General features: G+C 62.0%; 62 protein-coding genes and 2 pseudogenes (1 of these 64 cut by a window edge). 35 read left to right on the plus strand and 29 right to left on the minus strand.

Annotation, left to right across the window (positions count from 1 at the left end; all coding sequences use genetic code 11):
- The 6 genes from HJC04_RS18955 to HJC04_RS18980 form a co-directional block, all read left to right on the plus strand.
- Positions 1-12, plus strand: the 3' end of a protein-coding gene (locus tag HJC04_RS18955; protein WP_221146834.1) for a L,D-transpeptidase. The gene continues 795 nt to the left of window position 1, outside the view; 12 of the gene's 807 nt are visible here — the last part of the coding sequence; the start codon falls outside the window, past its left edge; it ends in the stop codon at positions 10-12.
- Positions 13-153: 141 nt separating this feature from the next.
- A complete protein-coding gene (locus tag HJC04_RS18960; RefSeq protein ID WP_210628677.1) occupies positions 154-888 on the plus strand; it encodes a L,D-transpeptidase in 735 nt (244 codons plus the stop codon).
- Between the two features lie 256 nt (positions 889-1,144).
- The gene (locus tag HJC04_RS18965) at positions 1,145-1,354 is read left to right on the plus strand and encodes a cold-shock protein (protein ID WP_011424508.1); all 210 of its coding nucleotides are present in this window, start codon (positions 1,145-1,147) and stop codon (positions 1,352-1,354) included.
- A gap of 167 nt (positions 1,355-1,521) precedes the next feature.
- Positions 1,522-1,806 (plus strand): cold-shock protein, encoded by a 285-nt coding sequence (locus HJC04_RS18970; protein WP_210628676.1) that lies wholly within the window; start codon positions 1,522-1,524, stop codon positions 1,804-1,806.
- Positions 1,807-1,862: 56 nt separating this feature from the next.
- Positions 1,863-2,099 carry a 30S ribosomal protein S21 gene (gene rpsU / locus HJC04_RS18975; protein WP_011424510.1) on the plus strand — a complete coding sequence of 79 codons (237 nt, stop codon included), beginning with the start codon at positions 1,863-1,865 and terminating at the stop codon, positions 2,097-2,099.
- Positions 2,100-2,239: 140 nt separating this feature from the next.
- Complete coding sequence (locus HJC04_RS18980) at positions 2,240-2,476, plus strand: hypothetical protein (protein ID WP_210628675.1); 237 nt, start codon at positions 2,240-2,242, stop codon at positions 2,474-2,476.
- Between the two features lie 39 nt (positions 2,477-2,515).
- Here HJC04_RS18980 and HJC04_RS18985 read toward each other — a convergent pair whose 3' ends face one another.
- The gene (locus HJC04_RS18985; protein ID WP_221146835.1) at positions 2,516-2,998 is read right to left on the minus strand and encodes a MarR family winged helix-turn-helix transcriptional regulator; all 483 of its coding nucleotides are present in this window, start codon (positions 2,996-2,998) and stop codon (positions 2,516-2,518) included.
- A gap of 125 nt (positions 2,999-3,123) precedes the next feature.
- On the opposite strand from HJC04_RS18985, the gene HJC04_RS18990 reads away from it, so the two are divergent.
- Positions 3,124-3,546, plus strand: a complete 423-nt coding sequence (locus HJC04_RS18990; protein WP_003580247.1) for an organic hydroperoxide resistance protein — start codon at positions 3,124-3,126, stop codon at positions 3,544-3,546.
- Between the two features lie 167 nt (positions 3,547-3,713).
- Here the strand turns inward: HJC04_RS18990 and HJC04_RS18995 are convergent, their stop codons facing one another.
- Positions 3,714-4,235: a MarR family winged helix-turn-helix transcriptional regulator gene (locus HJC04_RS18995; protein WP_210628673.1), complete on the minus strand. Its 522-nt coding sequence runs from the start codon at positions 4,233-4,235 to the stop codon at positions 3,714-3,716.
- A gap of 88 nt (positions 4,236-4,323) precedes the next feature.
- Here HJC04_RS18995 and HJC04_RS19000 point away from each other — a divergent pair, with 88 nt between their 5' ends.
- The 3 genes from HJC04_RS19000 to HJC04_RS19010 are packed head-to-tail and all read left to right on the plus strand — an operon-like array spanning position 4,324 to position 6,392.
- Positions 4,324-5,052, plus strand: coding sequence for a thioredoxin family protein (locus tag HJC04_RS19000; RefSeq protein ID WP_210628672.1), 729 nt, complete (start codon positions 4,324-4,326; stop codon positions 5,050-5,052).
- Between the two features lie 42 nt (positions 5,053-5,094).
- Complete coding sequence (locus tag HJC04_RS19005; RefSeq protein WP_210628671.1) at positions 5,095-5,562, plus strand: DUF1579 domain-containing protein; 468 nt, start codon at positions 5,095-5,097, stop codon at positions 5,560-5,562.
- A 50-nt stretch (positions 5,563-5,612) separates the two neighbouring features.
- A complete protein-coding gene (locus HJC04_RS19010) occupies positions 5,613-6,392 on the plus strand; it encodes a VOC family protein (protein WP_210628670.1) in 780 nt (259 codons plus the stop codon).
- A gap of 206 nt (positions 6,393-6,598) precedes the next feature.
- Here the strand turns inward: HJC04_RS19010 and HJC04_RS19015 are convergent, their stop codons facing one another.
- Both HJC04_RS19015 and HJC04_RS19020 read right to left on the minus strand, forming a co-directional pair.
- Positions 6,599-8,119 (minus strand): ABC-F family ATP-binding cassette domain-containing protein, encoded by a 1,521-nt coding sequence (locus HJC04_RS19015; protein WP_221146836.1) that lies wholly within the window; start codon positions 8,117-8,119, stop codon positions 6,599-6,601.
- A 389-nt stretch (positions 8,120-8,508) separates the two neighbouring features.
- Positions 8,509-10,101, minus strand: a complete 1,593-nt coding sequence (locus HJC04_RS19020; RefSeq protein WP_221146837.1) for an ABC-F family ATP-binding cassette domain-containing protein — start codon at positions 10,099-10,101, stop codon at positions 8,509-8,511.
- On the opposite strand from HJC04_RS19020, the gene HJC04_RS19025 reads away from it, so the two are divergent.
- Complete coding sequence (locus HJC04_RS19025) at positions 10,100-10,294, plus strand: hypothetical protein (protein ID WP_210628667.1); 195 nt, start codon at positions 10,100-10,102, stop codon at positions 10,292-10,294. The genes HJC04_RS19020 and HJC04_RS19025 overlap by 2 nt on opposite strands.
- Before the next feature lie 168 nt (positions 10,295-10,462).
- On the opposite strand, the gene HJC04_RS19030 is transcribed toward HJC04_RS19025, so the two are convergent.
- Entirely contained in the window at positions 10,463-12,019 is a 1,557-nt protein-coding gene (locus tag HJC04_RS19030; protein ID WP_210628666.1) for a helicase HerA-like C-terminal domain-containing protein, read from the minus strand.
- A gap of 203 nt (positions 12,020-12,222) precedes the next feature.
- Here HJC04_RS19030 and HJC04_RS19035 point away from each other — a divergent pair, with 203 nt between their 5' ends.
- From HJC04_RS19035 to HJC04_RS19045, 3 genes are all read left to right on the plus strand, one after another.
- Positions 12,223-12,615, plus strand: coding sequence for a DUF937 domain-containing protein (locus HJC04_RS19035; RefSeq protein ID WP_064801188.1), 393 nt, complete (start codon positions 12,223-12,225; stop codon positions 12,613-12,615).
- Positions 12,616-12,691: 76 nt separating this feature from the next.
- Positions 12,692-13,147 carry an NUDIX hydrolase gene (locus HJC04_RS19040; RefSeq protein WP_221146838.1) on the plus strand — a complete coding sequence of 152 codons (456 nt, stop codon included), beginning with the start codon at positions 12,692-12,694 and terminating at the stop codon, positions 13,145-13,147.
- A 120-nt stretch (positions 13,148-13,267) separates the two neighbouring features.
- Positions 13,268-13,585 (plus strand): hypothetical protein, encoded by a 318-nt coding sequence (locus tag HJC04_RS19045; RefSeq protein ID WP_221146839.1) that lies wholly within the window; start codon positions 13,268-13,270, stop codon positions 13,583-13,585.
- A gap of 12 nt (positions 13,586-13,597) precedes the next feature.
- Here the strand turns inward: HJC04_RS19045 and zwf are convergent, their stop codons facing one another.
- Positions 13,598-15,115: a glucose-6-phosphate dehydrogenase gene (zwf, locus tag HJC04_RS19050; RefSeq protein WP_210628662.1), complete on the minus strand. Its 1,518-nt coding sequence runs from the start codon at positions 15,113-15,115 to the stop codon at positions 13,598-13,600.
- Positions 15,116-15,286: 171 nt separating this feature from the next.
- Positions 15,287-16,165 carry a LysR substrate-binding domain-containing protein gene (locus HJC04_RS19055; RefSeq protein ID WP_221146840.1) on the minus strand — a complete coding sequence of 293 codons (879 nt, stop codon included), beginning with the start codon at positions 16,163-16,165 and terminating at the stop codon, positions 15,287-15,289.
- Positions 16,166-16,337: 172 nt separating this feature from the next.
- Between HJC04_RS19055 and speB the strand changes: the two genes are divergently transcribed.
- The 7 genes from speB (at position 16,338) to HJC04_RS19090 (ending at position 23,636) form a co-directional block, all read left to right on the plus strand.
- Positions 16,338-17,396, plus strand: a complete 1,059-nt coding sequence (speB, locus tag HJC04_RS19060) for an agmatinase (RefSeq protein WP_221146841.1) — start codon at positions 16,338-16,340, stop codon at positions 17,394-17,396.
- Positions 17,397-17,504: 108 nt separating this feature from the next.
- The gene (locus tag HJC04_RS19065; RefSeq protein WP_210628659.1) at positions 17,505-18,587 is read left to right on the plus strand and encodes a PotD/PotF family extracellular solute-binding protein; all 1,083 of its coding nucleotides are present in this window, start codon (positions 17,505-17,507) and stop codon (positions 18,585-18,587) included.
- Between the two features lie 60 nt (positions 18,588-18,647).
- Positions 18,648-19,682: an ABC transporter ATP-binding protein gene (locus HJC04_RS19070; protein WP_221146842.1), complete on the plus strand. Its 1,035-nt coding sequence runs from the start codon at positions 18,648-18,650 to the stop codon at positions 19,680-19,682.
- Positions 19,679-20,536 carry an ABC transporter permease gene (locus HJC04_RS19075; protein WP_221146843.1) on the plus strand — a complete coding sequence of 286 codons (858 nt, stop codon included), beginning with the start codon at positions 19,679-19,681 and terminating at the stop codon, positions 20,534-20,536. The genes HJC04_RS19070 and HJC04_RS19075 overlap by 4 nt, the downstream gene beginning before the upstream one ends.
- Positions 20,533-21,330 carry an ABC transporter permease gene (locus tag HJC04_RS19080; RefSeq protein ID WP_210628656.1) on the plus strand — a complete coding sequence of 266 codons (798 nt, stop codon included), beginning with the start codon at positions 20,533-20,535 and terminating at the stop codon, positions 21,328-21,330. Before HJC04_RS19075 ends, HJC04_RS19080 begins: the two co-directional genes overlap by 4 nt.
- A gap of 75 nt (positions 21,331-21,405) precedes the next feature.
- Positions 21,406-22,602, plus strand: a complete 1,197-nt coding sequence (locus tag HJC04_RS19085; RefSeq protein WP_210628655.1) for an alpha-hydroxy acid oxidase — start codon at positions 21,406-21,408, stop codon at positions 22,600-22,602.
- A gap of 14 nt (positions 22,603-22,616) precedes the next feature.
- Positions 22,617-23,636, plus strand: coding sequence for an Ldh family oxidoreductase (locus HJC04_RS19090; protein ID WP_259668901.1), 1,020 nt, complete (start codon positions 22,617-22,619; stop codon positions 23,634-23,636).
- A 125-nt stretch (positions 23,637-23,761) separates the two neighbouring features.
- Here the strand turns inward: HJC04_RS19090 and tam are convergent, their stop codons facing one another.
- The 3 genes from tam to HJC04_RS19105 form a co-directional block, all read right to left on the minus strand.
- Entirely contained in the window at positions 23,762-24,532 is a 771-nt protein-coding gene (tam, locus tag HJC04_RS19095) for a trans-aconitate 2-methyltransferase (protein ID WP_221146845.1), read from the minus strand.
- A 74-nt stretch (positions 24,533-24,606) separates the two neighbouring features.
- A complete protein-coding gene (locus tag HJC04_RS19100; protein ID WP_210628652.1) occupies positions 24,607-25,887 on the minus strand; it encodes a hemolysin family protein in 1,281 nt (426 codons plus the stop codon).
- Between the two features lie 408 nt (positions 25,888-26,295).
- On the minus strand, positions 26,296-26,757 hold the full coding sequence (locus HJC04_RS19105) for a cupin domain-containing protein (RefSeq protein ID WP_221146887.1): 462 nt from the start codon (positions 26,755-26,757) through the stop codon (positions 26,296-26,298).
- Between the two features lie 661 nt (positions 26,758-27,418).
- On the opposite strand from HJC04_RS19105, the gene HJC04_RS32260 reads away from it, so the two are divergent.
- Together HJC04_RS32260 and HJC04_RS19115 are read left to right on the plus strand one after the other, a co-directional pair.
- On the plus strand, positions 27,419-27,631 hold the full coding sequence (locus tag HJC04_RS32260; protein WP_409078119.1) for a DUF1127 domain-containing protein: 213 nt from the start codon (positions 27,419-27,421) through the stop codon (positions 27,629-27,631).
- 176 nt (positions 27,632-27,807) lie between these two features.
- Entirely contained in the window at positions 27,808-28,155 is a 348-nt protein-coding gene (locus tag HJC04_RS19115) for a YciI family protein (RefSeq protein WP_221146847.1), read from the plus strand.
- A 181-nt stretch (positions 28,156-28,336) separates the two neighbouring features.
- On the opposite strand, the gene HJC04_RS19120 is transcribed toward HJC04_RS19115, so the two are convergent.
- The 9 genes and pseudogenes from HJC04_RS19120 to HJC04_RS19155 all read right to left on the minus strand — a co-directional run bounded on the left by HJC04_RS19120 (position 28,337) and on the right by HJC04_RS19155 (position 35,687).
- A complete protein-coding gene (locus HJC04_RS19120) occupies positions 28,337-29,065 on the minus strand; it encodes an SDR family oxidoreductase (RefSeq protein ID WP_210628648.1) in 729 nt (242 codons plus the stop codon).
- A 22-nt stretch (positions 29,066-29,087) separates the two neighbouring features.
- The gene (locus HJC04_RS19125; RefSeq protein ID WP_221146848.1) at positions 29,088-29,816 is read right to left on the minus strand and encodes an SDR family oxidoreductase; all 729 of its coding nucleotides are present in this window, start codon (positions 29,814-29,816) and stop codon (positions 29,088-29,090) included.
- A 25-nt stretch (positions 29,817-29,841) separates the two neighbouring features.
- Positions 29,842-30,912, minus strand: coding sequence for an ABC transporter ATP-binding protein (locus HJC04_RS19130; protein ID WP_221146849.1), 1,071 nt, complete (start codon positions 30,910-30,912; stop codon positions 29,842-29,844).
- 130 nt (positions 30,913-31,042) lie between these two features.
- Positions 31,043-31,156 (minus strand): annotated as a pseudogene (locus HJC04_RS31825) (3-oxoacyl-ACP reductase); the annotation flags it as partial.
- A gap of 1 nt (position 31,157) precedes the next feature.
- Complete coding sequence (locus HJC04_RS19135; protein WP_221146850.1) at positions 31,158-32,198, minus strand: NAD(P)-dependent alcohol dehydrogenase; 1,041 nt, start codon at positions 32,196-32,198, stop codon at positions 31,158-31,160.
- A gap of 4 nt (positions 32,199-32,202) precedes the next feature.
- Entirely contained in the window at positions 32,203-32,406 is a 204-nt protein-coding gene (locus tag HJC04_RS19140; RefSeq protein ID WP_207241065.1) for a DUF2160 family membrane protein, read from the minus strand.
- Positions 32,407-32,410: 4 nt separating this feature from the next.
- On the minus strand, positions 32,411-33,244 hold the full coding sequence (locus HJC04_RS19145) for a carbohydrate ABC transporter permease (protein ID WP_210628645.1): 834 nt from the start codon (positions 33,242-33,244) through the stop codon (positions 32,411-32,413).
- Positions 33,241-34,119 carry a carbohydrate ABC transporter permease gene (locus tag HJC04_RS19150; RefSeq protein WP_097591494.1) on the minus strand — a complete coding sequence of 293 codons (879 nt, stop codon included), beginning with the start codon at positions 34,117-34,119 and terminating at the stop codon, positions 33,241-33,243. The genes HJC04_RS19145 and HJC04_RS19150 overlap by 4 nt, the downstream gene beginning before the upstream one ends.
- A 137-nt stretch (positions 34,120-34,256) precedes the next feature.
- The gene (locus tag HJC04_RS19155) at positions 34,257-35,687 is read right to left on the minus strand and encodes an extracellular solute-binding protein (RefSeq protein WP_210628644.1); all 1,431 of its coding nucleotides are present in this window, start codon (positions 35,685-35,687) and stop codon (positions 34,257-34,259) included.
- Between the two features lie 243 nt (positions 35,688-35,930).
- Between HJC04_RS19155 and HJC04_RS19160 the strand changes: the two genes are divergently transcribed.
- The gene (locus tag HJC04_RS19160) at positions 35,931-36,863 is read left to right on the plus strand and encodes an AraC family transcriptional regulator (protein ID WP_221146888.1); all 933 of its coding nucleotides are present in this window, start codon (positions 35,931-35,933) and stop codon (positions 36,861-36,863) included.
- Positions 36,864-36,943: 80 nt separating this feature from the next.
- Here HJC04_RS19160 and HJC04_RS19165 read toward each other — a convergent pair whose 3' ends face one another.
- Positions 36,944-37,987: a zinc-dependent alcohol dehydrogenase family protein gene (locus HJC04_RS19165; RefSeq protein WP_221146851.1), complete on the minus strand. Its 1,044-nt coding sequence runs from the start codon at positions 37,985-37,987 to the stop codon at positions 36,944-36,946.
- Between the two features lie 250 nt (positions 37,988-38,237).
- Between HJC04_RS19165 and HJC04_RS19170 the strand changes: the two genes are divergently transcribed.
- Positions 38,238-39,125 (plus strand): branched-chain amino acid aminotransferase, encoded by an 888-nt coding sequence (locus HJC04_RS19170; RefSeq protein ID WP_210628642.1) that lies wholly within the window; start codon positions 38,238-38,240, stop codon positions 39,123-39,125.
- 232 nt (positions 39,126-39,357) lie between these two features.
- Positions 39,358-40,191: an ammonia-dependent NAD(+) synthetase gene (nadE, locus tag HJC04_RS19175; protein WP_221146852.1), complete on the plus strand. Its 834-nt coding sequence runs from the start codon at positions 39,358-39,360 to the stop codon at positions 40,189-40,191.
- Positions 40,192-40,199: 8 nt separating this feature from the next.
- Here nadE and HJC04_RS19180 read toward each other — a convergent pair whose 3' ends face one another.
- Positions 40,200-40,871, minus strand: a complete 672-nt coding sequence (locus tag HJC04_RS19180; protein WP_210628641.1) for a glutathione S-transferase N-terminal domain-containing protein — start codon at positions 40,869-40,871, stop codon at positions 40,200-40,202.
- 115 nt (positions 40,872-40,986) lie between these two features.
- Here HJC04_RS19180 and HJC04_RS19185 point away from each other — a divergent pair, with 115 nt between their 5' ends.
- Entirely contained in the window at positions 40,987-41,604 is a 618-nt protein-coding gene (locus tag HJC04_RS19185) for a TetR/AcrR family transcriptional regulator (RefSeq protein ID WP_221146853.1), read from the plus strand.
- On the opposite strand, the gene HJC04_RS19190 is transcribed toward HJC04_RS19185, so the two are convergent.
- On the minus strand, positions 41,566-42,831 hold the full coding sequence (locus HJC04_RS19190; protein WP_221146854.1) for an MFS transporter: 1,266 nt from the start codon (positions 42,829-42,831) through the stop codon (positions 41,566-41,568). The two genes, HJC04_RS19185 and HJC04_RS19190, sit on opposite strands and share 39 nt — an antisense overlap.
- 117 nt (positions 42,832-42,948) lie before the next feature.
- Between HJC04_RS19190 and HJC04_RS19195 the strand changes: the two genes are divergently transcribed.
- Positions 42,949-43,290 carry a nuclear transport factor 2 family protein gene (locus HJC04_RS19195; protein WP_210628638.1) on the plus strand — a complete coding sequence of 114 codons (342 nt, stop codon included), beginning with the start codon at positions 42,949-42,951 and terminating at the stop codon, positions 43,288-43,290.
- Positions 43,291-43,305: 15 nt separating this feature from the next.
- Here HJC04_RS19195 and HJC04_RS19200 read toward each other — a convergent pair whose 3' ends face one another.
- The 3 genes and pseudogenes from HJC04_RS19200 to HJC04_RS19210 form a co-directional block, all read right to left on the minus strand.
- Entirely contained in the window at positions 43,306-44,037 is a 732-nt protein-coding gene (locus tag HJC04_RS19200) for a sulfite exporter TauE/SafE family protein (protein ID WP_210628637.1), read from the minus strand.
- 59 nt (positions 44,038-44,096) lie between these two features.
- Positions 44,097-44,750 (minus strand): class I SAM-dependent methyltransferase, encoded by a 654-nt coding sequence (locus HJC04_RS19205; protein ID WP_210628636.1) that lies wholly within the window; start codon positions 44,748-44,750, stop codon positions 44,097-44,099.
- A 195-nt stretch (positions 44,751-44,945) separates the two neighbouring features.
- Positions 44,946-45,269: pseudogene (locus tag HJC04_RS19210) on the minus strand (hypothetical protein); the annotation flags it as partial.
- 212 nt (positions 45,270-45,481) lie between these two features.
- On the opposite strand from HJC04_RS19210, the gene HJC04_RS19215 reads away from it, so the two are divergent.
- Both HJC04_RS19215 and HJC04_RS19220 read left to right on the plus strand, forming a co-directional pair.
- Entirely contained in the window at positions 45,482-46,084 is a 603-nt protein-coding gene (locus HJC04_RS19215; protein ID WP_221146855.1) for a superoxide dismutase, read from the plus strand.
- Positions 46,085-46,208: 124 nt separating this feature from the next.
- A complete protein-coding gene (locus HJC04_RS19220; protein ID WP_221146856.1) occupies positions 46,209-47,054 on the plus strand; it encodes a metallophosphoesterase in 846 nt (281 codons plus the stop codon).
- 204 nt (positions 47,055-47,258) lie between these two features.
- Here HJC04_RS19220 and HJC04_RS19225 read toward each other — a convergent pair whose 3' ends face one another.
- Positions 47,259-47,951 (minus strand): YafY family protein, encoded by a 693-nt coding sequence (locus tag HJC04_RS19225; RefSeq protein WP_210628634.1) that lies wholly within the window; start codon positions 47,949-47,951, stop codon positions 47,259-47,261.
- 128 nt (positions 47,952-48,079) lie between these two features.
- On the opposite strand from HJC04_RS19225, the gene HJC04_RS19230 reads away from it, so the two are divergent.
- From HJC04_RS19230 to HJC04_RS19240, 3 genes are all read left to right on the plus strand, one after another.
- Positions 48,080-48,715 (plus strand): LysE family translocator, encoded by a 636-nt coding sequence (locus HJC04_RS19230; RefSeq protein ID WP_210628633.1) that lies wholly within the window; start codon positions 48,080-48,082, stop codon positions 48,713-48,715.
- A gap of 141 nt (positions 48,716-48,856) precedes the next feature.
- The gene (locus HJC04_RS19235) at positions 48,857-49,297 is read left to right on the plus strand and encodes a cytochrome c (protein WP_210628632.1); all 441 of its coding nucleotides are present in this window, start codon (positions 48,857-48,859) and stop codon (positions 49,295-49,297) included.
- Between the two features lie 134 nt (positions 49,298-49,431).
- A complete protein-coding gene (locus HJC04_RS19240) occupies positions 49,432-50,346 on the plus strand; it encodes a cytochrome c (RefSeq protein WP_210628631.1) in 915 nt (304 codons plus the stop codon).
- 34 nt (positions 50,347-50,380) lie between these two features.
- Here the strand turns inward: HJC04_RS19240 and HJC04_RS19245 are convergent, their stop codons facing one another.
- Positions 50,381-51,010 (minus strand): glutathione S-transferase family protein, encoded by a 630-nt coding sequence (locus HJC04_RS19245; protein WP_210628630.1) that lies wholly within the window; start codon positions 51,008-51,010, stop codon positions 50,381-50,383.
- A gap of 42 nt (positions 51,011-51,052) precedes the next feature.
- Positions 51,053-51,547, minus strand: coding sequence for a GNAT family N-acetyltransferase (locus HJC04_RS19250; RefSeq protein WP_210628629.1), 495 nt, complete (start codon positions 51,545-51,547; stop codon positions 51,053-51,055).
- Positions 51,548-51,824: 277 nt separating this feature from the next.
- Here HJC04_RS19250 and HJC04_RS32265 point away from each other — a divergent pair, with 277 nt between their 5' ends.
- Both HJC04_RS32265 and bla read left to right on the plus strand, forming a co-directional pair.
- A complete protein-coding gene (locus HJC04_RS32265; protein WP_405047664.1) occupies positions 51,825-52,139 on the plus strand; it encodes a metal/formaldehyde-sensitive transcriptional repressor in 315 nt (104 codons plus the stop codon).
- Positions 52,140-52,309: 170 nt separating this feature from the next.
- Positions 52,310-53,215, plus strand: a complete 906-nt coding sequence (bla, locus tag HJC04_RS19265) for a class A beta-lactamase (RefSeq protein ID WP_210628628.1) — start codon at positions 52,310-52,312, stop codon at positions 53,213-53,215.
- Between the two features lie 28 nt (positions 53,216-53,243).
- Here the strand turns inward: bla and HJC04_RS19270 are convergent, their stop codons facing one another.
- Entirely contained in the window at positions 53,244-53,483 is a 240-nt protein-coding gene (locus HJC04_RS19270) for a DUF1127 domain-containing protein (protein ID WP_221146857.1), read from the minus strand.
- Between the last annotated feature and the right edge of the window lie 17 nt (positions 53,484-53,500).

The raw sequence follows: 53,500 nt of genomic DNA on the forward strand, positions 1-53,500 counted from the left end.
GTTGTGATGTAGCGCTGCAACAGCGCTCTTCATATCGTCGGCTCCGGCTGGAACACGTCTGCGTGAAGCTATGGTTTATTTGGCGCAAGCCGATAGATTTCTTGATGTCGTTATTCCAGCATTCCCGCATCAAAAGGAAATCAGTCCCGCGTCATGAGTTCCGATAGACATCTTTCCCGCCGCAGCTTTCTTTCCCTTTCGGCTCTGACGGCAGCTTCCGCGCTCGCCGGCTGCGCCTCCTCCGCCAACACCGTGACATCCGGCGACACGTCGATCATCTACCGCTCGCCGATGCGCCTGTTCCAGTCACCGGGAGCGTCGAGCGTGCCGAGCGGTCCGGAGCTTGCCGTCATGTACGGACCCGTCGAGGACGGCGGCTTCCTCATTCCCGCCGTTCCCTATGAAGAAATCGATCCGCGCTACTATCGCCAGCGTGTCCTCGACCCCACCGGCCAGCCGCCAGGCACGATCGTGGTCGATACGCCGTCGCGCTTCCTCTATCTCGTCCAGGCCGACGGCATGGCGATGCGCTACGGCGTCGGCATCGGCCGCGAGGGCTTCGCCTGGCAGGGATCGGGCGTCATCCAGTGGCGTCAGAGATGGCCGCGTTGGAAGCCGCCGAACGAGATGGTTGCCCGGCAGCCGGAACTGGTCAAATATTCTATCGAGAACGGCGGCATGGAGCCGGGTCTGAAGAACCCGCTCGGCGCACGCGCCCTCTATATCTTCTCGAACGGCGAGGACACGCTCTACCGCCTGCACGGCAATCCCGACTGGCGCTCGATCGGCAAGGCCGTCTCGTCGGGCTGCGTCAGGCTGTTGAACCAGGATATCATCGATCTCTACGACCGCGTTCCGACAAAGGCGCCGATCGTCGTGTGGCAGTGATACCGCCGGGGCGGTCGCCAGCCGGCCGCCCAAGGCAAGCTTTTCGGCAAACGCTTTCTCATTCGCTGCCTATAGAGGAATTTATTTTCGAAAATCCATTGCTTAATTCGACAAACCCCCTACATGTGGCGTATCGAATATTGCTTGTGACTCTTTGTCCATGCGCTTCAGGCGCTTCGTCAGATCTCGTCTCAACATCGATATTGCCCGCGGAATCGGTCCCGGGCGCACTCAAACGGTTGAAAAGGAGATCGTTATGAATTCAGGCGTCGTCAAGTGGTTCAATGGCACCAAGGGTTTTGGCTTCATCCAGCCCGATGATGGTTCCACGGACGTCTTCGTCCATATTTCGGCAGTCGAACGTGCCGGCATGCGCGAACTCACCGAAGGTCAGAAGGTCCGCTACGACCTGGTCCGCGACAAGCGGTCCGGCAAGAATTCGGCCGATAACCTTCAGGCCGCATGATTGTCGTTCGCCTTGGCTGACCACAGATTGCGGCGCGCTGACCACGGATGTACTGGCAGCGCGCTGACCATCAAAGGCAGCTTGGTGGCTGAATGACTGGAAGAGGTCGGGTTCAAGCCCGGCCTTTTGTTTTGAAATTGAGCAGCCGAAGAGTTGAGGGACGCAGAATGAGCAGGCCAAGCTACAAGGTCGGCGACATGATCGTGCTGAAGTCCGGCATGACCCGCACGGCAAAGGCAGACAAGCGGTGCCGGATCGCCAGCATCCTGCCCAACGATCACGGGCACGTGCAATATCGCGTCCAGTTCACCGGCGAGAATTTCGAGCGCCGCATTACCGATGACGATATCGACATCGGGGAATCGCCACGGGCGGCGTCACTTGAGGCGGCTGCCAAAGCCGATGACGCCGAGCCGTGGCTGAAATTTTCGGGAATCCGCATGGGCAAGTAGCCCGCCATTTTTTATCATATGACAGCGGCCTCGCCGCCGACAGGAAGGATATTCGTTTGCAGGTACTCGTTAGGGATAACAATGTCGATCAGGCGTTGCGCGTGCTTAAGAAAAAGATGCAGCGTGAAGGGCTTTTTCGGGAAATGAAAGCGCGCAGCGCTTATGAGAAGCCGTCGGAGAAGCGTGCCCGCGAAAAGGGAGAGGCCGTTCGCCGCCAGCGCAAGCTTGCCCGCAAGAAGCTGCAGCGCGAGGGCCTGCTGCCGGCGCCGAAGAAGGCTGTCCGCGCTCGCTGATCCGGCCGTGGCATGCCGGCCCTGGTGTTACGGGCCGGTCGCCACATCTCGGCTTTGTGGAATTACGTCCCGGCCGTAAAATGATGTTGGCATCCGAAATGCAAGGATCAAACGCCGCCATCACCTGAGAAAGGGGGCACATGACCGCCACCAAGGGAGAATTCTTCAATCCCGCCAAGCTTTCGTCTCGCGACAAGGCCGAAGCGACCGATCACACGGCGCGCGCCATTATTGCGGCCGAGGCATCGGCCCGTGACAAGAAGACGGAGAAGCTGAGGGCGCTTCGTCTGCAGCAGGCCGCCGAAGACGCGGATGCCGCACCCGCGCCTGCAAAAAAGCGCCGCTCGACGGCGAAGACCGCCACCCGGCGGTCCTGATCCCGCCGCAGACGTCACACCGGCGCGGGGCAGGGGCTTTCAGCCGTCGCCGGCCCGGCCGAGATTGGCCCGCAGCCGATGCAGCATGTCGCGCATCTCGGCCATTTCCTCGATCGTGCAGCCGGCGGCTTTCCCGATCGCCGTCATGATCGTATCGACCTCTCCCTTCATCGCTTCGCCCTTCGGCGTCAGCGACACGATCACCTGCCGCTCGTCGCGCAGATCGCGGATGCGCTTGATCAGCCCGCTCTGTTCCAGCCGTTTCAACAGCGGCGACAGCGTGCCGGAATCGAGGTCCAACTGCTCGCCGATCGTCTTCACCGGTAGGGCGCTGCGTTCCCACAGCACCAGCATCACCAGATATTGCGGATAGGTGAGGCCGACCCTGTCCAGGATCGGTTTATAGGCGCGGGTAAAAGCATGCGCCGTCGCGTAAACCGCAAAGCACAGCTGCTTTTCCAGCCGCTTCTCCTCCTCAGGTATCTCCATGGTCTTTGCCGTTTGCGCTTTCATATCCGTCATCCCCGAGGCTGCGATTGTCCTCTTTCCACTTGCGAAATGCAATTTGCAAAATTCACTTGCGTACAATTTAATTGCGCTATAGTAAAACTCCAACCCGATCGAAGGGCCAACCAAAGGAGATCGTCATGCCTATTCTCTATACGACCAAAGCCTCTGCCACCGGCGGCCGCGCCGGCCGCGCCGTATCCGAAAACGGCGTTCTGGACGTGACGCTGACCGTTCCAAAGGAACTCGGCGGCGACGGCGCGACCGGCACCAATCCCGAACAGCTCTTTGCCGCCGGCTATTCCGCCTGCTTCCTCGGTGCCTTGAAATTTGTTGCAGGCCAGCAGAAGGTCAAGATTCCCGAGGACACGACCGTCTCCGCCAAGGTCGGCATCGGCCCGCGCGAAGACGGCACCGGCTTCGGCATCGAAGTGGCGCTGACGGTCAATATCCCGGGCCTCGACCGCGAGACCGCCGAAAAGCTCGCCGCCGCGGCCCACATCGTCTGCCCCTACAGCCACGCCATGCGCACCTCGACCGAAGTACCGGTCACCGTCGCCTGATCGCAGCGACCTGCGATTTGCCCCTCACTGCAACCCTCTCCCCATTCTGACGGGGAGAGGGGAGTGCCCTGCGAAGATCGGCGTGGAACGGAGAGCTTGCGGCATATCCCTTCTCGCCGTCACAACGGGGAGAAGGTGCCGGCAGCCGGGATGAGGGGCAGGTCACTCTAATCGCCCGTCGCCCGTCCACTTTGACGCGGCCGGCGCGACCCCTCAGCCGGTTTCGGCGCTTCCACCGTCGCCCCGGACAGCGCCTGCAGATCCTGCCGCAGCCGCCCAACGCCGCCGCCCGGCAATCCGTCGTCGAGGGCCGCATGCGTGCTTTCCCAGATCGGCAACGCCGTTGCCAGCACCGCCTTGCCTTCCGCAGTAAGGCTGAGCAGCCGGCCGCGCCTGTCCTTCGGGTTCTCCGCCACCGTCACCCAGCCCCTGCGCTGTAAGGGCTTCAGCGCCGCCGTCAGCGTCGTCTGGTCCATGGCGAGCAGGGCGGCGACCGGCCCCATCGGGGGCGGTTCCGGCCGGTTCAGCGACATCATCAGGGAAAACTGTCCGTTGGTGAGGCCGGCCGGCCGCAACGCATCATCGAACAACCGGGCAAGCGCGCGTGCCGCCCGCTGCACATGCAGGCAGAGGCAGGTGTCGCGCACCAGCAGCGTCGTCGAAAACGGGATCTCGATCGAATTTGACATGCTCAATTTCTATTGATATCAATGCAATTAGTCAAGGAGAAGGAGATGAGCCGGCTTCACCGGCGGGCGCCGGAGGAGGGCGCAGTTCATGCAGAACGAAGTAGTTTCCCGCGAGGAATGGCTGGAGGCCCGCCGCGCCCTGCTGCTGAAGGAGAAGGAGGCGACGAAGCTGCGCGACAGCATCAACGCCGCCCGCATGGCACTTCCCTGGGTGAAGGTTGACAAGGATTACGTCTTCGAAACACCCGAGGGAAAGAAGTCGCTCGCCGATCTCTTCGATGGCCGCAGCCAGCTTTTGATCTATCATTTCATGCTCGGTCCCGGCTGGCAGGCCGGCTGCCCCGGCTGCTCCTTCCTGTCGGATCACGTCGATGGCGCTCTGCCGCATCTCAACCATCACGACGTCACCTGGGTCGCTGTTTCCCGTGCCCCGCTCGAGAAGATCGCCGCCTATAAAAAGCGCATGGGCTGGAAATTCCCCTGGGTCTCATCCTTCGGCAGCGATTTCAATTTCGATTATCACGTCTCTTTCAGTCCGGAGGACCTTGCCAAAGACAAAGTCTTCTACAATTTCACTGCTATCGAGCCGGCTGAGGCTCATGACGAGCTGCCCGGCCTCAGCGCCTTCTACCGCAACGACAAGGGCGAGGTCTTTCATACCTATTCGAGCTATGCCCGCGGGCCGGAAGAACTGATCGGCACCCTGATGATCCTCGACCGCGCGCCGAAGGGCCGCAACGAGGAAAGCACGATGAATTTCGTGCGCCGCCACGACGAATATGAGGATGCTCCGAAGACCTCGTCCTGCTGTCACTGAGCCATCAAACATTTGGAATATCGTCACCCGAAGGGAGAAGCGATGATGAAAACGGCCGAAGTGCTGAAGGAGCATTCTTTTTTGGAAAGACTGGTCGGCGACTGGAGCGTCACCGCACCCGAGATGTCCGACGGCAACGACTGGACGGAGACCGTGCGTTCGCTGCACGGCATCTGGTTCGTCGCCGAAGGAACCGGCCTCATGCCGAATGGCAAGCGGGCCACCACGATCCTGACGCTCGGCTACAACGCCGAGAAGGGCAGATATGTCGGCAGCTGGATCGGCAGCATGATGGACTATATGTGGGTCTATGAGGGCGAGGTCGACGCCTCCGGCAATGTTCTCGACCTCTATACGACAGGACCAGACTTCAGCGGCGATGGCCTTGCCGATTACCGCGAGCGGATCACCTTCATCGACGACAATCACCGCACTTTCACCTCCAGCGCCAAGCAGGAGGACGGTTCGTGGAAGCAGTTCATGGAAGCACATTACATCCGCAGAATCTGACAATCACGGCGCCCCCAGCGAAAGGGTGGCGTCACAAGAGGGAGAACGTGATGTCCAAGACGCATGGAAAGTTCATCTGGTGTGAGCTGATGACATCAGACACCGCAGCCGCCGCGAAATTCTACAGTTCCGTCGTCGGCTGGACCACCTCGGACATGCAGGTGGAGGGCATGCCGACCTATACGATCTTCGAGGCGAACGGCATCGGCGTCGCCGGCCTGATGGAGTTTCCGGCCGAGCTTGAAGGTCAGGGCATCCCGCCGAACTGGACGGGTTATGTCGGCGTCGACGATGTCGACCAGACGGCAAGGGATTTCGCCGCCAATGGCGGGGCGGTGCGCCGGCCGCCCCAGGACATCCCGAGCGTAGGCCGTTTCGCCGTCGTCGCCGACCCGCATGGCGCCGTCATTTGCATCATGACGCCGGCGCCGATGGAACAGGAGTGGCCGGAACTCGCCCCCGACGCACCCGGCAACATCGGCTGGCACGAGCTCTACGCCGGCAACGGCAAAGACGCGCTGGCCTTCTATTCCAATCTGTTCGGCTGGACGAAGGACAGCGAGATGGATATGGGGCCAATGGGCGTCTACTACCTCTTCTCGCATGATGGCAGGCAGATCGGTGGGATGATGACCAAGCCCGACAGCGTGCCCATGCCCTGCTGGAGCTACTATTTCATCGTTCCCGCCATCGACGCGGCGATCGAACGCGTCACATCGGGCGGCGGCAAGGTCGTCAACGGCCCGATGGAAGTCCCCGGCGGCAGCTGGATCATCCAGGCCACCGATCCCCAAGGCGCCTTCTTCTGCCTGGTGGCGCCGAAGCGGTAGCTGCTGTGCCGGACGGCGTGCCCCTCATCCGGCTGCCGCCACCTTCTCCCCGTTCTGACGGGGAGAAGGGACATGCCGCAAGCTCTCCGTTTCACGCGACCTCTCTTATGGCACGTCCCCTCTCCCCGTCAGAACGGAGAGAGGCTAGGCTGAGGGGCTTGCGCCTGAAACGCTTTGGGCTACGGACGCCAGACCTCAAAAGCTTGTCACACTGCCACAGAAGCAAAAAACCCCTCCGGGCTCTCCACCTCCACCAGCCGCTTCTTCTCGATCAACCAGAAGCGGTTTCCAACCGCCCGCACGAAGCTGCGGTCGTGCGAGACCAGCAGACAACTCGCTTCATGCGCCATCAGCTCGTTTTCCAGCGCTTCCTGTCCCTCGATATCGAGATGGTTGGTGGGCTCGTCGAGCAGATAGAAATTCGGCTCCGTCAGCCTGAGCACCAGCATGCCGAGCCGCGCCTTCTGGCCGCCGGAAAGCTGGCCGATCGGCTTTGACTGCATGTCGATCGTCATGCCGGCTCCGGCGAGCAGTGCCCGCGCCCGCTGGTCGCCGACATCGAAGCGGCGGATGATCGTGCCGATCGGCGTATCCTTGTCGGCAAGATCGGCCAGCGCCTGATCGCCATAGCCGAGAACCAGCGACGGCGTCGCCTTGATTCCATTCTGCCCGGCCTCGGGTCTGTCGATCGCTTGTTTCAGCATCGACACCAGCCGTGATTTGCCGGCGCCGTTGAGGCCGAGGAGCACGATGCGGTCTCCCTGGCAGATGAATTGGCGGCCGGTCTTGAACAGCAGCGTCCCGTCCGGCGTCGTCACCGCCGCGTCGTCGAACGTCATCAGCACCTTGGCATGCGTGCCGCGGTTGGAAAGCCGGATGGCGCCGGCCGAGCGCTCGAGATGGGCCGGTTTTGCCGCGTCCTCCAGCTTCTCCGCCCGCTGCTTCAGCTGCTTCGTCTTGACGACCAGCAGGTCGCTGCCGGAATTGATGCCAATATTGTTGAGCTTGGCCGCCTGCTTGCGTAATTGCTCGGCCGCCTTCATGTCGCGCTCGTAACGCCGCGCCTCGGAAGCGTCGATCTCGTCGAGGGCGGCGCGTGCTCTGCTATAGGGGAGCGCGAAGACCGGCGATTGCTCCGGCCGCAGGAACAGCGTCCTGTTCGTCGTCGCATCGAGGAAGGCGCGGTCGTGGCTGGAGAGGATGACCGGCACCTCGCGCGGCAGCGCATTCAGCCAGCTTTCCAGCTGCGCGATCTTTTCGAGGTCGAGATGGTTGGTCGGTTCGTCGAGCAGCAGCACGTCGGGCTCGCTGACCCAGCTGCGCGCAAGCATCGCCAGCCGCTGCCAGCCGCCGCTCAATTGCTTCAGCGGCCGGCTGCGCATGACTTCCGGCACCTCCAGCGATTCCAGCACGACATCGACGCGCCAGCTCTCGCTTTCGGCCTGATCGGCCGGCAGCGCCTGCAGCACCGCATCATGGAACGGCGTGTCGAAAAGGGCGGTCGGCACATTCTGCGCGACATGGCCGATCGTCAGCCCACGCGCCTTGGTGATCTCGCCCGCGCTCGGCTCCAACGCGCCGTTGATGCAGGCAAGCAGGGTGGATTTCCCGCGGCCGTTGGCGGCGACGAGACCGATGCGGTCGCCTGCATTGACGACGAGATTGAGGTTGGAAAATAGCCGATTGGCGAGCGTCACGCCGAGATTGCGGATATTGATGAGGGTCATGTTCGTTCTCTGGTCCTGGCCGGGGGCGGGCGCAATCGGTGGCGTCAGGCCATCACGGATTGCGTCTTGCGGGCCCGGGAATGAGAGGAATGCGCGCAGTCATCCGACGGCGGCGCATCGGCCACGAAGGGCAGACCAGGAAGAGAGTGAAAGCGTCTCTGGTCAGCCCTGCAAACGCATTTGCAGGGCGTTGACTGGACCACGCTGGCGATGATGCCGGAAATAATACTGCATAGCGTGATCCTCCTTTCTCGAAAGGGTTGCAGGATGGAAATACCATTGCCGACAAAAGGAGGCAAGGGAGGTTGGAGGAGGCCGCGCTCTCAATAAGCGGGGGTAGGGAATGGAAGGTGCCGCTGGCGGAGAGCACTGCTGCCCGCTGAAATCACCTACCCGCATCGCGGGCCCGGCAATTCCAGCCGCCGCGTTATGCCGATGGTTTCGAGAAACGTCTCGTCGTGGCTGACGACGATCAGCGCCCCGTCATAGGCGCTGAGCCCCGCCTCGACGGCAGATATCGAGTCGATATCGAGATGGTTGGTCGGCTCGTCCAGGATCAGCAGCGGCGGCGGTGCGGCGCCGAGCGTGCAGGCAAGACCGGCCCGCAGCAATTGGCCGCCGCTGAGGGTCGAAACCGTCTGCAATGCCGCATCCGCTCTGAACATGAAGCGGGCGAGCGCGGCCCGGCAGGTGTTTTCATCGGCTTGCGGATTGATCCGGCGAAAATTGTCGCGGATCGAGGCCGATGGATCGAGAAGGCCGATCTTCTGGTCGAGCATCGCGAAACCGGTCATCACCGCAACCGTGCCGGCCCAGGCATTCAGCTCGCCGGTGATGAGCGCGAGCAGCGTCGTCTTGCCCGAGCCGTTCGGCCCGGTGACGGCGATACGTTCCGGTCCGGTCACGTCGAAGGAGAGATCGTCGATGATGGGTTGATCAGGCCGGTAACCTGCCGTCACGCCGTCGATCTTCAGCACGATCTTGCTGGCCGGCAGCCCCGTCGGCGGCAAGCTAACCTGCAGCGGCTGGAGGATCTCGATCTTCTCGCGCGCCGCCTTGGCCTCTTCAAGGGCCTGGGCGCGCCGTCGTTCGGCAAGACGGGCATTGTCGCCGCCGGTGGTTTCGCTCCGCTCCTTCATGCCGCCGAGCATGATGCGCGGGATGCCGCCCTTGGCGGCCATCTTCCGCCCGGCGCTGTCTCTCTGTGCCTGACGCTCGACGTTCGCCTGTGCCTTCCTGGCCACCTCCGTCATGCGTCTTTCGGCATCGGCAAGATCATGCCGGGCGGCGGCCAGCTCAAGCGCCTTGCGCTCGCGATAATGGCTCCAGTTGCCGCCGTAGCGTGTCGCGCCGAGCGAGGTCAGCTCGACAATCTGATCGACGCTATCGAGCAATTCCCGATCATGGCTGACGATGACCGCGCCGGCCCGCCAGCCTGAAATCAGCGTGATCACCGCGTCGCGGCCTTCGCGGTCGAGATTGTTTGTCGGCTCGTCGAGCAGCAGGAAGTCCGGCTCGCTGAAGATAAGCGCGGCAAGAGCGGCGCGTGTGCGCTGCCCGCCAGAGAGTACGGCAAGCGGCGTCTGCGGCTCCGCGTCGAGCCCCGTCCGGTTGAGCGCGGCGGCGATCCGCGCCTCCAGCGTCCAGTCCGCCGAAGCAAGCTCGTCGGCCGTTGCCGCGCCGGCTTCGGCACGCCGAAGAAGCGGGAGCGCCCCGGCCGCGCCGAAGAGATCGGCAATGGTTTCGCTAGGCGTGACCTGGACGCTCTGGCGCAGCACGCCGAGACTGCCACTGACTGAAACCGTCCCCGACTGAGGTTGGATCTGACCGGAGACGAGCTTCAGCAGCGTCGTTTTGCCGACGCCGTTGCGTCCGACGAGACCGCTGCGGTCCCTGCCGAAACTGAGGTCGAGATCGGAAAAAAGCGGCCGCCCGTCAGGCGTGGCCCAGGAGATTTGCGAGAGAGTGATGGAGGCAGGCATGGATATGGATTTCCCCGTTGGCAAGGCGAACTGGCATTGCGATCGGGTTGAGATCCATTGCGGCACACATCCTGTTGAAATGGTCGATGCCGGGCAATTTAGGAAAGAAAGGCCGAAGGTTCAAGGTAAAGCGGCGATTCTGCATTCTTTCCGGCAAACCGTGCCGATGCCCCTCACCCTCTCCCGTTTCTGACGGGGAGAGGGGACGTGCCCTGCGAGAGACTGGTGGGGAATGGATAGGTCGCGGTATGGTCCCTTCGCCCCGTTTGCGGCTTCCGAAGGACGGGTCGAGACCAGTGGCTCGACCCAGTCGGTGTCGGCAGGCGGATGAGGGGCTCAAGCGCGCCGCCGCGCAAAACGCCTACCGCTTCAAGCTCCCTAGGATCCCCCGCACCAATGCCCGGCCGACCTGGGTGGCGACCGTGCGGGCGACGCTCTTCATTGCCGCTTCCACCACCGTTTCGCGCTGGTAGCCGGAAGACCTGCCGCGCGATTGGCCGCGGCCCTGGCGGTTGTCGTCATCGCCGAAGCCCGGCAGGCTCCAGCCGGAAGTCGTGCCCGGCTGCTCTGCCGCTTCTTCCTGCGCTCGCTTGGCGGCCTCGGCTTCCGCCGCCTTTTTGGCGCGCGCCGTCAGCATTTCGAAGGCGGATTCCCGGTCCACGTCCTCGTCATAGACGCCGAGAACCGGGCTCTTGTCCATGACCTGCTGGCGTTCGCCATCGCTCAGTGGGCCGACGCGGCCCGACGGGGGGCGGATCAGCGTCCGCTCGACGATGGACGGCGCGCCTTTGGCCTCCAGTGTCGAGACCAGCGCCTCGCCGGTGCCGAGAGTGGTGATGACGGTGGCGCAATCGAAGGCCGGGTTCGGGCGGAAGGTGTCGGCGGCCGTCTTCACCGCCTTCTGCTCACGCGGCGAATAGGCGCGCAGCGCATGCTGGACGCGGTTGCCGAGCTGGGCAAGTACTGTTTCCGGCACGTCGAGCGGGTTCTGCGTCACGAAATAGACGCCGACGCCTTTGGAGCGGATCAGCCGCACCACCTGCTCGACGCGTTCGACGAGAACCTTCGGCGCGTCGTTGAAGAGCAGATGCGCTTCGTCGAAGAAGAAGACGAGCCTCGGCTTTTCCGGATCGCCGACCTCCGGCAGTTCCTCGAAGAGCTCCGACAGCAGCCAGAGCAGGAAGGTGGCGTAGAGCCGCGGATTCATCATCAGTCTGTCGGCGGCAAGCACCGAGATCTGGCCGTAGCCATTGTTGCTGGTGCGCATGATGTCGGAAATCTTCAGTGCCGGCTCGCCGAAGAAGTGCTCCGCGCCCTGCTGTTCGAGCACCAGCAGCGCCCGCTGGATCGAGCCGACCGAGGCTTTGGAGATCAGGCCGTACTGGCTGGAAAGCTCGCTGGCGTTCTCGCCCATATAGTTGAGCAGTGAGGTGAAATCCTTGAGATCGAGCAGCGGCAGCCCGGCCTGGTCGGCGATCTTGAAGGCGATGTTGATGACGCCTTCCTGCGGCTCGCTGGCATCCATCAGCCGGGCGAGCAGCAGCGGGCCCATCTCGGCGACGGTGGTGCGCACCCGGTGGCCCTTCAGCCCGAACAGATCCCAGAAAATCACCGGAAACTGGTCGAATTCATAATCGGCAAAACCGATCTGTTCGGCACGCTTGGTGAGGAAATCCTTCGGCTCTCCCCTGGCGCCGATGCCGGAAAGATCGCCCTTGATATCGGCCGCAAAGACCGGCACGCCGGCCCGGGAGAAGCCTTCCGCCAGCACCTGCAGCGTCACCGTCTTGCCGGTGCCGGTGGCGCCGGTGACGAGGCCGTGGCGGTTGCCGAATTTCAGGTCAAGATATTCCGGCTTGTTGATGCTGTCGTCGGGATTGCGGCTTGCGCCGATGAAAATCTTGCCGTCCTCGATCATCCCCAAATGCTCCCTTCGGCGCTGCCGCCATTTGTCGAGAAGGTCCGGCGTCCGCGGCCTTCATCGAACCATCGTTTCCCTGTTATAAGCAGGCAGGCAGATGCGGACAACTGTTTGCATGGGAAGCGAAACCGCTGGCTTGAGTTGCAATCGATTCTCGAATAACGTTGACGTTAACGTCAAAAAATAACAGGAGGCTGACGATGAACGAAATTGTGACTGAAATCGCCGATCGCGTGGGTATTTCCCCCGAGCAGGCGGAGAAGGCGCTCGGCATGATGCTCGGCTTCCTGCAGCGCGAGGCCGCCGACGGTCCGGTGGCGCGGATGATCGAGGCGATTCCTGGCGGGGCCGATCTCGTCGCCCAGTTCAATGGCGCAGGCGCCGGCGGCGGCGGCCTGCTTGGAGGGTTGATGAGCTCGCTCGGCGGCGGCGGCATCATGGGTCTCGGTCAGCAGCTGATGGGCGAGGGCCTCGGCATGGGCGAGATCACCTCGCTCGCCAAGGAAACCATCGCGATTGCCAAGCAATATGCCGGCGAAGAGGTCGTCGACGAAGTCGTCGCTTCCGTTCCGGGGCTCAGCCAGTTCGTCTGAGCGATGGCCGAACATAGGAGCCTCGCCGTATTCGCTGCGAGGCTTTTCTATTCGTCCGCGCCCGAAGGAGAGCCGCATGACCGTCTGGCGCCCGCCGCAGCAGATCAGGGTGAAAGTGATCGGCCTTGCCTGGCGAGAGAACCGGTTGCTCGCTGCAGAAGTGGAAGATGACAGCGGCCGCATCAAGGGCGTTCGCCCGCTCGGCGGCTCGATCGAATTCGGCGAGACACGCGAACAAGCCCTGCACCGCGAAATCCGGGAGGAGCTCGAGACGGATATCCGCATCGTCGGCCCCTGGCATCTTCTCGAAAACATCTTCGAACACCATGGCGCAATCGGCCACGAATTCATCTTCGCCGCCGATATCGAGTTGGCGGACAATGCCCTCTACGATCGTGACGAAATCCGCTATTCCGAGCTGGACGAGACGGCGGCGACGGCACGCTGGTTCGGCCGCGACATGCTGCGTGATGCCGGCCTCGATCTCTATCCGACAGGCCTCGAGAGGGTGCTGTCGCGCTGGCGTGATTGAGGCTTGGGGAGGTTTTTAATCTGCTCGCCAAACTTTGATCGCCCGGGCCTGCCCGATAGGGAACAAGGGGCGTAGAATGGCTGTTTCTGCCGCATTGCCGACATCAGAAGGAACAGCATCATGCGCAGGTTCATTGCAGCAACGTCGATCGCTCTCCTCAGCCTCTCCGGCCCGGTTCTTGCCCAATCGAACATGGGCATGGATGCCAGCGGCCGCTTTGACGGCACGCCGCCGCTCGGCACCGCGCCGGGCGCCGAGCCGCAGACCGGGCTGGTCATCCCGCTCGACTCGATCGAAACCGGCAGTGTCGATAACGGCGCTCCGAGCGGTCGCGTCGACTGGGCGCGCTGTCCGCCCCGCAAGGACCGCGGAGCGCTTGCCACGCAAGGTGGCAGTAGCGGCGCCTCCGTCAGCCCCGCCTGCAGCCAAGGTCAATGATCCAGGCAGGCTCTATTTGCTGTTCTTGCCGTCGCGGTGCAGGATGACGCCGAGTTCATGCCATTTGCGTCCGTCGCGCTCGATGAGCGCGTCGGCGCAGGCCGGTCCCATGCTACCCGGCGCGTAAGCTTCGGGCGTGCTCGGGTCCTTGCTCCAGACGTCGAGGAAAGGCTGCACCGCCGCCCAGCCGGCCTCAATGCCGTCGGCGCGCTGGAATAGCGTCTGGTCGCCGATGAAGAGATCGTAGAGCAGCGATTCATAACCGGTGGTCTTGCCGATATCGAACTTGTCGGCATAGCGGAAGTCGAGCGACACTGGCGTCGTATCGACGGAAAGCCCGGGCGATTTGATCGAGATTTCCATGCTCATGCCCTCGTCCGGCTGCACCTGGATCACCAGCCGGTTGGGCGGCAGGCGGCGATCGACCTCGGTCTCGCGAAACTGCGCGAAGGGCACCGGCTGGAAGGTGATGACGATCTCGGTGTCGCGCGCCGTCATTGCCTTGCCGGTTCTGAGGTAGAAGGGCACACCCGCCCACCGCCAGGTATCGGCATAGAGCTTCAGTGCCACGAAAGTCTCGGTCCGGCTGTCGGGTGAGACGTCCTTGCTGTCGCGATAGGCCGGAAGCTCGACGCCGTTGAGCGGGCCGGCCGCATAGGCGCCGCGCACGCCATGCGTCTTTGCCTCCTCGGGCGTATAGATGCGCAGCGCCTTCAGCACCTTGCTCTTCTCGTTGCGGATCGCCTCGGCATCGAAGCTGTTCGGCGGCTCCATGGCGATCATCGCCAAGAGCTGGAACAGATGGTTCGGCACCATGTCGCGCAGCGCCCCCGTGGCATCGTAGAATTTGCCGCGGCTGCCGACATCGACGATCTCGGCGGCGGTGATCTGCACATGGTCGATATAGCGACTGTTCCATAGGGACTCGATGATCATGTTGGCGAAACGCGCCGTCATCAGGTTCTGCACCGTCTCCTTGCCGAGGAAATGATCGAGCCGGTAAACTTGGCTTTCGTCGATCTGCGCGAGGATCTGCGCATTGAGCGCCCGGGCAGAGGCGAGATCGGTCCCGAACGGCTTCTCGATGGCCACGCGGCGGAAGACGCCCTCGCTTTCATCGGTCAGCCCATGAGCGCCAAGCTTCTCGATGATCGTGCCGAAGAAGGATGGCGGCACCGCCAGATAGAAGGCGGCATTGGCGTTCGGCCCCAGCCGCTTGCCGATCTCGAGGAAAACATCCTCCTTGGTGAAGTCGCCCGACATATAGGAAATCCGCCGGCGCAGGCTCTCCCAGGCCTCGTCCTTAACCGTCTGCTCCTCGCCGTTCAGATGCTCGAGGAAGGCATCGAGCCGGCCGCGCAGGAATTCGTCGTCACCCGTTTCGATGCCGATGCCGAGGATATTGAGATCCTCGCCGACGAGGCGCTGACGCGTCAGGTTGATGATCGCCGGCACCAGGAGCCGGCGCGTCAGATCGCCGGTGGCGCCGAAGATGACGAGGGTGACCGGCGGGGTAGGGGCAGCGTGCATGTCTCACCTCCGAGATTTTGCGGCCGACTATAATGCCTGCCGGTTTCGCCGCAACCTGGGCGGCGAGGGGTAACAGGCATTTGACAATATTTGGAGCGGGCAGGTGCTGTGGCCCGGTCGTATGCAAAAGGTGTGGCGATGTTACAGTTGGCGCTCAGCCCCAAGGCATGCTCAGTTGCGGGCGAGCGAAGTGTAGAACCAGTCGATGAAGACGCGGACGATTGGCGTTGCGTGAGCTTCGGTTCGGCAGGCCACATAGACCGCGTCGTTGGCCGGAACCGTAAGGTCGAACGGCGCGATCAGCTCGCCACGCGCGATCATGTGCGCGGTGGTGATGTTATCGCCGAGCGCAATGCCATGACCGTGTATGGCAGCCTCGATCGACAGGCGCGCGTCGCTCATCATGTGTTGGCGTGCCGGCATCGCAACCCCGGCCGCGGTGAGCCAGGTGTTCCACTCATTGCCGCGATCAGCGTGCAGGAGCATATGGTCACGCAAATCGCGCAGGGAGCGTAGCGGGCGCCGGTTCATGAGGGCTGGGCTGACGACAGGGAAGAGCTCCATCCGGCTCCAGAGGCGCGACCAATAATTGGGCCAGTTGCCGCCGCCGTAAAGAATGCACAGGTCGACATTCGGGGAGCTCAGATTGTTCGGGTCGTTCGAGGCGCGCAAGTCAAGCAGGATGTCGGGGTACTGATCGGTGAACTCCTGTAGCCGCGGAATCAGCCAGAGTGACAGCACTGCCGCAACACAAGTCACTCGCAGCGTGCCGCCGGTCGCGGGCCGGGTCATCGCCGCCTTCGCTGCAGCGATATCCGAAAATGCATTGGAGACGACCGGCATCAACAACGCGCCCTGACTTGTCAGCTTCAGCCATTTGCCGCCGCGCTCGAACAGGCGCACGCCAAGCGACTCCTCCAATGTGCGTATCTGATGGCTGATCGCACCGTGCGTGACATTCAATTCGCGGCCCGCGGCGGAAACCGATCCATGGCGGGCAGTGGCCTCGAAGGCGCGTAGCGGGTTGAGAGGCGGAAGACGGCTGGTCATGGCGACAACCTGTGAGAAAAATTCGCATGAAACCGTATATTAATATCAATTGATTTTCCAGTGAGCTTGCCGTTCAATCAGTGGAAGAAGCCATCGGCCCCTGCCGCAGAGCTGCAGCCGAGGACCGACCTGCTACCCTGATCGCAGCATCGTAACCGTTAGGATGGCCGTCATGTCCTGGAATGAAACCAAGCTTTCCGAACTCCGAACCAGGTATGGCGACAGCCACGGCGGTGAGTTGCACGATCCTGAGTTCCGCAGGGTGGCCGAGAAGATCTTCAACAAGAGCGGCACCCGCCTTGCGCCCTATTCGGGCATTCCGACATTCCTCTCCGCCCCGCTCATGCAGATCGACAACGACAACCCGGATTTCGGGGACTTGCAGGTGGCGCTCCTCGGCGTGCCGATGGATCTGGGGGTAACGAACCGCCCGGGCTCGCGCTTCGGGCCGCGGGCGCTGCGCGCCATAGAGCGGATCGGGCCCTACAATCATGTGCTGGGCTGCGCGCCGGTTCAGGAACTGCGCGTGGCAGACATTGGCGACGTGGCGTTTCAGAGCCGGTACAGGTTGGAATTGTCGCACGAGGATATCGAAAAACGCGTGGCGCAGATCGTGGCGGCAGGCGTGCTGCCACTCTCGGTAGGCGGCGACCACTCGATCACCCATCCGATTCTGCGGGCCGTCGGCAAGGAGCGGCCAGTCGGCATGATTCATATTGACGCCCATTGCGACACCGGCGGTGCTTACGATCTGACCAAATTTCACCATGGCGGCCCATTCCGCAACGCGGTGCTGGACGGTGTGCTCGATCCGACGCGCGTGATTCAGATCGGCATTCGTGGCTCGGCCGAATATCTCTGGGAGTTTTCTTATGCCTCGGGCATGACGGTGATCCATGCCGAGGAGATCTCGGCGATGGGCATCCCTGCGATCATCGAAAAGGCCAAGGCCATCATCGGCGACGGGCCGACCTATCTTTCCTTCGACATCGACAGCCTCGATCCGTCTTTCGCGCCGGGCACGGGCACGCCGGAGATTGGCGGCTTCACCACCCGCGAGGCGCTGGAGCTTGTCCGCGGCTTCAAGGGCGTGAACCTGGTCGGCGGCGATGTCGTCGAGGTCGCGCCGCAGTATGACGCCACCACCAACACGGCCCATGCCGGCGCGCAGATGCTGTTCGAGATATTGAGCCTGATGGCGTTCAGCCCGGCAATCCGCCGCGCCGCCTGATGGCCTTGGCCGCAGCTCAAGGCGGCCCGGAATGACAAGAAGGCTGCAAAGGCCTCGAATAAACTGAAAGAGGGTAGCGGCGGTGCCGCATCGTTGAGGAGAAAGATCATGACGAAGTTGACAATGAACCGCCGCACCGTGCTCGGTGTCGGCATAGGTGCTGGTGTAGCCATGTTGGCGATGCCCAATGTGCTGCGCGCTCAAGCCAAGTCGCTGAAGGTCGGTGTTTATGGCGGCTACTTCAAGAACTCGTTCGACAAGAACATCTTTCCGGAGTTCACCAAGGCGACCGGCATCGCGGTCGAATCCGTCGCAGAGCCGACCGGCGAGGCCTGGCTGGTGCAGATGCAGCAGGCAGCCCAAGCAGGTCAGGCGCCGGCTGACGTTTCGATGATGTCGCAGGTGGCGATGCGCAAGGGTCAGGCCATAGAGCTCTGGGCTCCGCTCGACCTCGCCAAGATCAAGAATTCCAGCAACCTGCTCGAGCGCTTCATCAACAAATACCCGGATGGCCGCGTCGCCGGCATCGGCGCGGTCTCATGGTTCATCACCCTGGTCACCAACACCGATGTTTACAAGGAAGCGCCGGCCAGCTGGACAGCGCTTTGGGACCCGGCCAATGCCGACAAGCTCGGCCTGCTGGCGCTCGTCTCCAACTCCTTCCTGCTCGACGTGACGGCAAAGACCTATTTCGGCGGCGCCCAGGCGCTCGACACTGAGGAGAACATCCTCAAGGTGTTCGCCAAGCTGGCCGAGCTGAAGCCGAATGTCCGCCTGTGGTATCGCGACGAAGCGCAGTTCGAGCAGGCGCTGAAGTCGGGTGAGATCCCGATGGGACAATATTACCACGACGTGACCGGCCTCGCCGCCGCGGACGGCCAGCCCGTTCGCTCGACCTTCCCGAAAGAGGGCGGCATTCAGGACGCAGGCTCGTGGGCGCTGTCGAAGGCGTCGCAAAAGACGGAAGAGGCCCATATCTTCATCGACTATATGTGCCAGCCGTCCATCCAAGCCGTGCTGTCACGCAAGGTAGGCACGTCGCCAACGGTCAAGCGCGAAACGACCGACCTGAACGAGAAGGAATTTGCGGCGGTTTCCTCCGACATCGAACCGATCATCCCGCACTACGACATGTACACCTCCAAGGCCGACTGGCTGAATGAGAAGTGGACGGAAATGATCGCCAGCTGAGACTAATCGTGCTTTCGCAGGCCTCGTTCGCAGGCCTGCCTTTCAGTTGGGAAGAGGCATATGTCGGGACTCACGCTTCAGAATATCGTCAAGGACTTCGGCGTCATTCGCGCCGTCGACAATGTCGACCTGACGGTGCCGCACGGGGCATTCGTCTGTCTGCTCGGCCCCTCCGGCTGCGGCAAGACGACCTTGCTGCGCATGATAGCAGGTCTCGATCTGCCGACCTCGGGCCGCATCACGCTCAACGGGAAAGACATCACCAGGACGCCGACGCACCAGCGCGAGCTTGGCATGGTGTTCCAGTCGCTGGCGCTGTTCCCGCACCTGACGGTTGGCGAGAATATCGCCTATCCACTGCGCATTCGCGGCCGTCCGAAAGACGAACAGGCGAAGCGCGTCGAAGAGCTGTTGGCGATGATCTATTTGCCGGGCTACGCTGATCGCGCCGTGTCGAAACTTTCCGGTGGCCAGCGGCAGCGCGTCGCAATCGCAAGGGCACTGGCGATTTCTCCGAAACTCTTTCTGCTCGACGAGCCGCTGTCGGCGCTTGATGCGAAGCTGCGCGAAGCCATGCAGGTGGAGCTTCGCCAGCTTCATCAGAGGCTCGGCATCACCACGATCGCCGTCACGCATGACCAGCGCGAGGCGATGACCATGGCCGATACGGTTGTGGTCATGAACGGCGGTCAGATCCGCCAGGCAGCGTCGCCGACCGAGATTTATCGTAGACCGGCAGACAGCTTCGTCGCGGATTTCATTGGCCAGACAAACCTGGTCGAGGCCAGGCGGGAGGGCGGCGCGGTCAGCATATTGGGGCAGCCGGTCGCGGCCCTGTCGCTGTCGGCAGGGATCGAGCGCGCCACACTCTCGATCCGGCCGGAAGACGTGCGCCTGGGCCCGCCCGAGGCCGGCGCGCTGACGGGCGAGGTCACCTTTGTGCGCGATCTCGGCGGCGTCGTCGAAACCTTTGTCAATGTCGGCGGTCAGCAGTTCATTGCGGTCTCGACGCCGCGCGAGCGCCCTGACGTGGCGGTGGGCCAGACGGTGGGCATTGCGCTCACCGACAGGGACTGTGTGGTGCTCGAGCAATGAGACGCGAAGCCCCGCAGACGCTTGGCGACTATGCCCCGCTAGCCTTCCCGGCGATCATGCTGATCGTCTTCTTCGTCGTGCCTTTCGGCACGATGATTTCCGTCAGCTTCTTCAAACGCCAGCAGGGCGGCTTCTACACGCCGGATTTCGTCTTCGACAATTATGTCCGCTTCCTCTCAGCCTTCTTCGGCGGAGTGCTCAGCTTTTCCCTGCTCCTCGCGGTCGCGGTGGCCGCGACCTGTGTCGTTCTGGCCCTGCCTTTCACATATCTGCTGATCCGCATGAAGCGGAGCACCCAGGTGGCCTGGTTGGTCGCACTTCTTTCGATCCTGTCCCTGTCTGAGGTCATCATCGGTTTCGCCTGGTCGACGCTGTTTTCGCGCACGGCCGGCATCACCAACCTGTTTGTATGGCTCGGCCTCATGCAGCAGGCCGTCGCCCTGACGCCGAGCATCGGGGCCGTTGTCACAGGCATGGTCTATCAGGCCTTCCCCTACACGATCCTGGTCCTCTACCCCGCGCTGGTGCGGCTTGATCCGACGCTTTCGGAGGCCGCGCGCACGCTCGGCGCTTCGCCGGTCAAGGCCTTCTTCACCGTCGTCGTGCCAGCGCTGCGCGATACGATCGTCGCCACGCTGATCATGGTCTTCATTTTCGCGCTCGGATCCTATCTGTTGCCGCAACTGCTCGGCCGCCCGCAGCACTGGACGCTTTCCGTGCACATTACCGACCAGGCGATCTATCAATCGAATATGCCCTTCGCGGCTGCCATGGCGGTTTTCCTGGTGTTGGTCACACTGGCCCTTGTAGCGCTCACCTTGCTCGTTGGCCGCCACGGAGGGGCGAGCAAATGACCATTCTCCGCAACGTTCTTTTCGTGATTGTCGGACTGTTTCTCGCTTTGCCGCTGATCGTCGTCGCCGGCGTCTCGGTCAACGCAAGGCAGAGCCTCACCTTCCCGCCGCAAGGTTTCTCGCTCGGCTGGTACGGTCAGATATTTCTCGACATGGAATGGCGCAATGCGCTGATCGCGTCGCTTCTGCTGGCGCTCTCGTCGGCGGCGCTGGCAGTGCTGATCGCCCTGCCGCTCGCCTGGTTCCTCTGGCGCCGCTACGCGCCCTGGGCCAATATCTTCCAGTTGCTCGGCGTGGCGCCCTTTACCTTGCCACCGGTCATCACGGCGCTCGGCCTGCTGACTTTCTGGGCCACGACCGGATTCTACGGGCAACCCTGGACGGCGATGATCGGCCACGCCATCTTCTTCGTCACGCTGCCGCTGGTGACCATTTCGCTCGGCTTTTCGGCGATCGACCGCTCGCTGGTAGAGGCCGCCTCGACCCTGGGAGGCGACGACCGCACGGTGTTCCGAACCGTCGTTCTGCCACTGATCTCGCCGTACATCGTATCGGGCTACGCGTTTGCCTTTGTTCTGTCGCTTAACGAATACATCGTTGCCTACATGACGGTCGGTTTCACGCTGGAAACGCTGCCGATCAAGATCTTCAATTCGCTGCGTTACGGCTACACGCCGACCATGGCGGCGGTGACGATCCTGTTCGTGGCGACGGCAGCGATTGTCTTCAGTCTGGTCGCGCGCTTCGGCGACCTGCCGAAACTGCTTGGCGCGATGACGTCCAACGAGCCCTGATCGAAGCAACCAGTCCCGCCAGGGAACGCCAGGACGATCAGCCGTTCCTTCCTCCTGAACATCGAAGCACCCGAGATGGACCTAGCGCTAGAACGACGTTTTCCCTGCGTCGCCGACATGAAAAAGGCCGCGCAAAGACGCATGCCGCGTTTCGCCTGGGACTACCTCGTCGGCGGACTCGGGCGCGAAGCTTCCGTGCGGCGCAATCTGGCGGCCCTGGAAGAGGTGGTGCTTATGCCGAGCTACCTCGCCGACGCCGACGAGCCCGATACTGGCGCAAGCCTGTTCGGCCATCGTTTCGACGCGCCATTTGCCGTCGCGCCGCTTGGGTTGGCCGGCCTCCTGTGGCCCGGGTCCGAGCTGCCGCTCGCACAGGCTGCCAGGCAGCATAACCTTCCCTATATCCTGAGCACTTTCGCCAACACCTCGCTTGAGACGATCCGTCCTGCAGGCGGTCATCACACTTGGTTCCAGTTCTATCCACCGAACGATCCCGCCATGGAAGACGACATGGTGGATCGGGCGCGCAGAGCGGGCTACGACGTTCTTGTCGTGACTGTCGACATTCCAGCGTCCGCCCGGCGCGAGCGCGACATCCGCAATGGTTTGACCATTCCGCCGGTCTTTGACTTTTCAACGATCACGCAGGTGGCAATGCGGCCGTCATGGGCAATGGGCATTCTGCAAAACGGGGTTCCCGACTTCGCCAATCTCTCGCCTTACTACCCGAAGGGCTCGAGCCTTGCCGCAGCGGCCCAATTTGTCGGCAGGGTGATGACGGGTCACGTCACCCGCGAGCGCTTCAAGAAAATCCGAGACGCGTGGCCAGGCAAGATCCTGGTCAAGGGTGTGCTTCACCCCGAAGAAGCGGAGGAATATATGTCCTTGGGCGGCGATGGTCTGATCCTCTCAAATCATGGGGGACGGCAACTCGACGCCGCGCCGTCTGCGGCGGAGGTCATCGGTGAAATCCGCGCACGACTTGGCCCCAAGACCCTGCTGCTCGCAGACGGCGGTGTGCGCTCCGGCCTCGATATCGCCCGGATGCTGGCGCTCGGCGCCGATTTTGTCCTGATCGGCCGCCCATTCCTGTTTGCTTCCGCCGCCATCGGGCGTCGCGGCGGCGATCATTTGATGAACGTCCTGAAAGCCGAACTGACGGCAACGATGGCGCAACTGGGCTGCAGGACGGTCGAAGACTTGCCAGCGAGCCGGTGGCGGCCGAAAGGCGGGGCGGCGAAAGAACTTGATCTCGGATGGAGAATTGCGTGACTGAAGCCGTTACGATGAGCATCGAAGCCCTGCAAAATCGAATCGTTGCGATCTTCGAGCGCGCAGGATTGAACAAGGTGCAGGCGGCGGCTTTGGGCCATGTCATCGTGGCCGGCGAGCGCGATGCCTGCAAATCGCACGGAATTTACCGCATCGAGGGGGCGTTGCGCACGATGAAGGTGGGCAAGGTGAAGCCCGATGCCGCTCCTGTCCTTGCGCGGGATGACGGCAGCGCGATCGTCAGGGTCGACGCGCAGGGCGGTTTCGCCAGTGCGGCGTTTGAACTCGGCGTACCCGTACTCGCGGAACGCGCCAGGCGGCTTGGTATCGCCGCCATGGTCATCAACGATTGCTCGCACTTCTCGGCCCTGTGGCCCGAGGTCGAGGCACTGACCGCGCACGGCCTTGCAGCATTGGTGATGTGCCCGAGCTATGCGACGGTTGCCCCATCCGGAGGCAGCAAGCCTCTGCTCGGCACCAATCCATTCGCCTTCGGCTGGCCTCGCAAAGACCAACCGCCCTACGTGTTCGATTTTGCCACGTCGGTGGCGGCGCGCGGTGAGATTGAACTGCACCGCCGCGCTGGCAAGCAACTGCCGGAAGGTTGGGCGATCGACGCTGCCGGCAATCCCACCACTGACCCGGTTGCCGCGCTCGAAGGCGCAATGATGCCTTTTGGCGGCCACAAGGGGTCCGCCATCGCCACCATGATAGAGCTGCTCGCCGGCATCATGATCGGCGATCTTACCAGCCCCGAGGTTCTAGACTATCTCGGAACGACGACCTTGGCGCCGTTCCATGGCGAACTGATCATTGCAATGTCACCCGAAACCTTCGCCAGGGGCCGCCCCGGCGATCCGTTCGCGCGCGCCGAAATCCTCTTCGAAACGATCGTCGGACAAGGCGCTCGGCTGCCATCGCAGCGCCGCTTCGCCGCGCGCATGAAATCGGAAGCTGAAGGGATCAGCCTGACTGCAGCCGAACTCGCCCAACTGGACGCGCTGCTGGCTGGCGGACTGGCCGCCGTTAAATAAAGCACGTCGTTCGGAAATGTGCAGCGGTTTCGGGGCAACGAGAGATCCACCGACGTCGGAACCTCATGTGCAATCCCTGCGGACTGTGAGCGCAAGAGTGCGAAGAGCATGCCGGGCGCAGCCGGTCATTTCTTCACCGCCACAATGAAAAGCCGCGGAAATCTGAGCAGCACCCGCCCGTCCGCCAGCTTAGGATGGGTCTGTTCGACCCGCGCGAGGTAATCGGCGAGGAATGCCTCGCGATGCTCTGCGCCGGCACGGGCGAGATAGGGCATCAACCCGGTTCCCTTGACCCATTCGACGATCGCTGCCGCATCGGCCATCGGGTGATTGTAGATGGTGTGCCAGATATCGACGCGCGAGGCCTTGGCGATCAGCCTGTTGTAATAGGCCGACGGCGCGGGCAGGGGCCTGCGGCGCACGCTCTTTGCCTCGAATGCAACTTTCCAGGGGCCGGCATTGGCAGTTTCTTCCATCGCCAGATGTGAGGGTTCACCGAGATTGTCGGGCATCTGCACGGCAAGAACGCCGCCTTCGGCAAGCCCGTCCATCAGCCGCTCGAAAATGTCGAGGTGATCGGGCAGCCACTGGAAGACGGCATTGGCAAAGAGCAGGTCGGCAGGCTCCGTCGGCTGCCAGCTGCCAAGATCCGCCTCGACGAAGGCGGTGCCGGGAAGCCGCTTGCGGGCCGTCTCCAGCATGTTGATGTCGCTGTCGAGGCCGGAGACGCCGGCAGCCCCATAACGCTTGATGATGAGTTCGGTCGAATTGCCCGGCCCGCAGCCGAGGTCGACGGCGCGGCGAAGGTTCTGCAGCGGCACCTGCGCCAGAAGATCGCGCGCCGGCCGCGTGCGCTCGTCCTCGAACTTCACATACTGGCTGGCGGACCATGCCATGGCGATACCTCCTGATGTCGGGCCACGTCTTCCTGTGGCGGATGCGAATCGTGTCGTTGTTGCGCCCGTCGAACTCAGTCGCGAACTTCAGACACAAGGATCTTGTCCACGCGCCTGCCGTCGAGATCGACGACCTCGAAGCGCCACCCATCCCTTGTGAAGCTCTCCCCCAATTCCGGCAGATGTTTCAGCTCCTCCAACACCAGGCCGGCCACGGTCTGATATTCGAGATCGTCGTCGAGCTTGAGGTTCAGGAACTCGGCGAATTCATCGATCGGCGCCCAGCCGGAGACGAGATAGGAACCATCGTCTCGGCGAGCGATCGCCTGCTCCTCGACCGGCCCCTCCTGGAGCGCGCCCATGATCGCTTCCAGAATGTCGCCGGACGAGACAATCCCTTCGAAATGGCCGTATTCGTCAAACACCAGCACCATGTGAACAGGCGATTTCCTGATCGCCTCAATCACGCTGGTCGCGGTTGCAAGGTCTGAAACGACCGGGACGTCCTGCGTCAGAGCCTTGATATCGGCGCTGCCGTGTTCGGACATCGAATCGTAGAAGTCCTTCACCGGAAGGATGCCGATCACCTCGTCCGAACTGCCTTTGCGAACCGGCAATCGAGACCGCTTCGTCCGGTGCAGCTGCGCCCGGATTTCATCGAGGCTGTCGTCGATATCGATAATTTCGACGTCCCGTCGCGGCGTCATCAGCGCCCGGGCGGTGCGGTCCGCCAGCCGCATGACGCCCGAGATCATCGCGGACTCCTCGCTTTCGATGACGCCCGCCGATTGCGCCTCGGCCAGAACCGTCTTGATCTCTTCGTCAGAGACGTTGTCGCCCACTTTTCCTGTCTGGCCCAGCAGCTTGAGCACAAGATTTCCCGAGGCGTTCAGAAGCCAGACGAGAGGCAGCGCAATCTTTGAAAGCAGCGCCATGGCGGGTGCGACCCTCGCCGCAACCGCTTCGGGTTCCCGCAATGCGATCTGCTTTGGAACAAGTTCGCCGACGATCAGGGAAAGATAGGTGATCGCCACGACGACGAAACCGACGCCGATGGCGTCGGCAGCCGTCGATGACATCCCCTGCGCCTCCAGCCATGTCGTCAGGCGACCGCCGAGTGTTGCGCCTGAGAAAGCGCCGGAGAGAACACCGACAAGCGTGATGCCGATCTGAACCGTGGAGAGAAAGCGACCGGGGTTTTCGGCAAGTTTGATGGCTTGAGCTGCACCTTTGCTCCCATTTTCGGAGAGAACCTTCAGGCGGGCCGTTCGAGAAGACACGACGGCGAGCTCAGACATGGCGAGCACACCATTCAAGATGGTGAGAAACGCCACAATTCCAATTTCCAGAAACACAGGGACCCTATTCGTTGAGGTTTTGATGCCGCATAAGGCGAGGCGGCGGAAGCTTCGCAGAGACGCTATATATGCGCATCACCCATCGGCAAAGCTTTCTGTGAGCTCGGCTGGATGCAAGGCCAGGCAGACTTCGTCACACTGTCTACGACAGGCGCCAGCATCTTCTGCGGCGGCTTTCCGGTTTGAGCGGGCGGAGCGTGTACTGGATGGGTCGCTATCAGGCATGGCGCAATTTTGGCGGTGAAACAGGCCCGGCGCAAGAGGCGCTGGGCGAATTCCTTATAGCGCCTTGATGTGACAGTTTCGAAAAACGGCGACAAGGATGCCTTCTTGCTGGGAGTTTCAGGGAAATTCGCATTCATGCGTGATGCCGAGCCGAACGCTCCGGCATCACGCGCGCGAATGTCACGCCGCCAGAATGGTGATCCCATAAGCATTGGCAGTGGCCGTCATCCGGGCGATGGTCTCAGGCGAGGGGGCCTTCAGCGGCTCGCTCGTGCCTTCCGCTTCGATGAACTCAGCCATCTCCCGATCGACGATGGCCGAAAAGACTGCGGGGACGGTCCCGCGGTTGGCATAGCCGTGCACCACCAAAGGCGGAATCGTGACGATGTCGCCAGCACCTGCTTCGATCTCTTCAGGGCCGCTGTCGGTCAGCCGCCAGATCGTCAAACGGCCCTCGAGAATGCGGAAGACTTCCGGGCTTGCATGCGCATGTCTAGGCGTCCGGCTGCCTGATGGCACGGTGACGTCGAAAATGTTGAACCAGGTTCCGCGGAGCCGAAGCCGCCGCTCGATCCGGTCGCCGAGCACGAAATATCGCTTCGTGTTTTCGGCAGATAATTTCACAAACGAGTTGGACATCATGTCTCTTTCTTCTTCTTGACGAGGCTTTTCTTGCAGGCGCCTTCTTGCCGGCGCAGCCGTTAGACCTTTGCGCCGCCTTTGACAACCACTTCTGTTGCAGGGGCAAGATCGCTGGATGGCTTCGGCACGGGATGGACCTGATGAAGCGTCGCGGCCGATATCGGTGCGGCGAGCCCTTTCCGCAAGGTCCCCGATCCAGGGCGGCCTGCGTGAAAATGACACGGGCTCGGCCGGCTCGTCGAGCACGTGCAAGGGCTCATCATGTAATTGGGCCAATCCAGCAATGTCATTGCTTCTAAGGCAGCCCCCTCGACGGTGAGGCCAGCCGGAATATCGTTTGGCGTGAAGTTTCGACAAAACCCACCGTGAGTAAGCCCGCTGCCTTCATGATGAAAAGCACCTTCACAAAGTCCTGCCGGTCGGCCGGCGCCATTCCCTCAAGATCGTATCACTCATCAAGCCACGCCCGCACACCGTCTTGTCGCCCGCTCGGATCAAGCTCCTGACCCAGCGTGTCGATTTCGGCCGATCCTGTTCGATTAAGACGGAGCGCCGTGAGCCAGTCAAAGGAGAGACAAGTATGGCTGCCACTATGTATTCCGAGCAAGTCGAACTACAGTCGCCGCGCTTCAGTGCGGTGGGCACTTTGCAAGCCGTTTGGATGCTGCTGGAACATCAGCGAAGGTACCGTCGGAGCTTGAGCGAACTCTCGCGGTTTGACTCTCGGCTGCTCCGTGACATCGGATTGGCGCCCCCAGAGTCTCCACTGGAAAGATCGGAGAATGACCTCTCCACCCAGACGATCAGAGTGCTGGAACCAGATCCGTCCACGATGTCTGACGCCGTCGCCCCTCTTCCGGTAGTCGGCGCGTGAAAGTGCCGGCGAGACGGCATGCGGCCGTTCTCATGTATCCTCTTCTTCGGCACTGTGAGGCACCGGTCACGCAGAGCAGCAAGCCGCTCTCACCGGAAAGCGCAACTGGCAGCATTTTTTTGCTCTTTGTCGATTCGCGGTATCCAAATGCGATCGGCAGCACCATGGAGGAACCGATGCGCTACCTTTGTCTCTTCTACATCGATCAAACACTTGCTGATGCCGCCAGCAAGGAGGAATGGGCCGAGATCGACCGGGAGTCCTTGGCTTCCAATGAAGAACTCCGACGATCAGGCCACTATATCGCCTCCAATGCTCTTGCCGACCCAAAGACCGCAAAGACATTGCGGGTTCGGGCCGGCAAGGCAAGTTGGACCGACGGGCCCTTCGCAGAGACCAAGGAGCATCTGGGTGGCTTCCTGCTCATCGAAGCGAAGAACATTGCGGAGGTAATGGAGATCGCGGTGCGGGACCCGCTCGCTCGGATGGGGGCGATCGAGGTGCGCGAGACCGCCGGCTTTTAGATTTGAGGTGTCCCGGCTAATGCCGTCGGCCATGCGCTCGACGTTCTGATTAGGGTCACAAGAATCCTTTTCGCCGGATTGTTCACGCTATTGACGAGACACGCCCTGAAGAGCCGGGTGGAGATCACTGAGGTAATCGAGAGCAACATGACGTCAGCGGAGGAAAACACTGCAGCTATACCTACACGTCGAAATTTGTCGGCAAGACAATCATGTCCCGGATCGTGACGTTTCGCGGGCGGGTCAGCATGAAGATGATGGCATCGGAGACCTCTGAGGGCTCGATAAGACTCCCACTGGCTTTTGCCTTCTCGAGGTTTTCCGCGGGCCAATCGGCCAGCAGAGCGGAAACGACCGGGCCGGGCGAGACCTGGCTGACCCTGATGCCGTGGTTCTTCAACTGCCGGCGCATGATCTGGACGAAACTGGTAATCGCCCATTTGGAGCTGGAATAAACCGGCTCCCACTGGATCGGCGCATGGCCGGCTACGGAGCAAGTCACCAAAATGTCCCCGGTCCCGCGCTCGATCATATGCGGAGCGATGTCGCGGACGTTCTTCATGACGGCGTTCACGTTGAGATTCAGCATACGATCAATTGTCGCGGTATCGGTATCGATAAGATCCCCGCCAATGTAGGACCCTGCATTGCAGTGCAGGATGTCGAGATGATCGACCTTTGCCAGGATTTCCGGCACCATGGCCGCGCAACTTGCGGCGTCCAGAAGATCGGTGACCTGCATGACTACGGCGTCGCCGAACTCGGCAGCGTACGTTTCCAGCGCCTGTCTGTTGTAGTCGACCATCACGACCTTGGCGCCGGCGTCGACCAGGGCACGGGTCGTCGCCAGCCCGATACCGGAAGCTGCGCCGGTTACCGCAGCGATCTTTCCTTCGAGTGATTTAGTCATCGTCTTGTCTCGCTCTTGGTTTTCAGACAGCAAGGAAGCCGCCATCGACTGGCAGGACTGCGCCACTGATCATGGCTGCGTCCTCTGAAATAAGCAGGGCGATCGAGCGTGCGACATCGTCGACCTCTGCAAAGCGCCCCATCGGGTGGCGAACCATCATCGGGTTACGTTTGGAAGGCTCGGACCACGCCTTCGCCGCAAGCTCCGTCATGGTAACCGTAGGCGCCACTGCATTGACCCGGATTCCATAGGCGCCGAGTTCCTTGGCCATGACACGTGTCGCGCCTTCCAGTCCCGCCTTTGAAGCGGCGTAAGCCACGTGATCCACGAAACCACGATGTCCGGCGATCGAGGTCACATTCACGATCGTACCGCCGCCGCCGTTCGAAATGCGAGCCCGCGCGAACTCCTGCGCACAAATCAGCGCGGCCCGCAGGTTGATGCCGAGGACCTGCTCATAGCCCTCCTCCGTCATATCGATGACGCTTTCAAGCACGTTGGTTCCCGCGCAATTGATCAGCGCGTCTGCCAGTCCCGCCTTCTTCATGGCGGCGCGTGCTGCTGCATTGTCGGCGAGATTGACCGATATTACCGTCGCGCCGAACTTTGCCGCAAGATCATCCAGATCGGCCTGCGTACGCGACAAGGCGACGATTCGGGCGCCGCGATGGGTGAGCAGTTCAACGCAGGCCCGACCGATACCCTTGCCGGCACCGGTGATGATGACCGTTTTTCCTCTAAAGTCCGACATGGTTGATCCTTCCGATGCCTGTTGCTCAGAACGGGAGTCTTTGCTCCGTTTGCTTGTCGAACACATGAGCCGCGGCAGGATCGACGTCGAGCCGTATCCTGTCGCCCGGCTTCAGCGCGTGGCGCTCGCGAAAGGCGCACAAGACCCGCTTGCCCGCCAATTGGACTGCCAGGAGAATTTCCGCCCCCGTCGGCTCGATCAACTCGACAGTTGCCGGTACGCCCGCATCGCCGTTCGACAGCATCCACTGGTCAGGACGTACCCCGTATATCACCTCTTGGCCGTGACTCGCCCGCGTGCCCTGTGGAAGGGGAAGGGCCGACCCTTCAGCCAGCCGCGCTGAGTTCGAAGAGAGATCGATTGTGGCCGGTAGCATGTTCATCGCCGGCGATCCGATGAAGCCGGCGACAAAGGTATTTGCCGGCCTGTCGTAAAGCTCCAGTGGCGCACCGATCTGCTCCACCTTGCCGTCGCGAAGCACTACAATGCGGTCCGCCATTGTCATGGCTTCAATCTGGTCATGCGTGACATACACGGAAGTCGCGCCGAGGCGCTGGTGAAGAGTTTTGATCTCCGAACGCATATCTACGCGCAACGCGGCGTCCAGGTTTGACAGCGGCTCGTCAAAGAAGAACGCCTTTGGGCGGCGAACCATCGCGCGCCCCATGGCAACACGCTGCCGCTGGCCTCCGGAGAGCGCCTTCGGATATCGGTCGAGATAGGGCGTAAGCCGCAACATCTCGGCAGCCTTGTCGACCTTGACGTTGCGATCCGCAAGGTTCTCGCCGCGCAATTTCAATGCGAAGGCCATGTTCTCCCGAACGGTCATGTGCGGATAGAGCGCGTAGTTCTGGAAAACCATCGCCACGTCACGGTCCTTGGCGGCGATGTTGTCGACGCGATGTCCGCCAAGCTTGATCGTGCCGCCGGTGATCTCCTCAAGGCCGGCAAGCGACCGCAACAGCGTGGATTTGCCGCAACCGGAGGGACCGACCAGCACGACGAACTCACCGTCGGCTATGTCGAACGAGATGTTGCGCAGCGCGTGATAGGAGCCGTAATGCTTGTCGACCTGGTCGAGCTCGATCGTCGCCATGTGTCAATCCTCAGTCAGTTGTGGCGGCATGGCCGCCGATCAATCGGGACGGGTCCACGGGCAGCTTCACCATGAGGTGTATCCTGCATCCGCAACGACGATGCTGCCGGTCATCAGGCTGGCGACATCGCACGACATGCGCGCCCGCTTCCGATAAGGCATCAGCGCAGGCATAGCCGATGTTGGGCCTCGCGCCGGTGACGACCGCCACTCTTCCACTGAGATCCAGCTTCCGCAGGTACATGCTACTTCCCAAGCTCGATCTGGATTTTGACGGAGGACGGCTTCGGTCGCACGGCGTAATCGAACGCTTCGACAGAATCCTCGAAGGCGTAGGTATCGGTGATCAGCGCATCGACATTGATCTGGTTCGATCCCAATAGCGCGACGATGCGCGGGTAGACATGGGCGTAGCGGAACACGTGTTCGATGCGCAGTTCCTTGGTCTGGGCGATGACGACATCGAGCGGGACCGGCTTCAGGGGCATGCCGACGAGGACGATGGCGCCGCCGGGGCAAGCATGGTGCGCCGTGTCTGCGATCACTTCGGCCGCGCCGGAACATTCGAAGACGACATCGACGCCCCAGCCGTCGGTTTCGCGGGCTATGACACTCTTCAGGTCCTGCGAGCGTACGTTGACGGTCATGATGGCAGGGCCGAGCTTGCGCGCCACGGCAAGCTTTTCGTCGACAACGTCGGTAACGATAACTCTGGCGCAGCCAGCCGACAGCGCCGCGATCGCTGTCACCATGCCGATCGGTCCGGCACCCGTGACCAGCGCGATCGCACCGGGCGTCAGCCTCGCCTTGGAGACTGCTTGAAAGCCTACAGCCAACGGCTCGACCATAGCGCCAGCGGCGTAGGAGACGTTGTTCGGAAGCTTAAAGGTGAAGGCCGCCGGGTGGACCACGCTCGGTCTCAGTACGCCATGCACCGGCGGCGTCGCCCAGAAGCGCACCGCGGGATCGAGATTGTAGAGACCCAGTCGCGACGCGCGACTTTGAGGATCGGGAATGCCGGGCTCCATGCAAACGCGGTCGCCGACTTTCAGGTTCTGCACCGCGCTGCCGACCTCTTCGATGATGCCGGCGGCTTCGTGGCCGAGGATCATCGGCTCGCGCACAACGAAAGGGCCGATCGCGCCGTGAGTGTAATAGTGAACGTCGGATCCGCAGACGCCAACGGTTTTGATGGCGATGCGCACGTCGGTGGGACCGAGCGCCTCCTTCGGGTCCAGGTCGCGAATGCGCAGTTCGTCTTTGCGTTCGAGGACGAGTGATCTCATGTCTTCAGCCCTTTCGGATAATGAACACGGCCAGCGCCAGGCAGAGCACCGTCGCCACCCATAGGGGCAACACGCCCTCAAGGAAGCGCATCCATAGAAGATGCACCAGGATCAGGATCACGACGGAGATGAAGCCCCTGTCGAAGCCGTTGGTTCGGATAGGCAGGAACCCGTCGCGTTGGGTTTTCTGGGGTTGAACGCCAGCCATCTTCTTACCCTTTCAACGCGCCGAACGTGAGGCCGGTCACGATGTGTTTCTGGACGAAGCCGAGCACGATTAGGGCCGGAAGCGTGGTCAGGAACGCCATCGCTGCCATCTCGCCCCAGTTCGTTCCGGTGACCGAGACATATTCAGCGAGCGCTGTCGTCACGGTCCTGGCGTTAGCCGAGGACGTTAGGGTCGCTGCGAACAGGTACTCGTTCCAGGCGAAAATCCAGGTCAGGATGAAGGTGACGGCCAACCCCGGCCGCGCCAGCGGCAGGATGACGTTGGACAGCACCTGGCCGGTTGTCGCACCATCGACCCGCGCCGCTTCGTCAAGCTCCAGCGGAATCCCGTCGAGCATGCCCTTCAAGAGCCAGACGGCGAAGGGCAGGTTGAAGACGCAATAGAGCAGGATCAGGCCAGTCTTCGTATCGAACAGCATGAAATCGCCGAACACGAACCACTTGGTGAAGAGCAGGAAGAGCGGCAGCAGAAACACGGCTGGCGGCGCCATGCGGTTGGTGATCAGCCAGAAAAACACATTGTCACCGCCGCCGATTTTGTAACGCGACAGCCCGAACGCCGCGAGCAGGCCGAGCGCGCACACCAGCGCTGCGTTCGATGTCGCCACGATCAGCGAATTCCAGAGATACTGCAGGAATGTCGAGCTGTTCAGCACCGCCAGAAAATTGTTCCAGTAAAGATCGTCGATGAGGAACGACTTCGAATAGAGCTTCACGCGGGGGCGCATCGAAACGACCAGCATCCACCAGACCGGAAGCAGCGTCAGAATGGTCAGGCATATCCAAAGGACGAACGAGGCTATACCGGAGCGTTTCATTGTGCGCCTCCCTTGCGGCCGGTCATGGCGACGAACAGCAGCCAGCTCAGAACGATCGTGACGTAAAGCGTCAGTAGCGACATGGCCGCACCGTAGCCGTAATCGGTCTTCGGAAAGACGTTGATCCAGATATGAAGGCCGATGAACCGGGTGGCCTCAGCCGGACCACCCTTTGTCAGCATCCAGATTTCGTCGACCGAGCGCAGCGCGTCCATCAGCCGGATGAAGACGGTTGTCAGCAGCACCGGCTTCAACATCGGAACGATCACGTACCAGAAAATCTGCAGCTTGTTGCCGCCGTCGATCTGCGCCTGTTCGAGCGGTTCTTTCGGCAAGGCGGTCAGTCCCGCCATGAGCGACAGCGTGACGAACGGCGTCCAATGCCACAGGTCCATGATGATCGCCGTGGCGAAGGCGTGATAGGCATTGGTCGAGATGTTGTAGTCGATGCCGAACCACAGTTTCAGGTAATAGGGCACGATGCCGAAGCCGGGAACGCAAAGCAGCCGCCAGGTAGCGCCGACTGCAATGGGCGCGACCACGATCGGCAGTGTGTGGATCGTGCGAAAGAACTGCCGGCCCCACAGCCGGTCTGCCATCAGCGCGCGGGCCAGGACATAGCCTAACAACAGCTCGCTCACAACGACGACGAATGCGAAGACCAGCGTGCGCGCAAGCGAGTTCAGGAATGTCGTGTCAAAAACGAGGCTGCGATAATTCTGCAGGCCTGCCCAGCGCAGGGTGGGGTCGACTGCGTTGGTGTTCCAGTCGAAGAAGCCGACATAGAGAATGTAGATGAAGGGAACAAACCCGACAACGAACAGAATTAGCGTGGCTGGTGCTAGAAACAGCCATCCGATGTTGGATTGTCTCATCCTGCGCTCCGTCAGATCGTCCTTGACACTCATTCGCCTGACTTCGAGCGTCGCGGGCAGGCCCCGCAAACCGCAGTCAGGAAAGGGGCGGCCACCTTGCTGAAGGCGACCGCCAACCGCTTGGGAGGTGCGGTCTTTTACTTGCGATAGCCGAGCTTCACGAGTTCGGCTTCGGCTGCGGTGGCGGCCTGGTCCAGCGCATCGTCCGGCTTGATCTCACCGACAATCGCTTTGTAGATGAAGGGCGCGACTACCTGCAGAACTTGCGCGTGGAACGGGAACGGCGGAGCTCCGGCGAACAGCTTTCCGTCCTCACGCATGAGCGTGTAGTAGCCGTTCATCTTCTTGTCCTGATCGACGATCTTGGGATCGTCGTAGGTCGAGTTCATGACGATGCGGGAGCCGGCCAGCGCCCAGTCGGTCTGCACTGAGGCCTGACCGATATACTGCAGGAATAGCAGCGCCGCGTCCTTGTTCTTGGACGAATGCGGGATGCCGAATGCACCACCATCGTAATAGCCGATATATCCCTTGCCGGATTCGGCTGCTTCCATGACACCCGCCTCGACCGGAGGCAATGACACTCCCACCTTGCCGACGACCGTCGATTTGCTTTCGTCGGTAGCGATCCAGGCAGCGTTTTCACCGTAGACGAGGCCTTGGGCTGCGCGGCCGGCGGCAAATGTCCCGGCAACCTCGTCCCAGGTGGACGACGTCGATTCCGGCGGCGCGTATTTCAGCAGGCCGATCCAGTAGTTGAGCGCCTTCTTCGCGGCGGCGGAGTTCATCTGGCCGCCGTTGGCTTCGGTGGCCGCGAAGGTCGTGCCATCGATGCCCCAGTTATACACGCCAAAGGTCGGCGCGACCGACTCGAAGAATTCGTAGAAGGCGGCGGGATGGCTCGACGAGGCCTGTACGGTGGTTCCCCAGAGCTCCTTGTCTGCGCCGTATTCGGTGAAGAACTTGGCGATCTGGGTATACTCGTCATGCGTCGTCGCGGGCTTCAGATCCGCACCGGTGGAATCCTTGTAGGCTTTCTGGATCGCCGGATCATCGAAAAGATCCTTGCGGTAGAGGTAAGGCTTGATGAAGGCTTCCATGGGGACGCCCATGACATCGCCCGACTTCGGATCCTTGAAATAGTTCAAGAAAGTAGTGAAATTCTCCGGCTTGAAGTCCGGCGAAGCGATCTTCGCATTATCGGTAAGCGACTTGGTGATGTCGACCAGGAAATTGCGAGCCAGATACGTATATACGATGTCCTGCTCGATATAGACGAAGTCATAGATGCCGGTATTGGCCTCCATGTCCTTGATCGCCTTGTCGTACATCTGGTCCCAGGATGTCGCTTCGAATTCGACCTTGATGCCGGTCTCTTCGGTGAACTTGGGACCGAGCACCTGCTCGACATATTTCGACGCTGGGGTCGATTCCGAGATGCCCCGGATGGTCGCGCCCTGGTAGGGTTGGGCGGCAGTTTTCCACCAAGAATCCTGAGCAAGAGCGGTCGAGCTCCAAAGGCCAAGCGAAATGAAGCCGACGCCCACGGCTTTGACGAAACTGTTCATTGTTCTCCTCCATTTGGATCGCAAAATCGGTCCGGTTGTGCGTGCTAAACTCTCCTCCGACACGCTCAACGGACCACAATAGTTGTAGAAAGAACGGGTGGACACAAGCGCGGCCGTTGCGCGATACTGATACTCTCATGCGCGAAATGCCGAAAATATCCATGAAATCTTGTGTGCGTTGCACAATCCAATATTGATTGTCAGCGCAACGAGCATCGCGGGAAGCACTGGAGGATGTCCGCAATGTCAGTTGTTTCGCCAACGGTCGCGAGATTTGAATATGTCTTGACCGGCGCGGACGAGTCGTTCCTCTGGCGCCGCGACGACTATCCGTGGGAACGCAACGTCTGGAATTTCCACCCGGAGGTGGAGATCCACTACATTCCCAACGCCAGCGGCGTCCTGCTTGCAGGCGATCATGTCGGCGCGTTCACGCCGGGCCATATTTCCGTCATCGGCAGCAACCTGCCGCACGACTGGGTGACGCCGCTCGGACCGGGTGAGCGCATTCCAGGACGTGACATCGTCATCCAGTTTCTGCCGGCCAAGCTGGAGCAGGCTTCGGCCTTCCTGCCGGAACTGGCGGGGCTGCGTGACTTTCTCGCCCGCGCACAGCGGGGGCTCTCCTTCAAGGGCCGGGCGCGGGAGCAGGCGGAGGCGCTGATACTCGACATGGAGTTCCAGACCGGCTCGCTGCGGCTTTCGACCTTCCTGTCATTGCTCTCGCTGCTGCGGGACACCGACGAGTTCGATATGCTGTCTTCAGAGGCTTATGTGCCGGACCTGAGCTATGGCTCGCTCGAAGCCCTGCAACAGGTCTTCGCGTATGTCTTTGCCAATCTGTCGGAGGATATCCGGTTGCCTGATATGGCTCGCATGGTCGGCATGAGCGACAGCGCCTTCTCGCGATTCTTCAAGAAAAACAGCGGCCACAGCTTCACCGACCACGTCAACAAGCTTCGTATCTGGAAGGCGGGCCAGCTATTGACTGATACCTCTATGCCGATAACGGACATCTGCTTCGAGGTGGGCTATCGCAATCTGTCAAATTTCAACCGGGTGTTTCTCCGTCACCATAACCTAACACCGACGAAATACCGGAAACTGTCCACCAACCGCAGAACCGTTCCGTTACCTCAGACAGCGACAGATCATATGCCTGTGCAGTCAGCCTAGCGATCAGTCGATGATACCTAAAGAGGAGGGAAGATGTATTCTCTCCTTGCGACTTCATTATGCCCTGGCTCAGACGATCCCTATGAAAACCGCGTAATCACGCTGATCCCTATCGCCTCCGCCTTATCGAGCGCCATCAGCGCCGGCACGGCCTCCTCGAGACTGACGCGGCGTCCGATCAGTTTCTGCGGCGCGATCTTCCCCGCCGCCAGCATGGACAGCATGGCGTCGTAGCGCCAGGCCTGCATGCCGTGGCTGCCGTAGATCTCCAGTTCGTGGCCGATCACCTGGCCCATCGGAATCTGCGGTGTCGCGTATTCGCCGAGCATCAGCCCCACCTGCACATGCCGGCCGCGCCGGCGCAGATTCTTGATCGAGTTGAAGCAGGTGGCGGGGTGGCCGAGCGCGTCGATCGAGACATGCGCGCCGCCTTTGGTGATATCGCGCACCGCCTCGGCCACGTCGGCAACGCTTGAGGCATTGACCGTCGCCACCGCGCCGCACTCTCTGGCGAAGGCGAGTTTCTCCTCCGATATGTCGATGCCGATCGCATTGGCGCCCAGCGCGGTGGCGATCATGATCGCCGACAGGCCGACGCCGCCGCAACCATGCACGGCGATCCATTCGCCGGGTCCGGTGCGCGCCTGGTCGGCGACGGCGCGGAACGAGGTGGCGAAGCGGCAGCCGAGGCTTGCCGCTGTCGCGTCCTCGATCGTATCGGGCAGATGCACCAGATTGGTGTCGGCATAATCGATCGCCACATATTCGGCGAAGGAGCCCCAATGGGTGAAACCCGGTTGGAACTGGTTCGGGCAGATCTGCTGGTTGCCGGAATGGCATTCGCTGCAATGGCCGCAGCCGGACACGAAGGGCACGGTCACCCGGTCGCCCGCCTTGAAGCGCATGACGCCGCGGCCGGTGGCGACGACGCGTCCGGCAAGCTCGTGCCCCGGCACATGCGGCAGGCGGATATCGGGATCGTGGCCCATCCAGCCGTGCCAGTCGCTGCGGCAGAGCCCGCTTGCGCCGACTGCGATGACGACTCCGTCCTCGGAAGGTGTCGGATCGGGCAGCGTGCGGATTTCCGGCGCCTGCTCGAAGGCTTCGTAGAACATGGCTTTCATCGGCGTCTTCCCTTGCTGCTGTCCGGCGATTTCTCCTCATGATCGCATGCGCCAGCCCGCCATTCCAACAGAGATTCCATCATTTTTGCTGATGCACCCATCGCCAACGCCGCAGGTGTCGCGCACGAATATTGCGGCCGGACGCTGTGCTCCGGCATTTTCTTGCTTCCGTATTTCCGGCCGGGATTTGTCCTTGACCCGGCGTGCCGCCGGGGTTTTTGCTTTCCCGGATTCGCAAGGGAGATCAGCAATGGCCGTCGATACATCACCGCGTTCCACCACCTGGACTCATGTCGACGGCGAATGGCTTCCCGGCAATCCGCCGCTGATCGGGCCGACCTCGCATGCCATGTGGCTCGGCTCCACGGTGTTCGACGGTGCCCGCTGGTTCGACGGCATCGCCCCGGATCTTGATCTTCACTGCCAGCGCGTGAACCGCTCCGCACTCGCCATGGGCCTGAAGCCGGTGAAATCGGCCGAGGAGATTGCCGCGCTCGCCTGGGAAGGCGTTGGCAAATTCGACGGCGCGACGGCGATCTACATCAAGCCGATGTATTGGGGCGAACATGGTTCGCCCGGCAGCATTGTCTCCGTCGATGCCGAATCGACCCGCTTCGCGCTCTGCCTGTTCGAGGCGCCGATGGGCGGCCATGGCGGCACCAGCCTCACCGTTTCGCCCTATCGCCGTCCCTCGCCCGAAACGGCCATGACGGAGGCGAAGACCGGCTCCCTTTACCCGAACAGCGGCCGCATGATCACCGAGGCGCGCAGCCGCGGCTTCGACAATGCGCTGGTGCGCGATCTGAACGGCAATGTCGTCGAAACAGCCTCCTCCAACGTCTTTCTGGTGCGCGACGGCGTGGTGATGACGCCCGCCGCCAACCGCACCTTTCTCGCCGGCATCACCCGCGCCCGCGTCATCGGCCTCTTGCGCAAGGCCGGCTTCGACGTCGTGGAAGCCACGCTCTCGGTCGAAGATTTCCTTGCAGCCGACGAGATCTTCACGACAGGCAATTATTCCAAAGTCGCCGGCGTCACCCGCCTCGACGATCGCAATTTCCAGGAAGGCCCGGTCACCCGCAAGGCGCTGGAACTCTACATGGACTGGGCCCACGGGAGAAGTGAGAGCGAGGAGTGAGCAGTGGTTCGGCGTAGCCGAGGTAATCGATTCAGCGAATCGATTGCAACGGCGGACGTAGGTTTCAGTTCGTCAGGAACAGGGTCGTCACGCGACGATTTCAGCTTCGCAGATCGATCCCAAACCTTAACGCTCACTTGACGATTTAGAGCGGGCCTGCCCGAAACCGCTTCGCTTCCCCACACCTTTCCGCCATAGTGCGCCGAAATTTTCATACACAGAGGAACCACCCATGACCGTGCTCTCCGACGAACAAGGTGAGATCATCCGCGAGCTGGGCCTTGCCGCCGAGATCGATCCGGAGCACGAGATCGAGCGGCGGACCGCCTTCCTCAAGGATTATCTCGTGGCGTCGGGCATGCGCGGCTACGTCCTCGGCATTAGCGGCGGCGTCGATTCGCTGACGGCGGCGCTGATTGCTCAGAAGGCGGTGCGCGAGTTGCGTGAAGGTGGCCATGCGGCGGAATTCATTGCCGTGCGACTTCCCTACGGTGTTCAGGCCGACGAGGCCGATGCGAACCGGGCGCTGGAAACGATCGGCGCCGATCGTTCGATGGTGGTCAACATCAAGGAAGCGGCGGATGCGATGCTGGCCGCCGCGCAGAACGGCGGCCTTGCCTTTGCCGATGCCGGCCGGCAGGATTTTATCCTCGGCAACATCAAGGCCCGCCAGCGGATGATCGCCCAGTTCGCCCTGGCCGGCGCGCTCGGCGCCCTGGTGATCGGCACCGACCACGCCGCCGAGGCGGTCATGGGCTTCTTCACCAAGTTCGGCGACGGCGCCGCCGATATCCTGCCGCTCGCCGGCCTCAACAAGCGCCGCGTCCGCCTGCTGGCAAACCGGCTCGGCGCTCCGGATGAGCTGGTCTTCAAGGTGCCCACGGCCGATCTCGAGGACCAGCGGCCGCTGCGTCCCGACGAGGAGGCCTATGGCGTCACCTATGACGAGATCGACGATTTTCTTGAAGGCAAGCCGGTCGGCGAGATTGCCCGCCGCCGGATCCTTTCCGCCTATCGGGCGACTGCTCATAAGCGAGCCCTGCCGGTCGCCGTCAACGCTCTCTAAGAGCGGCGCTACGGCCGCACCGGTTCGCCGGCCCGTCCGGCCGAGGCGAGATAGGCCTGCGGGGCGAAATAGACGCCGCCGGCCTCGAAGGCCTGGAGATCTTCGGCCTGCAGTGCCTCTCGCACCTTGGGGCGCGCCGCGACGCGAGCCATGAAGCCGCTCAGTGCCGGCCATTGTTTCAGATCGATGTCGATCCAGGGCGACCAGTTGAGGCAGACGAAGAGATAGGCGTCGGCCACCGTGAAGGCATCGCCGGTAAGATAGGGTGCGGTCACACGGTCGTTCAGCCAGGCGAGCCGTTTCGAGATCACTGCGCGGATTTCTCCATGCACGCTGGAATAGATCGGGCTGAACAGCAGCACCATCGGCTTGTGCAGCTCGGCGGTGATGAAATTGAGATAGGATTGCACCTCGTTGCGCTTGATGTCGCCGACTTCCGGCAGCAGGCCCGAGCCTTCCGCCAGAAACTGCACGATCGCCGGCCCTTCGGTCAGTACCTTTCCATCGTCCAGCATCAGCGCCGGCACATAGCCGTTGCCGTTGATGACCAGGTAGTCTTCGCCTTTGCTTGTCCTGTGGGTCTTCCGATCGACCTGGACGAGCTCGATGTCGAGCCCCAGCTCCCGGCAGATGATGTGCGGCGAAAGCGAGCAGGCTGCGGCGTGCATATAGAGTTTCATCTCGGTTTCCTTTCTGCGGAGGCGGCAAGATGCCGCCGGCCGATATGTTTGGACATTTGTACTGTTTCGCATAAAATAACCGTCGTCAACAATTTAATGCGAAGCAGTACAAAATATGAAGGACGAGAAGAAACGCGGCCGCCCGAGGGCTTTTGACGCCAAGGCGGCGCTCGGCAAGGCGAGGGACGTCTTTTGGGACAGGGGCTTTGCCGCCGCCTCGCTCGACAATCTGAGTGCCGCGACCAACCTCAACCGCCCAAGCCTCTACGGCGCCTTTGGCGACAAGGAGGCTCTCTATCTCGAAGCCCTGGAGGCCTATCGGCAGGATGGCATGGACGTGCTGAAGCAGGCGCTCGACCCGTCACTGCCGCTGCGCGACAATCTCGCGAGCGTCTATGCCGGGGCGTTAGCGATCTATCTGCACGGCGAAACCGCCGCCCGCGGCTGCCTGCTGATCGGCACCGCCTCGGTCGAGGCGGTCCAACATGAGCGTGTGCGCGAGGTGCTCGGCCGCAGCCTCAACGAGTTCGATGGTGAGATCGAAAAACGCATGCGCATTGCCGTCGAAAGGGGCGAGCTTCCCGAGAGCGCCGATCCGCTGATGCTGGCAAGGCTCGCCTCCGCGGTCATGCATTCGCTTGCCGTGCGCGCCCGCGCCGGCGACAGCCGTGAGGTGCTGGAGTCGATCGCCCGCTCAGGCGTCGAGCTGATCTGCGGGAGCTCGCAGGTCTGATGTTGTGGCCTCCCTCGGCCGCACCAGCCAGGCATAGGCAGCACCGGCCAGAAGCAGCAGCGAGGTGCCGAGAAAAACCGAGCGCATGCCGATATGCCCGCCGACGAAGCCGCCGAGGATGGGGCCCGCGACCTGGCCGACATATTGCGACGAGATGGAAAGCCCGAGAATGCTGCCGGCCGCACTGTCCGGCACGCTATGGCGGATGACGGCGGCGATGCAGGGCAGCAGCCCGCCGAGTGCTGCTCCCATCAAGAAGCGCAGGATGATCAGCTGCCAGGGACTGGTGACGAGAGCCTGCGGGATCAGCAGCAGCCCGGCGACCACGAGCGCACCCGCGATCACTGGCCAGTGGCCGACCCTGTCGGCGAGCCTGCCGAGCCATGAGGCCGAAACGATGCTGCCGAGGGCGGCGGCCGACATGACGAGACCGGAGATCATCGTCACTTGCGCTTCGACGGGCACGATCTCAGCGACATAGACGGTGATGATCGGCTCGATCGACATATTGGCGAGCATCAGCAGCATGCCGGTTGCCAGCATGGCAATGACGGGGCGCCTGTCGTTTATGGATCTCCAGCCGCCGCTCGCCTTGGCCGCCAGGCTGCGGGCCGGTGACTTCTCCTCCTTGATCAGCAGGGTGGTGGCGAGAAAGGCGAAGAAGATGATGGCCCCGGCGGCGAGAAACGTGCCGCGGATGCCGATGAGCTGCGGCAGTGCGCCGCCAATCAGCGGCCCGACGAGATTGCCGGCCATGATGCCGGAAGACAAGACGCCGAGCGCCCACGCCGAGCGGTCCTTCGGCGTCTGCGTCGCCACCAGCACCATCGAGCCGGAAGAGTAGCCGCCGGCAAGCCCGACGAACAGGCGCAGCGCCACCAGCTGCCAGACATTGCCGGCCATGCCCATCAGCGAGATCGCCAGCGTCATGCCGAGGCTGGCGCGCACCAGCATCAGCTTGCGGCCATAGATATCGCCGAGCCGCCCCCAGAGCGGCGCGACGAGAGCGGCGGCCAGGAAGGTGGCGCCATAGGCGATGCCCGACCATTGCACGATCGCCGCATGATCGGTCACGCCGAGCTCTTTGACATAAAGCGGCAAGAAGGGAAGCAGCAGCGTCATCGCCACGATCGTGGTGAAGGAGCCGATCAGCGAGACGGCAAGGTTGCGCCTCCAGTAAATCGAGCCTGGTCCAGCGCTGGCCGCGTCCCGTTGCGTGTCGGTCATTCTTGCCTCGGCATCGATCCTGCGGGGGCAGTTGCGCCGCAAGCTGGATCATCTCGGGTAAAAGTGGTAGAAGATAGCCGATTGCATAATGCAATCGGATAATCGGAAGGTTTTGCCATGAACGAGATGCGATCCAGGCAACAGACTGTCCGCGATCTCTACACCGCCTATCTCGCCGATCGCAAGGACCTTGTCGGCGCCATGCTGACGGAGGATTTCACCTTCTCCAGCCCGCGTGACGACCATATCGACCGGGCGACCTATTTCGAGCGCTGCTGGCCCAAGGAGCCGGTCTTCCGCGCAATCCACATCGAGTTCCTGTCGGTCGACGGCGACGAGGCTGTTGTTCGCTACCGGGCCGAAAAACTGGACGGCACGAGCTTCGCCAACATGGAAAGCATTCGTTTCCGCGGCGATAGGATCGCCTCCGTGGAGGTCTATTTCGGCCGCAATCTCTGACACGCCGAAACGCCTTTAGAAGATCCGCAACGCCGACGTCGTGATGATGACCATTGAGACCGCCACCATCAGCGCCCGCACCGGCAGGCGCTTGACGAAGATGGCGCCGAAGGGGGCGGCGATGACGCCGCCGATAATGAGGCCGATCGCCGAATTGAGCTCAGACCAGCCGAGCGTCACGACGAAGGTGAGCGAAATCGTCAGCGTCACGGCGAATTCGGTAAAATTCGTCGAGCCGATTACCCGTTTCAGATCATGACCGCGCCCGACCAGCGTACTGGTGACGACAGGACCCCATCCGCCGCCGCCGATCGCATCCAGCAGGCCGCCGCAAAAGCCGACGGGCGGCACGGCCCAGTCGCGCACCTCGCGTTTGCTCGGTGGTCGGAAGCCCTTGTAGAGGATCAGCAGACCGATCGCGATCAGATAGGCCGACACGAAGGGTTCGATCACCTTGCCGTCTATATTGGCAAGCAGAGTGGCGCCAATCGCGCCGCCGATCATGCCGGCCGGGGCTAGACGCGCCACCAGCCGCCAGTCGACATTGCGATGATAGGCATGCGACAGGCCTGACGCGGCCGTCGTAAACATTTCCGTCACATGCGTCATGGCGCTGGCATTGGCCGCCGGCACCCCGAAGGCCAAGAGGCTCGTCGTCGACAGCACGCCGAAGGCCATACCGAGCGCGCCGTCGACGATCTGCGCACAGAAGCCGACAGCGATGAAAAAGAAGATATCCGATGGCATGCTGTCCCCTCAGGCGAACGGTAGCATCAGAATCGCCGATGCGGAGAAAACTTTTGCTCTCAGGAGGAAAAGCCGCGCTGCTTCAACCGGACGATCTTGAAAAAGCCGTTCGGAAAGACCGGCAGAATATCGGTCGTTGAAAAATCGCCGCGGCGTTCGGCCCAGGCGACGATGCGGTGGATGCGGAAGGCGGACGACCAGCCGATGTGACGCACCAGCGGCGCCACCGCCGCCTCGATCGCGCCCTGAAGGCCGGCGCCGTCGCCGAGCTTGCTGGCTAGGATGATCTCGCCGCCCGGCCGCAGCACCCGGGCGCATTCGTCCAGCGCCCGTTCGGGCTCGGGAATCAGCGTGATGACGAAGGGCAGGCAGACCACGTCGAAAGACTTGTCGGCAAAGTGCAGCGCATGTGCATCCATCACCTCGAGCGCCTGCACATGCTGCAGGTTTTCGCGCCGTACCTTTTCGCGCGCGCGTGCGATCATATGTTCGGAAATGTCGATGCCTGTCACCCGGCAGCGGCTCGGATAGTGGGCGAGCGTTAGACCGGTGCCGACACCAACTTCAAGAATATCGGTGCCGGCTGCGGCAGCCAGCGCGGCCAGCTTGCGGTGGCCGTCGCGCAGGATGCCGCGATAGACGCGGTCATAGACCGGTGCCCAGCGCTGATAGATTTTCTGCTGATCTTCCGCCCGGTTGCGAAGCTCCGACATGCATAAACCTCCCTGCGCCTGACCCCGAGAATCGAATCGATTTCGGAAAGCATCATGCCTTTATCGCAAACATAGAGCGCCTTGGCGCCTCTCATAGAGGCGCGGGGCTCTAAAAACTGAGCACTTCAACTCCTGAGAGTGGGTTTGGGTTCCGCTCGCAATGTGACCAAAGTCACATGCCGCTGCGGTGGCCGGCTTCGCTGGCGCCAAGCCGAGCTCTTCAGCATCGATCTCGCTGCCGATCTCGACCGATTCCGTCTGCTTGTCATAGACGCAGATCTGGACGATGAGCCCCCTGGCCCCCTTCGACTTTCCCGTCACCAGGGCCAGCCCGTAATGCGAGGTGCCGAAGGGATCGACCACGGCCTTCGGCTTCTCGATTGCGACCGCCGCCTTCCTGCACTTGTCTTCCACGTCTGCGGCCAGCTGTTTCCAGGCCTCGTCCGAAGAGGCATGCGCCGCAGGGACAAGAGAGGGAAGCGCGGCAATGGCGAGATGCGGGATTATATTCCTGTTCATACCGGATCTCCATTGATGTCGGTGGCCGGTGAAGCGGTTTTCGGGGCGTCATGCCGGCGATTTTGTACGCCCGAATCCCGCCCTGAAACTGAGGCAAATTTTCCTCCGTCCGGTCGTTTTTTGATATTTCGGCGGTTGCCTCTCCCCCTTTCCCCTCCTATGTTCCGCCTCACCTGCCGATGACGCAATCTATTGCCAAGAGGAGATCTGACATGGCTTTCGAATTGCCTGAACTTCCCTATGATTACGAAGCGCTTGTCCCCTTCATGTCGAAGGAAACGCTGGAGTTTCACCACGACAAGCACCACAAGGCCTATGTCGACAACGGCAACAAGCTCGCCGCCGAAGCCGGCCTTTCGGACCTCTCGCTCGAAGAGGTCGTGAAGAAGTCCTTCGGCACCAATGCCGGCCTCTTCAACAACGCCGCCCAGCACTACAATCACATTCATTTCTGGAAATGGATGAAGAAGGGCGGCGGCGGCAACAAGCTGCCGGGCAAGCTCGAAGCGGCCTTCGCCTCCGATCTCGGCGGCTATGACAAGTTCAAGGCCGATTTCGCCAATGCCGGCGCCACCCAGTTCGGCTCCGGCTGGGCCTGGGTTTCCGTCAAGAACGGCAAGCTCGAAATCTCCAAGACCCCGAACGGCGAAAACCCGCTCGTCCATGGCGCCACGCCGATCCTCGGCGTCGACGTCTGGGAACACTCCTATTACATCGACTATCGCAACGCCCGCCCGAAATATCTCGAAGCCTTCATCGATAGCCTGATCAACTGGGACTACGTCCTGGAACGTTACGAAGAAGCCACGAAGTAAGCGCCCGGTCTCGCCGCCAGCCGCGGCGATCTCTCGATTTCGCACCCGGCGTTCTCCGAACGTCGGGTGTTTTCGTGACGCGAGCCGTCACATCCCTGTCACCGGCCGATCCTAATCACGCTCGATGTCCTCTTCCGATGTTTCCCCGCTCCGCCTCGGCATCGTCGCCGATCCGCAATATGCGGCGATCCCTCCGCATGCGGCCATGGACCGCTATTACGCCAACAGCCTCGCCAAGGTCGCCGAGGCGATCGAGGTCTTTAACGGCTGGGAATTGAGCTTCGTCATGACGCTCGGCGATATCATTGACCGCAGCTTCAGGAGCTTCGACGACATCCTGCCGGTCTACGGCAAGCTGAGGCACGAGGCGCTCTTCCTGCTCGGCAATCACGATTTCTCCGTCTCGGCGGGGCATCTCTCCGAAGTCGCCGCGCGTCTCGGCATGCCGTCGCCCTATTACAGTTTTTCCCGCCACGGCTGGCGCTTCGTCGTGCTCGACGGCAATGAGGTCAGCACCTTCGCGCCGCCCGAGGGCCATCCGCACCGCGCCCTTGCCGCGCAAATGCTGGCCGAGCTGGAGGAGAAAGGCGCCAGGAATGCCCATCGGTGGAATGCTGCGCTGAGCGACGTGCAGTTCGCCTGGCTAGACGATGAAATCGCAGAGGCAGCTGCGACCGGCGAGAAGGTGATCGTCATGAACCACTATCCCGTGCATCCGCCAAGTGAGCACGGCATGTGGGACAGCGAGCGCATCGTCGCGCTGCTCGCCTCGCATGCCAATGTCGTCGCCTATCTCAACGGTCACGACCACGTCGGCAATTACGCCAAGGCCGGCGCCTGCCACTTCGTCAATTTCAAGGGCGTAGTCGACACCGAAAGTGAAAACGCCTTCGCGATTGTCGAACTCCACCCTGACCGCATCGATATCCGCGGCTTCGGCCGCGAGGAGAACCGCACGCTGGCTTATTAGGCCAGAGATCGCCGCGTGCCCCTCATCCGGCTGCCGCCACCTTCTCCCGCACGCGGGGAGAAGGGAACATGCCGCGACCTCGCCACTCCTCGCAGGCCTCTCGCAGGGCACGTCCCCTCTCCCCGTTTCTACGGGGAGAGGGTTAGGGTGAGGGGCAGCGCTCAACGTCAACCGACGCGTCGATGATTGGCCAAGTAGCTGATTTCACACCGTCACAGCCTTTTCCGCCCACCCGCTCGTCCACAATTGCCGCAGCCGGTCACCGTCGCCCTTGAAGAAATCGTCGCTTGCATCGCAACGCTCCACCCGGTCGCTGCGGAAATTGCGGATTGCCTGGCGCAGTTCGCACCAGGCGACGATATTGGCGGTCTGCGAATAGTAGATCAGCGCGATCGGCTGCACCGTCCGCTCGCTGGCGCGGCCGAGCTCGTCGCGATAGGCGAGCGTCAGCTTGCGTTCGTCGCGGATCGCCCGGCGCACGATCGCAAGGTCGAAGCCCACCGGCTGCACGGTCGAGCCCCAGGCATAAAGCGCCTTGTTGTCCAGCGCCTCGCGCAGCGGCGCCGGCACGGCGCCTGATATCTTCCGGTTGACCCGGCGGGCGGCCTGCTTCAGCTCCTCGTCGCCCGTACGTTCGAGCAGCGCCAGCGACAGAACGATCGCCTCCATCTCCTCGATCGAGAACATCAGGGGCGGCAGGTCGAAGCCCGGCCGCATGATGTATCCGATGCCGCGCCCGCCTTCGATCGGCACCCGCATTGCCTGAAGGGCGGCGATGTCGCGATAGATCGAGCGCACGGTCACTTCGAGCGTCTCGGCCATGACAGCCGCCGTCATCGGTTTTCTGGCGAGCCTCAGGATCTGGATGATCTCGAAAAGCCGCGAGGCCTTGCGCATTCTTGTCTCTCCATCCTCACGCTCCTGACAATACACTGTCAGTTGGGTTTGCGTATAGACCCGCCTATCGGATTGAAATCAATCGGGGCTTTTGAAAGTGGCCCGCGGAACTGAGGGTGGCAACTGACATGAATTACCATGAAAACCTCTGGCTATTCTTCACCCTTCTCTTCGGCATCATCATCGTGCCGGGCATGGACATGCTCTTCGTGCTTGCCAATTCGCTGACCGGCGGTATCAGGCGGGGGCTCGCGGCGACGGGCGGTATCATGGCGGGCGGCGCCGTGCATTCGGCCTATGGCGCGGCCGGCGTCGGCGTGCTCGTCACCATGCTGCCGCAGCTCTTCAACCTGCTGCTCTTTGCCGGCGTCGGTTATATGATCTGGATTGGCGTTTCGCTGATGCGCAGTTCGATCACCGTCGAGGTGGTCGGGCCGGCGACGGCGCGCTCTGGCTGGCGCGCCTTCTGCCAGGGCGCCGTCACCTGTCTCGTCAATCCCAAGGCCTATATTTTCATGTTCGCGGTCTACCCGCAGTTCCTGAGACCGGAATATGGCCCGGTCTGGATGCAGGGTGTGATCATGGGCGCCATGACTATCGTCACGCAGTTCGCCGTTTACGGAACGCTGGCGATGACGGCAGGCCGCAGCCGCGACCTGCTGGTGGCAAATCCCGACGCCACGGCCTTTGTCGGCCGTTGCGCCGGACTGCTCCTGGTTGCGGTCTCCGCTTTCAGCCTCTGGCAAGGTTGGAAAACCACCTGAGACGCCGGTTATCACATTGTTTTTATGACCCTCCGGCAAAACGTGACTGCCTGGACGCATGGATTTTGTCATGCTCCCGGTGCAGATTGGCCATCGGCCGCCTTGGCCCCAGCAACAATGCTGAGAAAACGGAGAGGAAATATGAATTGGAAAGCAGTAGCTGCCGCCGCAGCGATGGCCGGCATCGCCTTCGGGTCGGTGACCGCCGCCGATGGCACCCATGATTCGCGCATTGCGCTGATGAAGAAGATCGGCGGTTCGGCGGGCGCCATGGCCGCCATCGCCAAGGGCGAGAAGCCCTATGATGCCGAGACGGTAAAGGCGGCGCTGACGACGATCGCCGCCACCGCCAAGGTTTTCCCCGATCAGTTCAATCCGGGCAGCGATATGAACGATCCCGAGGTCAGCCCGAAGGTCTGGGAAAACATGGACGACTTCAAGGCGCGTGCCGCAAAGCTCTCGACTGACGCCGAGACCGCGCTGGCTCAGCTTCCGGCCGATGCCGCCGCTGTCGGCGCGACCATAAACACCCTCGGCGCCAATTGCGGCGGCTGTCACAAGGCCTATCGTATCAAGAATTGATAGACCGTTCGATCTGGAACTTGAGGCGCGATCCGCGCCGGCCTGGCCGCTGGCGCGGATCACCTTGTTCTCCGCGTGTGGGCTGGTGCCGAATCGTTCCGCACAGGAAAATCTCGGAAAAAGGGAGGCGGAGCATGATCCGCAGGTTCATCCGGTTTCTGCTCTGTCTGATCGGCGTCGTCGTTCTCGGCGGCGGCGCCTTCTATCTCGTCACCGCGCCCGATCCGCTGCCGGAGAGCCATTGGGCCGGTCTCGGCGCGCCGGATCCGGCAAACGGTGAGATGGTCTTCCGGGCGGGCGGCTGCGTCAGCTGTCATTCAGCACCCGGTTCCGAAGGCGATGCCAGGCTGACGCTGTCGGGCGGCCTGGCGCTGAAGAGCCCGTTCGGCACCTTCCACGTGCCGAACATTTCGCCGGATGAAAAGGCCGGCATCGGCGCCTGGACGCTGGCCGAATTCGGCAATGCGATGAAGCGCGGCGTCGGCCCGGATGGCCAGCATCTTTACCCGTCTTTTCCCTATGGCTCCTATTCCCGCATGAGCGACAAGGACGTCAACGATCTCTTCGCCTTCCTGAAGACCCTGCCGAAGAGCGCCAACGTCGCGCCCCCGCATGAACTGCCCTTTCCTTACAACATCCGCCTTGCGCTCGGCGGCTGGAAATTCCTCTATTTCAACGATCAGCCGCGCGTCGCGCTCGCCAAGAACGACGACAAGATCAAGCGCGGGCAGTATCTCGTCGAAGGCCCCGGCCATTGCGGCGAGTGCCACACGCCGCGCAATGGGCTCGGCGGCTTCCAGGCCGATTTGTGGCTCGCCGGCGCTCCTAACCCCGAGGGGAAGGGGCGCATACCCGATATCACCCCGGCCTCCAAGAGCATCGGCGGCTGGAGCGAGGCCGATATCGCCAACTACCTCGAAACCGGCTTCACGCCCGATTTCGATTCCGTCGGCGGTTCGATGGTCGATGTGCAGCAGAACATCGCCCGCCTGCCGGCTGCCGACCGCGAGGCGATCGCCGCCTATCTGAAGGCCGTGCCGGGGCGTTAGACAACATGGCTAGGCCCTGCCTTCATGCGCCCCCTTAAAGGGAGGTGGGACCCGGCATCAGATCATAGGGATGGCGCCAGCCGGGCATGCTGCTGATCCGGTCTTTCCAGGCCGCGATAGCCGGATAGGCGCTGTGATCAATCCCGGTTTCCTCTGGCATGAAGACGTAGCCTGCCAAGGAGAGGTCTGCGATTGTCAGGCGGCTCCCGACCATAAAGGCCCGGTGGGCAAGGTGGCCGTCGACAATTGCATAGGCAGCCTTGGCCCGCAGCCTCAAAAACTCGACGACCGGTGTCTCGCCGCTCTTCTGAAGGCCGTAAATGAACCTCAGGGTCGCGTAATAGCTCGTGAATTTATGGTTGTCGAAAAGGATCCAGCGCATGATCTCGCGCCGTTCTTCGGCTGTCTGCGCCCCAAACTGTCCCGTCACCTCTGACAAGTAGTCGAGGATGACCCCCGATTGGCTGATCTTCGTTTGCCCATGTTCGAGGACGGGCGCCTCGCCCTGTTCGTTGATGGTTTCTCGCCATTGTTCGGTTCGCGTTTCACCGCCGAGATAATCGACGAAAATGCTCTCCCACTCGATGCCGGCAAGGGCGAAGAAGAGGGCGACCTTGTAGGCGTTCCCCGAGAGAGCGAAGCAATGGAGTTTGAAGTCAGGCATGCAATCTCCTCATGACAACAAAGACTTAGACCCGCGACGCGGTTAAGCGATCGACTGCATGTAACGCATGCCGGTCACCGGCCTCGGCGTGAAATCCATCTGTTCGTAGAAGCGGTGGGCGAGCACATTGCCGGTCGCGGCGCTGACGGAAAGGTAGCCGCAGCCGGCATTGCGCGCCGTCTCGCGGGCCCGGTCGACGAGCAACTGGCCGGTGCCGTGGCCGCGATGGCCGTCGCGCACGAAGAGATGGTGCAGGTCCATGCCGCGCTTGCCTTCCTGCGCCCTGTAGAGCGGCACCAGAATCGCGTAGCCGATCAGCCCTTCGCCGGTTTCGGCGACAAGCGCGGTAATCCAGGGCAGCGGGCCGAACAGGTCGCGCTCCAATTGCTCCGGCGTCGTGGCGGCCGCATCGCCGTGATGGGCGGCAAGCAGGGCGATCATGTCGTTGAGCTCGGGCAGATCGCGCGGTTTGGCGGTGCGGATCGTCACCACCGATGGCCGCATCAGTGAAATTTCGCTGTCTTCGATTTCGGTCATGGTCTTCGCGTCCTTTGATAATCTGCCGTCAGGACGCTGCCGATACAACAAAGCCGCCTGACGGCGGCTTGTTGACAATATGATCTGTCCGGCCGCCCTTTACAGGTACAGCCAAAAATACGAGCGGCTCTGGTGCACGTTCTTGATCATGCAGCATCCATCGCCGCAAACGCGGCATTTGTCAATGGCGTGAGCGCATGACGCTGAAACATGTCAGACCCTCGAATCCAGCCGAGAACACCAATAGGATACCCCCTATACTAAACGAAGGTCTGCGATGTCCCACCCCACTCTGCAGAAGAAGAAGCTCGTTGCCCGCGTCAGCCGCCTGAAGGGGCGGCTGGAAGCCGTCGAGCGGGCGCTCGAGGCTGAACGCCCCTGCGGCGAAATCCTGCAACTGCTCGCCTCCATTCGGGGCGCGCTGACCGGGCTGACCAGCGAGGTTTTGGACGATCACCTGCGCCCCGGCCATCACGCGGCAATCGTCGCCATCGTCACCCCGCAGCCGCACGAGCCGGCGTTCTACAAGGGCAGGCTTTCGGCGCTTGAAGAATTGTCGCATGTGACGGTCGAGGTCACGCGCGCCGCCTGATCGGCTGCGGGCGGAGGACGAAATCGCCGCTGCTCAACAAGGTTGCAGCAGCTGACAACAAGTTGCAGCAGCTGACAACAAGTTGCAGCAGCTGACAACAAGTTGCAGCGGGGACGAGATGCCGCCGCAATCGGTCCTTAGCTCTATTCTCCGAATCGTCGGAGGAATTCATGGATATCAGCCTTACTCGCCGCACGCTGATCGGCTCGGTACTCTGCCTGCCTGCTTTGAGCCTGTCCACGCTGGCGCGTGCCGCCAATGCGCAGGAAACTGCCGGGGAGGGCGACGACAATATCGAGCATCGCCTTGCCGCGCTCGAAAAGCGCACCGGCGGCCGTCTCGGCGTCTCGGTGCTCGATACCCAGACGAGCATCTCCTTCGGCTATCGCGGCAGCGAGGCCTTTCCGATGTGCAGCACCTTCAAGGCGCTGGCCGCAGGGTTCGTCCTTGCCCGCGCCGACAAGGGGCAGGAGAGCCTCGAGCGGCGGGTGACCTACGGTAGCGACAAGCTCGTCGACTATTCGCCGGTCAGCGAAAAACACGCCGGTGCCGACGGCATGACCCTCGCCGAACTCTGCGAGGCGGCGGTGACCGTTAGCGACAACACCGCCGGCAACCTGCTGCTCGAAAGTTTCGGCGGTCCGCCGGCGCTGACCGACTGGCTGCGCTCGATCGGCGACGGCACGACCCGTCTCGACCGCACCGAACCGACACTGAACGAGGGTCGCAAGGGCGATCCGCGCGACACGACGGCACCCGACGCGATGCTCGATACGCTCGGCAATCTGACGCTCGGTTCGGTGCTGACTGGGGCCTCTTGCGACAAGCTGATCGCCTGGCTGGTGGCAAGCACCACGGGCAAGGAGCGGCTGCGGGCCGGCCTGCCTGCCGATTGGAAGGTCGGCGACAAGACCGGCACCGGCCAAAACGGCTCCCTCGGCGACATCGCCGTCATCTGGCCGCCCGACCGCGGCCCGATCGTCGCAGCCGTCTATATCGCCGAGGCGACCGTGCCGGCCAAGGAGCTCAACCTGATCTTTGCCGAAGTCGGCAAGATGGTAACCGAGATGGTGTGAAGCAGGGAGTCGCTTCAGAAGCAATTGATTACCGCATCGACATCAAGTTCGTGATAAGACCCGCTTTGATGTCGAGCACCGGCCGATTGGCCTCGGGGTGACCGATGTCTCTCAGCTGATAAGGTGTCAGCTCTGCCAATTGTTTCCGACTCGCGATAGCCCGCTGCCATGTTCTCAGGGCAGCAAACAAAGTCGTTAGGATGTTCATGGGACCAGCCATCTGCCTTGTCGGCGCGCTGACGAAGGTCTGTGTTTCCGTATGAGCCATTTCCGATCTCCCACCTG

Origin of the sequence: Rhizobium sp. NLR8a, assembly GCF_019685235.1 — a bacterium.
GTDB lineage: Bacteria > Pseudomonadota > Alphaproteobacteria > Rhizobiales > Rhizobiaceae > Rhizobium.

Bases quoted from the DNA above. Each gene is read 5' to 3' on its own strand.
- HJC04_RS18960 (WP_210628677.1), top strand. From the start codon at position 154: ATGAGTTCCGATAGACATCTTTCCCGCCGCAGCTTTCTTTCCCTTTCG.
- HJC04_RS18965 (WP_011424508.1), top strand. From the start codon at position 1,145: ATGAATTCAGGCGTCGTCAAGTGGTTCAATGGCACCAAGGGTTTTGGC.
- HJC04_RS18970 (WP_210628676.1), top strand. From the start codon at position 1,522: ATGAGCAGGCCAAGCTACAAGGTCGGCGACATGATCGTGCTGAAGTCC.
- HJC04_RS18980 (WP_210628675.1), top strand. From the start codon at position 2,240: ATGACCGCCACCAAGGGAGAATTCTTCAATCCCGCCAAGCTTTCGTCT.
- HJC04_RS18985 (WP_221146835.1), bottom strand. From the start codon at position 2,998: ATGACGGATATGAAAGCGCAAACGGCAAAGACCATGGAGATACCTGAG.
- HJC04_RS18990 (WP_003580247.1), top strand. From the start codon at position 3,124: ATGCCTATTCTCTATACGACCAAAGCCTCTGCCACCGGCGGCCGCGCC.
- HJC04_RS18995 (WP_210628673.1), bottom strand. From the start codon at position 4,235: ATGTCAAATTCGATCGAGATCCCGTTTTCGACGACGCTGCTGGTGCGC.
- HJC04_RS19000 (WP_210628672.1), top strand. From the start codon at position 4,324: ATGCAGAACGAAGTAGTTTCCCGCGAGGAATGGCTGGAGGCCCGCCGC.
- HJC04_RS19005 (WP_210628671.1), top strand. From the start codon at position 5,095: ATGATGAAAACGGCCGAAGTGCTGAAGGAGCATTCTTTTTTGGAAAGA.
- HJC04_RS19010 (WP_210628670.1), top strand. From the start codon at position 5,613: ATGTCCAAGACGCATGGAAAGTTCATCTGGTGTGAGCTGATGACATCA.
- HJC04_RS19015 (WP_221146836.1), bottom strand. From the start codon at position 8,119: ATGACCCTCATCAATATCCGCAATCTCGGCGTGACGCTCGCCAATCGG.
- HJC04_RS19025 (WP_210628667.1), top strand. From the start codon at position 10,100: ATGGATATGGATTTCCCCGTTGGCAAGGCGAACTGGCATTGCGATCGG.
- HJC04_RS19020 (WP_221146837.1), bottom strand. From the start codon at position 10,101: ATGCCTGCCTCCATCACTCTCTCGCAAATCTCCTGGGCCACGCCTGAC.
- HJC04_RS19030 (WP_210628666.1), bottom strand. From the start codon at position 12,019: ATGATCGAGGACGGCAAGATTTTCATCGGCGCAAGCCGCAATCCCGAC.
- HJC04_RS19035 (WP_064801188.1), top strand. From the start codon at position 12,223: ATGAACGAAATTGTGACTGAAATCGCCGATCGCGTGGGTATTTCCCCC.
- HJC04_RS19040 (WP_221146838.1), top strand. From the start codon at position 12,692: ATGACCGTCTGGCGCCCGCCGCAGCAGATCAGGGTGAAAGTGATCGGC.
- HJC04_RS19045 (WP_221146839.1), top strand. From the start codon at position 13,268: ATGCGCAGGTTCATTGCAGCAACGTCGATCGCTCTCCTCAGCCTCTCC.
- zwf (WP_210628662.1), bottom strand. From the start codon at position 15,115: ATGCACGCTGCCCCTACCCCGCCGGTCACCCTCGTCATCTTCGGCGCC.
- HJC04_RS19055 (WP_221146840.1), bottom strand. From the start codon at position 16,165: ATGACCAGCCGTCTTCCGCCTCTCAACCCGCTACGCGCCTTCGAGGCC.
- speB (WP_221146841.1), top strand. From the start codon at position 16,338: ATGTCCTGGAATGAAACCAAGCTTTCCGAACTCCGAACCAGGTATGGC.
- HJC04_RS19065 (WP_210628659.1), top strand. From the start codon at position 17,505: ATGACGAAGTTGACAATGAACCGCCGCACCGTGCTCGGTGTCGGCATA.
- HJC04_RS19070 (WP_221146842.1), top strand. From the start codon at position 18,648: ATGTCGGGACTCACGCTTCAGAATATCGTCAAGGACTTCGGCGTCATT.
- HJC04_RS19075 (WP_221146843.1), top strand. From the start codon at position 19,679: ATGAGACGCGAAGCCCCGCAGACGCTTGGCGACTATGCCCCGCTAGCC.
- HJC04_RS19080 (WP_210628656.1), top strand. From the start codon at position 20,533: ATGACCATTCTCCGCAACGTTCTTTTCGTGATTGTCGGACTGTTTCTC.
- HJC04_RS19085 (WP_210628655.1), top strand. From the start codon at position 21,406: ATGGACCTAGCGCTAGAACGACGTTTTCCCTGCGTCGCCGACATGAAA.
- HJC04_RS19090 (WP_259668901.1), top strand. From the start codon at position 22,617: ATGAGCATCGAAGCCCTGCAAAATCGAATCGTTGCGATCTTCGAGCGC.
- tam (WP_221146845.1), bottom strand. From the start codon at position 24,532: ATGGCATGGTCCGCCAGCCAGTATGTGAAGTTCGAGGACGAGCGCACG.
- HJC04_RS19105 (WP_221146887.1), bottom strand. From the start codon at position 26,757: ATGATGTCCAACTCGTTTGTGAAATTATCTGCCGAAAACACGAAGCGA.
- HJC04_RS32260 (WP_409078119.1), top strand. From the start codon at position 27,419: ATGCTGCTGGAACATCAGCGAAGGTACCGTCGGAGCTTGAGCGAACTC.
- HJC04_RS19115 (WP_221146847.1), top strand. From the start codon at position 27,808: ATGCGCTACCTTTGTCTCTTCTACATCGATCAAACACTTGCTGATGCC.
- HJC04_RS19120 (WP_210628648.1), bottom strand. From the start codon at position 29,065: ATGACTAAATCACTCGAAGGAAAGATCGCTGCGGTAACCGGCGCAGCT.
- HJC04_RS19125 (WP_221146848.1), bottom strand. From the start codon at position 29,816: ATGTCGGACTTTAGAGGAAAAACGGTCATCATCACCGGTGCCGGCAAG.
- HJC04_RS19130 (WP_221146849.1), bottom strand. From the start codon at position 30,912: ATGGCGACGATCGAGCTCGACCAGGTCGACAAGCATTACGGCTCCTAT.
- HJC04_RS19135 (WP_221146850.1), bottom strand. From the start codon at position 32,198: ATGAGATCACTCGTCCTCGAACGCAAAGACGAACTGCGCATTCGCGAC.
- HJC04_RS19140 (WP_207241065.1), bottom strand. From the start codon at position 32,406: ATGGCTGGCGTTCAACCCCAGAAAACCCAACGCGACGGGTTCCTGCCT.
- HJC04_RS19145 (WP_210628645.1), bottom strand. From the start codon at position 33,244: ATGAAACGCTCCGGTATAGCCTCGTTCGTCCTTTGGATATGCCTGACC.
- HJC04_RS19150 (WP_097591494.1), bottom strand. From the start codon at position 34,119: ATGAGACAATCCAACATCGGATGGCTGTTTCTAGCACCAGCCACGCTA.
- HJC04_RS19155 (WP_210628644.1), bottom strand. From the start codon at position 35,687: ATGAACAGTTTCGTCAAAGCCGTGGGCGTCGGCTTCATTTCGCTTGGC.
- HJC04_RS19160 (WP_221146888.1), top strand. From the start codon at position 35,931: ATGTCAGTTGTTTCGCCAACGGTCGCGAGATTTGAATATGTCTTGACC.
- HJC04_RS19165 (WP_221146851.1), bottom strand. From the start codon at position 37,987: ATGAAAGCCATGTTCTACGAAGCCTTCGAGCAGGCGCCGGAAATCCGC.
- HJC04_RS19170 (WP_210628642.1), top strand. From the start codon at position 38,238: ATGGCCGTCGATACATCACCGCGTTCCACCACCTGGACTCATGTCGAC.
- nadE (WP_221146852.1), top strand. From the start codon at position 39,358: ATGACCGTGCTCTCCGACGAACAAGGTGAGATCATCCGCGAGCTGGGC.
- HJC04_RS19180 (WP_210628641.1), bottom strand. From the start codon at position 40,871: ATGAAACTCTATATGCACGCCGCAGCCTGCTCGCTTTCGCCGCACATC.
- HJC04_RS19185 (WP_221146853.1), top strand. From the start codon at position 40,987: ATGAAGGACGAGAAGAAACGCGGCCGCCCGAGGGCTTTTGACGCCAAG.
- HJC04_RS19190 (WP_221146854.1), bottom strand. From the start codon at position 42,831: ATGACCGACACGCAACGGGACGCGGCCAGCGCTGGACCAGGCTCGATT.
- HJC04_RS19195 (WP_210628638.1), top strand. From the start codon at position 42,949: ATGAACGAGATGCGATCCAGGCAACAGACTGTCCGCGATCTCTACACC.
- HJC04_RS19200 (WP_210628637.1), bottom strand. From the start codon at position 44,037: ATGCCATCGGATATCTTCTTTTTCATCGCTGTCGGCTTCTGTGCGCAG.
- HJC04_RS19205 (WP_210628636.1), bottom strand. From the start codon at position 44,750: ATGTCGGAGCTTCGCAACCGGGCGGAAGATCAGCAGAAAATCTATCAG.
- HJC04_RS19215 (WP_221146855.1), top strand. From the start codon at position 45,482: ATGGCTTTCGAATTGCCTGAACTTCCCTATGATTACGAAGCGCTTGTC.
- HJC04_RS19220 (WP_221146856.1), top strand. From the start codon at position 46,209: ATGTCCTCTTCCGATGTTTCCCCGCTCCGCCTCGGCATCGTCGCCGAT.
- HJC04_RS19225 (WP_210628634.1), bottom strand. From the start codon at position 47,951: ATGCGCAAGGCCTCGCGGCTTTTCGAGATCATCCAGATCCTGAGGCTC.
- HJC04_RS19230 (WP_210628633.1), top strand. From the start codon at position 48,080: ATGAATTACCATGAAAACCTCTGGCTATTCTTCACCCTTCTCTTCGGC.
- HJC04_RS19235 (WP_210628632.1), top strand. From the start codon at position 48,857: ATGAATTGGAAAGCAGTAGCTGCCGCCGCAGCGATGGCCGGCATCGCC.
- HJC04_RS19240 (WP_210628631.1), top strand. From the start codon at position 49,432: ATGATCCGCAGGTTCATCCGGTTTCTGCTCTGTCTGATCGGCGTCGTC.
- HJC04_RS19245 (WP_210628630.1), bottom strand. From the start codon at position 51,010: ATGCCTGACTTCAAACTCCATTGCTTCGCTCTCTCGGGGAACGCCTAC.
- HJC04_RS19250 (WP_210628629.1), bottom strand. From the start codon at position 51,547: ATGACCGAAATCGAAGACAGCGAAATTTCACTGATGCGGCCATCGGTG.
- HJC04_RS32265 (WP_405047664.1), top strand. From the start codon at position 51,825: ATGTCCCACCCCACTCTGCAGAAGAAGAAGCTCGTTGCCCGCGTCAGC.
- bla (WP_210628628.1), top strand. From the start codon at position 52,310: ATGGATATCAGCCTTACTCGCCGCACGCTGATCGGCTCGGTACTCTGC.
- HJC04_RS19270 (WP_221146857.1), bottom strand. From the start codon at position 53,483: ATGGCTCATACGGAAACACAGACCTTCGTCAGCGCGCCGACAAGGCAG.